This window comes from Microvirga sp. GN3, from assembly GCF_055792825.1.
This window is the reverse complement of record NZ_JBVVAK010000057.1, coordinates 1-50654: the sequence shown is the minus strand read 5'-3', so window position 1 is coordinate 50654 and position 50654 is coordinate 1. Positions and strand designations below refer to the sequence as shown.

Here is a 50654-nt window from a genome sequence, read left to right as displayed (position 1 = left end):
GCGAAGCGGCCGTGCGCACCGTCGTCGATACGGCTCGGCTCACGCCAAGTGTCACCGTCTTCGGCACCATTCTCGCTACCGTCAGCGCCTGAAACCAGCCTCAGCAACGGCGTGGGTAATTACGATCCGTCGGCTTCGCACCCGGTGCAGAGCTTGGAGATCAAGTTGCTCGGACGACTTCAGCGGCACCGGACGCATGGTTGGACGTTGCGCCGCCTCGGCGATAGCCTCGGCATCGCGGTAATCATTCTTGTGTCCTTTGAGGAAGGGTTTGACGTAGTGAGCCGGCAGCAGGCGAACGTCATGGCCAAGGGCAGCAAGCTGACGGCCGACGTGATGGGCTCCGGTACAGGCCTCTATCCCGATGAGACAGGGCGGCACGTTAGCCAGGCAGGATTGCAGCTGTCCGCGCGCGATCTTGCGGCGCAGCACAATCTTGCCGCGGGCATCCATGCCGATGAGGTGGAAGGTGTTCTTGCCCAGGTCGATGCCGATGGTCTTGATGGTCTCAGCTGTGGTCTGCTGTGTCATGACATGGCTCCGTGGCTGTGGGACAATCCCGTACTCCCATGCTCCGCCCGGGAGCACGGCCGGTCCATGCCATTAAAACAGCTGATGGCCGCGGAGTGCGCACGCGCCGACGTGCGTGACGAGCGTCGCGTCTGGACCGGCCAGCGTCAGGTCCGCATGCGCCAAGAGCCGCACCGCTTGGTGTTCTTGGACGAGACGTACCGTCAACACCAAAATGACGCGCCTGCGTGGGCGATCCCGCAGGGGCCAGCGCCTGCGCGTAAGCGCTCCCTTTGGCCACTGGAAGACGCATACCTTTGTGGCCGGGCTGCGTTGTCACGAGCTGAGTGCGCCGTGGGTGATCGATGGTCCGATCACCCGGTTGGCGTTTGACATCTATATCGAGACGCAACTCGCTCCGACGCTGTGCAAAGGCGACGTGGTGATCCTCGATAACCTCGCAGTCCATAAGAGTGAAAGGGCGGCGGAATGCCTGAAGAGACACGACGCCTGGTTCCTGTTCCTGCCTGCTTACAGTCCGGATTTGAATCCGATTGAGCAGGCCTTTGCCAAGATCAAAGCGCATCTGCGCAAAGCCGAAGCTCGCACCTTGGACGCGCTCTGGTGCGCCCTCGGTGAGATCTGCAACCTGTTCGAGCCACAAGAGTGTTGGAACTACCTCAAGGCTGCAGGATATGCGTCCGATTAAGCATCCGATGCTCTAGTCTTGGCTTCCAAGCGCTTCAGGCCAACCCTGAATTAACATCACACGCGGATCACCAACTCGGGGCAGGCCACTTGGCAGCATCAAGTTCAGAGAGATGCCAGATCTAAGCAGTCGGCTGCTGGACATGTGCGGGCGGGGTCAGGAGGATTGTGGGGCACGTATTGATGCTGATCCTGCCTGCAGCGTGTCGCCCCAGGCCAGGAACTCTGCCTCCGCCCGATCAAAGCCGCCCTCATACTCGCGGATTGCGGCCCGCTCCTCGAAGTAGTCGAGCTACTCGGGGCTGAGATCTGTAGGTGCCACGCCATCGGCACGCTCCGGTGCCACCCGCGCCGATGTGTGGCCACCTTCCTCGCCCTCCCGTTTCCAGTGCGTGGCAGGGGTGGCAGGTGTGGCGTATTGCGCGGTAAGGCTTTCAGGGCTGTTCGCCGGGTGTGGCAGGCGGTGTGGCACCGGGTGGTTAGGCGGAGGGAAGCCCTCCGCCACACCCGCCACACCGTTTCGCTGAGTAAAGGTCGGACTGATAAGCGCACGAAGGCGCGCACGGGTTTCACCAATCATGCTCATCTCCCTCGAAGATCGCCGCCGTGATCACGTACACTCGCTTGTTCCCGATCGGCGTCCGCTCGGATCGCTGGAGCTTGCTACCTGGGTCGGGTCTAAGCATCCCGCGCTTGGCGAGCGCTTTCGCTGTCTCACGCGGATCAAGGCCCTTGCAGATTTCCTCCTTCCATTGCTCCGGGAGGACCCACCAGACCCGCTCAGCGCCAGCGCCCTTACGAAAGCCCGCCCGGTTGTTTACCGGCCGCGCATCCACATCGTCGGTCGGGTCGAAGCGGCTCTCGCCATGCGCTTCGAAGAAACGGCGCACTTGGGTGATCGACTCGCGCACCTCGCTCGGCTCCGATCCGCCACGGGTCGCAATCCAATCCGCCAGCGCCCGGGCGGCAGCGGTTTCCGCCTCTCCCTCCGCCCATGGCGCGATCCCGGCCCTCTGCGCGATCTCCCCAGCCGCCGCAATCAGACCGAGGCGGGCAGACGCGCGCTGCACCTGCCCATCCGCATTCGGCGGGAGGTGCTCAGCCTTGAACTGATCAACGATATCCAAGGCTAAGCGAGCGATCTCTTCAGCTTTGGCGGCAATCACCTGAACGAAGGCTGGGCCTGCCGTGCCATAGGCAGTCATAACCGCGTGCTGGAGCGCCTGTGCCAGCTTACCGGCGTCGACGTATTCGCCCGCGCTGTCGAACACGCCGAAGCCGCGACCCGCGTCTGCGGGGATGTCGAGGAGCCGTACGGCCTGTCCTGCATAAGCACGGCGCTGCTTATCCTGAGCAATCTTCTCCGCCATGGGCAGTTCGCCCGTGGAGAGCGTCAGCACCCGCCAGGTCATCGGAGCGCGCATTGAGCCATCGCGTGCAGCCCGTCCTTTTCCGGCCCCGGCCGCAAGCTGATAAACGGCGGTCGCAGCATCTCGGCTTTCAGCGACACCGATCTCGTCGAGACACAGGATCGTGTCGGTGACCATCGCAGCCGTCGCCTCTAGAGCGTTCGCCGTGGCCCGCCACGACCTCACGAAACCGGGATCGGCAGCCCCGCGGCCCCAGACTGAGGCTGCGACCTTGAGAGCTGTGGTCCTGCCGCGGGAACTCGCGCCATAGAGGTTGATACCACCGCCCTCTGCTCCGACCAATTCGAGCAGCGGTCCGGCAAGAGCGGTCGATACGGCGAGGACAAGCCGGCCGTGGCCGCACACAAGGCGGCCGACCGTTTCGCGCCACTCCCCAGGCGTGCCCTGGCTCGCATAGGGCGCCGCTGTGGCTCCGTCGAGGACAACGGTTTCGTTGGCAGGAGATCCGCTTACCTGCTCGGACAGGACGAAAACGCGCATCCCGGCAACCACGTGCCAGCCTGTCCGGCTGACTGTTGTTACCCGCTGAGCGACATCGATCTCGGACAGATACTCGGCGAACAGTTTGTGAGCACTGCGCACCACGTTCAACCCGCGCGAGGCCAGTTCGGCCGCTAGCGCCCCAAGGTCACCATGGAGTGCTGCGTCGCGCACGGCATACTCGTGCGTGCGGCCATCCGGATCTTGCCAGCGGAGCCACTTGGCCCAACCCTGTCCCATCGGGTCCCGGGCCCGACCGATAACCTCGAAGGGTCCTGAGATCATGATCCTTTCAATCGAGGCCTTCTGACCACGGCCGCGCTCGACCTCTGTCGTGAGACCATCCTTAGCCATCGTGAATCGGCCATTCGAGATATAGACGGGCTCTGACTTTGGCGTTTGAGTTGATGCAAGATCGGCTGGTTCGAGCGTTGCATCGGTTGGCTCGCTAACGCGAGCCATTGAAATCCATGTGTTTGTTGAGTTATTCTCAAAATTGGTCAGGCCGCTTGCTTGATTCCTTTGATCCCCGTCACCGTTGCCGCGGTGGCGGGTTTCTTCTTTCTGGTAATCCATCTATGCAGCCTCCCGTTGCTGCGATGTCCGCGAGATCTCCCACGCCTTCAAAGCAGCAAGAGAAAAGTATCTTCGACCGTTAATAAGAATTGGCTGCGGGAAGCCAGAGGTTTGATCTCGCAGAATCCGCCAGAGCCACATGTCTGATCGGCCGCCATAACGTGCCCTTACTTGCGGCGCAGTAACAAGAACGTCGTCTTTCTCCATTAATTTCTCCTCAATTGCGCTAACAATTTAGCGATAAGGAGAAACTGGCACAATTTGGAGGTATTGTCCTTTGCTTTTTTGGGTAGTCGGAAATATCCAAGTGCCTGATTAAGAATAGTATCCAATAGTTCGATTGGAAAATATGCTGATGCATCAATACTTAGGGGGCAATGGCGAGCGGTATCTACTAAATCTTGGCTGCCCCACGCGATTTTTATTTAAAAACGCTGTAGTCCTTTTTCGCTGAGGACAATGTCGCTCTTTAATCGGGAAGGAGCCCGGCAAGCACAGGGCTCTACCGCTCCGAGACGTACGAGAAGTGACCTTCTCCTATTGCTAAAGCGATCTGTGACGACCTGGAATCGAAAGAGCTGGTTCTGTGGAGCTGGTTGTGCTCGGGCGTAGGCGTCTCATGCCAGCTCCTCTGTCCCGAGACTTGTGTGAGCGGCTCGTAGTGCGGTGGAAGGGGGACCCTCGATCTGACAGGTAGCCTCCTTTGAGGTTAGACCCTCGGCCACCATGAAGATTATGTGGCGCTTTCGCGAGCGGCAGGGTGTCCGAATCCATCCGCTTTGGCGGCCGCCGTCCCATCCGTGTGCTGCACGAGGTACTCGTGCGTGCCCTCCTAGGGGCAAAGTCAGACATCGCGCTGTGCGAGACCGGGAGACCGTACGTCGAGTCGTGTCAGGCCGGGCTTGAGTGGTCTCAAGCGAGTCATAGGACGTTAAGAGCGGTTGAACCGCTCAATCCTGGTCCCGTCGTCTAGAGTTGCAGAGCCAATGCGCGCACCGGGTGTTGGCGCGCGTGTGGTGACCGCCCGTCGCAAGCGGAATGATGTGGTCGAGACTGGGGCACATGTGGTTCGGCCAGCGCAGCGTTGAATCGACGGGTGCACCGCAGATGCCGCAGATCCAGCCATCGCGCTCGTAGACCTCGACGGCGCGGAAGTGCTCGCTCGGTGCGAGACGCTTCGCGGCGCGTCGGCGGTGCCAGCGTGCGCGATCTTTCTCAGAATCGTTAGCGTAGACGCGCAGGCGCTCGCCGTAAGCACGTTTCTGGCAGCGTTGCGAGCAGAAGCGCTGCTTGCGGTCATATCCCGGTAGGAACGGAGCGCCGCACGCCTCGCAGCTGAAAACCGTTGGGGCGCGTGCGAAGTGCGCCATCCTACAGGTTTCGGAGCAGAACCGGCGCAACCGGCCTGTGCCGACCTTCGTGGAAGTGAACACGGCATCGCACGCCCTGCAGACCATTGTAATCTCGCGTGCTGGCAAACGGCAGTAATTGCTTATCCGGCACTATATGAAACCAGCCCTAAATGAGCCCTTTCTGGTCCCGACTCGCGCGCGAGGTGGTAAAAAAACTCCGGGCATGCGGGCCCGGGCGGTGGGGCGATGTGCGCCTGCGGAAGATTCGACCCCCCCGGGGGCAGAGGTGCGCAGGTCTTCGTGTGCCCAAGCACCATTGGGCTGGCTGCGTTGCATTAACTTGGAAAGGACAGAACAAACCCCATCATCCCCAGTGCCGGCTCATCCGATGGCACCCAGCGGCGCGGCCGCTTCACAATCAGCAAGGTTCACCCGAGTTCGGACGCGCAGGGCGTCGTTGATGCGCTGCCATGTGCCCTTTTGACGCCATCGTCGGAAATGATCATACCCGCTGTGCCGGGGAGGAAACTCGTGCGGCAGCGGGCGCCAAGGCTCACCGACACGCAAGATTTAGAGGATTGCGTTGAGAACCAGCCGCAGGTCATGCCTGCGGGGACGCCCGCGCCGGTTTGCAGGTGTGAGCAGAGGCCGGGATCGCCCACTCCGCATCGCTCAGGTCGGCGTCGCAGCATAGGGCTGTCATGCCCCTTCAGATGGGCTCAACCCAATTTTCCAGACACCCACTAGTGGTTAAATTCTAACGCTTGGTACTGACGACCAAGTCAGCGCTTTGGTTGGAAGCGGACATTCACTCATCCTCTCTGTACTACCGAATTTGACCCGATGCGGACTTTCAGTGGCTGAGTCAACGAAGTTAGAGCGTGGATTCGCCCACCGTTTGGATGAATGCGCGGAGGCCCGGACATCTTCGACGTCCTGGAGTCCCACACAACCTTCTCCACTTCCTTCTCAGATCAAAGCCGCTTGGTTTTGATCCCCGACGGGCACCATCACCCGTCGAGCCAGCTTAGACTGTCGCTACATGGGTTTGTAATCGGCAGCCTTCAGCAGTTCGGCGTTGCGCGAAACCTCCCGCTTGATGAAGCTGCCGAACTCGTCGGGGCTCTCATAGACCGGCTCGATCCCGAGGGCGGCCAGCCGGCCCGCGGCTGCCAGTTCGCGGGTCGCATCCGCCATCGCCGTATTGAGCCACGCCACCGTCTCGGCGGGCATATTCTTCGGCCCCCAGAGCCCGTACCACGAGCTGAACTCCAGTCCCGGCATACCGCTTTCCGCCGCCGTCGGAATCTCCGGGGTAAGTTGGCTGCGCTTCGCGGTCGTCGTCGCGAGCGCCTTGACCTGCCCATCCCGGGCCATCGGCAGGAGCGCGATGACGGGGTCGATCATGAGCTGGACGTGACCACCCATGACATCGGTCAGCGCGGGTGCCGTGCCCTTGTACGGCACGATCGTGAACTTCGCCCCGGCGAGGTGATTGAAGGCAATCGTTGCGATGTGGCCGGGGGAGCCGATGGCCGAAACCCCGAACTCCCATTGGCTCGGATTCTTCTTGGCATCCTCGACGACCTCGGCGATCGTCTTCTGCGGGTTCTTCGGAGACATGACCACCAGCATCGGCGCCTCGCCAACCCGCGCGATCGCGGTGAAGTCGGTGACTGGATCGAAGGGCACCTTGCTCATGACCTGGCGCGCCATCACGTGGGTCGCCGCCGAGAACAGCAGCGTGTAGCCATCCAGCTGGGACTGGAGGACGCCATTCGCACCGAGGGTCCCGTTGGCTCCGGGCCGGTTCTCGATCACGACGGTGGCACCGCGCTTCTCCTCGATCTGCTTGCCGAGCAGGCGGGCGAAGGCATCGACACCGCCACCGGCCGCGAAGGGCACGATGATCTTGATCGGGTGGGCCGGATACTTGGCCGGCTGGGCGGACACACCATGCACCCACGCGATCGCGGCGAGGCCGGTCACGAGGGCCTTCAGGAATGGGCGTCTTCCCGCCATCGCCCGCGCGCGGGCGAACGGCTCGGCGATGCTGGCGTATGAGATGCTACCTGCGGCATTTCGTGGGGTCATTGGCGTTCCCTCCTGGTTGATGGCGGAGCGTGAATCCGCTCCGCCGTTTTGTCATTAGTCTGCGTCTCGACCTGTTTACTCCGCTGCCACGGCCGTCGGTTGCTTGACGAGGCCGGCTGAGCGCAGCGCATCGGCGATCTCGACGTCGGCCCCCGGCTCCAGGGGCAGCAGAGGCGAGCGAACCGTTGCGTGCTCGAGGATGCCACGGGCGACAAGGCCATGCTTGAGCGCAACCGTGCCTTCCATGTGCGATCCGCGGTGGTAGACGGTGCGGGTTACCGGCAGCAGACGGTCATGGATGGCGCGGGCCCTGGCGTAGTCCTTGGCCTTGCCGGCGGCGATGAACTCGATGAGCGGCTCAGGGGCCAGACCACCGTAACCCACCAGGGCTCCGTCGACGTCGAACATCGTGTGCAAGAGATATTCGTCGTGACAAGTCAGGATCTGGAGATCCGGACGCTCGCGGCGGATGACCGGGATCTCGGTGTCCCAGCGGCGCATGTTGCGCACGCCGTTCTTCATGGCGAAAACGCCCGGCTGGGCCGAAATCTCGAGCTGGGTCTCGAGGTTGTAGGTGGCCTTGGTCACGTCCGGGTACTGGAAGAGGATCAGCGGCAGGCCGCTCTCCTCAAAGATGGCCCGGTAGCGGTCCTGTGGCGCGCCCTTCTGGTAGCCGAAGCGCAGCCAGCCATGCGACGGATACACGAGGCCGGCCGCGGCTCCGGCCGCGACAGCCCGCTTGGCTTCGAGCGCAGCCACCTTGGTGCCTTCCAGAGTGATCCCGGCGATGACCGGAACCCGGCCGTCGGTCGATTTGATGAAGCTTTGGATGACCGCAGTCTGCTCATCCTGGGTGAGGAAGGTGCCTTCGCCGGCATGGCCGAGAACGACCAGGCCTTTGACACCGTCGTGGCTGCCGAGCCAGGAGCCCAGGCGCTGAATGGCTGCATGGTCGACTTCGCCGTCGCGGGTGAAGGGGGTTACGGGAGCGGGAACGAGACCTCTGAGATCGAGGGATGTCATGTCAGTTTCCTCCAAGTTGCATCGTCGGTGTTGGGTTCGGCGCGATTGTCGCGGCAACACTTGCTTGCACGCAGCACCCAGGCTGGATCGGCGCTCTGGAAGCGGCTCTCGGGCGTCTTCCTCAATCGGGCCAGTCAGCACATGGGAGAGACAGTAGGCGGAATCGCAATATATCGGAATGCAGAGATCCGACATTTCAGATATACTTCATGAGGTATATCAGGAGATGATTGCCCATGGACTACGCGGCGTGGAAGCTGTTCATCGACGCCACCGAGCTCGGCAGCCTGAGCAAGGTGGCCTTAGCCTACGGCACGAGCCAACCGCACATCAGCCGCCGCATCGGCGAGCTGGAGCAGGAGTGCGGCGGGCGCCTGTTCCAGCGTACCGGACGGGGCGTGGTGCTGACCGAGCTGGGGCAGCGCATCGCTCCCAAGGTGCGGGCTTGGCTGACCAGCACCGAGCAACTCGCCAATGACGTCCGCAGCTCGGCCGGCACGCCGATCGGCAAGGTGCGGATCGGCAGCTTGCCCTCGACCTCGCACCCTTTGGTGACCACTCTGCATCGACGCCTGGCGGAGCAATACCCGCTGGTTCAGCTCGCGGTCCGGGAGGGTCAGGGCGCCCAGCTCGAAACCTGGCTCGAAGACGGCAGCGTCGATCTCGCGATCCTGTTCCGCACCAGTCCGTTGCCCAGGGATGGCGATACCTACCTCGTCGAGACGTCGACCTACCTCATGAGCGCGGCCGGCGACCCCCTGACCTCTAAACCGACTCTACCGTTCTCGGCTCTGCACAACCTGCCGCTCGTGCTGTTCTGCCGCCCCAGTTCGTGGCGCGACTACCTCGAGCAGCTTGCGGTCGAGCACAGGATCACGCTCAACGTTGCGCTGGAAGCAGATTCCCTGCGATTGCAGGCGCACATCGTCGCCGACGGTGGCATCTACGCGTTGCTGGGGCCATATGCGATTGCGGGAGCCTCGAAGGACTACCATGTCCAGTCGTCGAAGCTGGTTGATCCGGTCATCCCCCGCCACATTGCGCTGGCGATGTCGCGACATGGCGAGATGACACTCGCATGCCGGGCCGTGATGCAGGTCATCCGGGAGATCGCGAAGTCCGGTGTGGCTGTACCAGCCTCGGATGGAGTTGATCCATAGCCCGTTCGAATTTGGATCGAGGAAAGGTCAGCTAATGGGATGGTCCGGCCGTGCTTCTGCCCCGCTTGCCCGTAAGCTGTGGGGCTTGGAGCCACGCAAGGAGCACGTCCCATGTCATGGTCTTCTTCCTCTGCTGCGATCGCCACCCTGGGCATCGACCTGGGCAAGAACAGCTTCCATCTTATCGGCCAAGATGAGCGCGGTGCGATCGTGCTGCGCATCAAGCTCTCCCGCACCCAACTCTCTCAGCGGCTGGCCAACATTCCATCCTGCCTGATCGGCTTAGAGGCCTGTGCCGGGGCTCACCACATCGGCCGCCAACTCCAGGCGCTGGGCCATGACGTGCGCCTCATCCCGGCCCAGTACGTCAAGCCCTTCCTCAAAGGGCACAAGAACGACTATCGCGATGCCGAAGCCATTGCCGAGGCGGTGCAACGGCCCACCATGTCGTTTGTGGCCATCAAGACGCCCGACCAGATGGACCTCCTCGCCTCGCACCGGGTGCGCTCCCGTCTGGTCAGTCAGCGCACGGGCGTGACCAACCAGATCCGCGGCTTCCTCCTCGAGCGGGGCATTACCGTGCGCCAAGGGCTCGCGCCCTTGCGCCAGGCCTTGCCAGGCATCTTGGGTTCGTACTCTGACGCCCTGTCGCTCCGCATCGTTCGCCTCATTGCCGATTTGGCTGAGGACTGGCGTCAGCTCGACGATCGCATTGCCGATGTCTCGGCTGAGATTGAAGCACTCGCCGCTCAGGATGAACACTGCCAGCGCCTGATGAGCGTGCCAGGTGTAGGGCCGATCATCTCGTCTGCCGTGGTGGCGGCCATTGGAACAGGTGCAGGCTTCAAGCAGGGGCGGGATTTCGGCGCCTGGCTCGGGCTGGTGCCCAAGCAGGAGTCGACCGGCGACCGCACGATCCTGGGCAAGATCTCCAAACGCGGCAACAAGTACCTGCGAACGCTCTTCGTGCAGGCAGCCCATATTGTCCTGGTGCGCCGGCCGCATGGGGCGAGACTGGGGCTGTGGCCGTGGATCGAGGCTGCTGGAGGGCGGCTGCATCGCAACATGCTGGTGATTGCCTTGGCCAACAAGCTGGCGCGCATCGCCTGGGCCGTGCTGGCGCGGGGACATGCTTATCAGCCGAGGAGCGCCTCTCATGCGATGTGAGATGAGGAAGCTCCCGGCTCCTTCTGCAACCGATCAGCCCTGAGGGTTTGACGATGAAATCAGTTCAGTAAACAGCGATTTCCCGCCGAGGTCTGCGAGATGAGGCGGAGATGGACGAACGGTCTGCCCGGCGCAACCACAAGACTGGGTGCCATGATGGCCCACAGAGGTCTTTCAGCTAGCGAGTCTTGGATGCGCGCGGATACCCATGCTGGCCCGGAGCATCGGCTCCACCACGAGGCCGAATACATTGATGCAGCTCTCACGTTCATCCGTCTGCCAACATCATCTTGCGACGCACGGCCGGACCATACAAACTGGCACGAAGCTGACGTTGGCCCAACTTCCGCTTTGGGTTCAGCCGGGTTTCGCGGATTGGTTACCAAGTGTTAGATTTTAACCACCCGCTAATGGATGAGATCCGACAGGCATCAAATCTACATTCGGGGACATTATCGTGCACCCTCACGGATTGGCACCACGTTGTCTGCGGTTGACTCTCCGATGATTTGCACAACGTGGCGAGCCCAAACCTCCAGCGCGTTGCGCTTCTCAGGAAGATAGGAATGTCGGTTGTAGACGGCCGCGACACCACTGACCTCGCCGCCGCGGTGGTTTAACACGGCCTCAATTACGTGGATCGGTTGACCGAGGCGGGCCATGCCTGACGCAGCGGTTCGCCGCAGGTCGTGCAGGCGCCACGGCTTGATCTGTACTCTGTCGGGATCCGCACCGCAGGCCTCCGCCTCATCGCGCGCGATCTTGAGCATGGTCGCGTCGAGGCGAGCCTTCGCCTTAGAGTAGCCTGAGACCGATGTTTCACCAGTCGTGGTGAATAGGAAGCCTGCAGCCCCTTTGAGCCGAGGCAGTGCCTGGATGATCCTGCGCGCTGCTTCACTGAGTGGCACGTCATGCGCCTCGCCGTTCTTTGTCCGCTCCCTCGGGATTGTCCATTGGTCGCCGGCCTTGTTAAGTTCGCTCCGCCGGGCGTTGGCTACCTCGTCGCGTCGCTGGGCTGTCAGGATCAAAACCTGCACGAAGGGTCCAAATGGGAAGCCAAGGCAATCTGCCGCCTTCCAGATGAGGCGCAGCTCATCGTCTGACACGACGCGGTCGCGACTTACCTCTTGGGCGGGAGCTTTGATCCGAACGACAGGCGACGTGTCGACGATCGAACGATCAACGGCCCAATTGAAAAGCTTTCTGATGGCAGCCAAGGTGCGATTAGCCTGCACCGGCTTGCCTTCATCAATAATGCGATCAAGTAACTCAATTACGTCGCGGCGCGTGATTTCTTGGATCCGCCGATTTGACCAGTATGGTCGCACGTGCAGCTTGAAAGTCCGCTCAACCTCCTCGGCGGTTCGCTTCTTATTATTCGTGCGGACATGGCGGGTGATGAACTCGTCAAGCACGGCCGATACCAGATCTTGATTGGGCTGCCCCTCACGCGCTTGGCGGAGTGCTAGTGCCTTCTCAGTGCCCGGATCGCGGCCAGACGCGGCAGCTTGCAGCGCCGCCCGACCGCGTTCGCGTGCGACAGCCAAGTCGAGCGCGGGGTAGGTGCCCAACGTCAGCTTTCTTGGTTTGCCGCCAAACCGGTAACGAACAGCCCATGATTTCGCGCCACTGGGTTGCACCACGAGATAGAGGCCGGGCAGGATGGCGTCTGGAATTTCTAGGCGCCGCTGGGGATCGGACCTAATGCGTTCCACGCTCTGTGCAGTCAAAGGCTTTGGCATGCTTGGCTCAGGAAGGGCACGAACCCTCTCTTCGATCCTCGGGTAACGCTGGGGTAACGAACTAGGCCCGTTATGACCCGTTATGTGATGAGCCTAACGTTGGCTCACAAATTGTCAAATATCCACATCTTACAGGCACTTACCAGGAAACTAATGTTAGGCTCTGTGAAGTGTTGGTAGGCCTATTCACCAGATTGTGGATCTGGGGGTCCCCCGTTCGAGCCGGGGCGGCTGTACCACTTTAAAATCAAAGATTTCGGCCGTTTCGAACCCGCGACCCTGTGCTCTCCCCCCTGAGACTTTGAACATCTGCTCGTCGTTGGAAGATTGCACTCCTTCTTTCCGACAGGTCTCGATGTCCGTATTGCGGGATCATGATCAGCCGCCAAGCTGGTGCATCGGTTTTAGGCATTCTGAACGCTTCATGGTTGTCCTTCGATCATGAACTGAACGGGGACATACGTTCTCCTCGGGCTTACGATGCGTGTGTTTCTGGCGCTCACGATGGCCAGTGCTCGCGCCTGGTGAAGATAATCCTGCCTGCTTGGAGATTTTCTCGGCGAAGTGGATTCGGGTCGTCGTCAAAAATGCGGCAAAGCAAAGAAAAGCAATAGTTTCACGCAAGTGGAAGTGGCTCTAGCCAAGCCTTGAATTTCGTGTGGTTACAGAGTGCCATTAAGGTCATTTTCAACAAGGAGCCACGTATTCCGTCCGATGATGCGGATGGATCGTGCCAATGCGCCAGCGGACATCACTGTGCCAAAATTACTTTATATCTGCTTACTCTCTGGAGTGACGCGTCCTCCCGAATAGATCGGCACCGATACTCTTTCTTCGAAGGCACCCGAGAATGTGCCTCTTAGCATGACGGCGCTCGATCTCTGACCGGAGATTCAGGTCATGGCGACATATCCGGGATTCATCCGTGCGTTGCGCAATGAGAGCGTTGAGACCGCTACCTGACGCTATTATCGGAATACGGCCGACGGAGAGCCGGTCACTGTCACCTATAACTTCATGACCAGCCCCATGGGGCCCGCTTGGTACGGCGATCCGAGCTACCGTTTCAAGGTTTATTCAACTTCCGACAAGGCTCTCATCGAGACCGCGCTTCGTGCCTTCAGCGCAATTTCGGGCGTTACCTTCGCCAAAAGTGCTTCACAAAATGCGGATTTGATGTTCGGCCAGTTCGACATCAGCGGCAGCGTCGCTGGGTATGCCGATATGCCATGGATCGACAAAACCGGTTCAGGAACTCAAAGCAGTCAGATCATCATGATCGGTGTGGCTCAGCGGCTGACCACGACAAGCTGGGGCTATCAAGTGGTCCTGCACGAGATCGGGCATGCCTTGGGATTGAAGCACAGTTTTGAAGGACGGAATCGCCTCTCGCTTGCCGATGACAATACGGACAACAGTGTGATGTCCTACACGCAGGGTGTTACCTCTTACGGTCTTGGACCGTATGACATCATGGCCCTTCAGAGCATCTATGGGCCGGCAAATGCACGACTGGGTTCGTCCACCTATAAGTTCGGCGCGAACAAAATCATCTGGGACGGAGGAGGGACCGACACCATTACCGCAGCCCACCTGCGTGAGAAAATCACTCTCTATCTGGATGACGGCACGCAAAGCCACATCGGGCGAAAGCATGCGATCCTGACGAGTAAGCAGGTTTGGCTCGGACATTTCACCATGATCGAGAATGCCGTCGGCGGTGCTGGAAACGATGCGATCTACGGAAACGAGCTGGCCAACAATCTGAAGGGTGGATCGGGCGATGACAGGTTGACCGGCCGCACTGGCGACGACTGGCTCTACGGCGGCGGTGGTGACGATCATCTTTCCGGAGGCGCAGGCGCAGACACTTTCTACGGCGGTTCGGGGAAAGATCGATTCATCTTTAAGACGCTCAGCGAACTTGGATCGTTAAATGCCTTCGATCGCATTCAGCAGTTCGACAGGAACGATGTTCTGGACTTTCGCTCCTTCGATGCCAATCCGGCGGCGTCCGGTCGTCAGAAGATCAAGTTCACCGGCAATTTCAGCGCAGATGTTGAACATCAAGCCATGGGAACAGCATATTATAACCGGATCGCAGACAAACTGATGATCGAAACGACGGGCGACGGCGTCGCCGATTATCAATTGGCGATCAAGGGCGTGGACGCACTGAAATCCGCTTACTTTCTTGTTTGAGTGTTGGCGATCGCAGGAGCTAGCGCATCGTGCGGACCCAGAGGGCCGCGTCAGCGACCCGTAGGGCCACGCCAGTGAAAAGTGGATCCGGTTTTCCGCATCAACGATGCGCCGCTTAAGGGATTGAGCATCGGACCCAAAAGTGGGTCCACTTTTGGGTCCGATGCTCTAAGTCTTCATCCCTGCAGCATCCGATATGGATGAGCCTCCGATCACCGGCTTCGTGTTGTACAGCGTCCTTAAGCCATGATGGGCAATATTGTTGCAGCCAATCGACACTGGTTCTCACACCGAGCCTCTCGAGAAGGCTCTTGATCAGGTTGAGCCATACCTCGACTGAAAATTTTTCGATTCTTTGAGGAATAAAGCATCGATCAGAGTGTCTCAGGGAAGCGGTTCTGCGCCGGAACTTCTGGTCCATCTGCGGGGGAATGGGTCCGATGCCTCGTGTAATTCCTAAGATCGCCGACGATCCATTCGAGGGGCTGCGCCTGCCCGTGAACATTTGGAAAGCCCTTGAGGACGCGCATATCGCCAGCCTCGAACAGCTCAAGACCATGATCCCCACCATCGAGCAGGTGCAGGGCATTGGGCCGGAGGAGGCCCAGGTGATCAGAGACAGGCTTGAGCGTCTGGCCACACGGCGTGTCGTCCGGGTCAGGCTGATCTTTCCCAAGCGGCCTCGCCGTGGAAAGGGAACCGTTCGACGGACTGCAAATCGCTCGTGATGCTGATCTCTCCCTCCATGCGTTCTGCCGTCCAGCATGGACCGGATTGGCCTGTTGTCTCACCAACATCGGGGCTATCACCTGCACCTGAATTGAAATAGGACCGGGGCGAGCGAGGGGACCTCGCGGAGCAAGGCCCGCCCTCCGAGGATCGGGCGGGGCTAGAGGCTAACCATGGAAACAGAACCAGTGACTTCCGAGGCGCGTCGGGCACGGGCCGGCGTTCTTTATGCCTTGGCGGCATTCTTCATGTGGGGCCTGGCCGTTCCGCTGCACTTCAAGCTCGTGTCGGCCGTGCCAGCCCTGCAGATCCTCGCTCAACGCATCGTCTGGGCGAGCGTGTTCGCGCTGGGCCTGATCCTCATCGGCCGGCAATGGCGCAAGCTTGTCGAAGCGCTGACCTCCGGCAGATGGCTCCTGCTGCTGTGCCTTTCGGCGGGCCTGATCGCCATCAACTGGCTCGTCTATATCTGGGCCGTCAATTCCGGGCACCTCGTTCAGACAAGCCTCGGCTACTTCATCAATCCTCTCCTGAACGTCGTGCTGGGCGTCCTCTTTCTCCGGGAGCGGCTGAGCCAAGCGCAGGTCGCGGCCTGCGTGATTGCTGGGCTGGGTGTGCTCGTTCTTGCAATCTCCTCGGGTGAGATGCCCTGGGTCGCGCTGGTCCTGGCCTGCAGCTTCGGCTGCTACGGTCTCGTCAGGAAGATCGTGCCGGTTGCTCCTCTGATAGGCTTTTGCACCGAGTCGCTTCTGCTCACCCCTTTGGCCCTGGGTTATCTGGCCTGGGCCGCCGTGAATGGCCAATCCGTGGCGTTCCAGGGTGATTGGAGTCTCGACGCACTCCTCATTCTGACAGGGCTTAGCACCGCCTTGCCCCTTATCTGGTTTGCGGCAGCCGCTCAAAGGCTGAAGCTCTCTACCATCGGCCTGCTGCAATACCTGGCGCCCTCGGGCCAGCTTGCGCTCGGCGTTCTCGCTTACGACGAGGCTTTCGGGTGGATCGATGCCCTTGCTTTCGGGCTGATCTGGATCGCCCTTGCGATTTACACCATCAGTGCCCTGAGATTGGCTCCGCCGGTGCCCGAGCCAGAGAACCGGTTAGAGAATGGCTCGCGCCTTGCCGAAAAGGGCATTCCGACGGCCCGGTAGACTTTTTGACGGCTTGGCCTGATGCTGTGGGGCAACCGCGGCCGGGCCTGCGCGATGACTTTCAAGTCAGGCTCTGAAGAGGACGCTAGTCTGCGATGGTTGGGCGCCTGTGGGTCAAAGTGCTGTCAGCAGCCTTTTATGGTGTGGCTCTCCTGTTTCTGGCCACCGTCGCTCCTCTAGGAGCCAAGGCACAGCCTACACCGGCTCCGAGCCCTCCTCCACCCCAGGTCCAGCAATTGCTGCAGCTCCTGCAAGATCCTGCCGTCCGCTCATGGATCGACGAGCAGCAGAAGTCTCCCGTCGCAACGACAGCCCCTGCGGCCGCTCCAACGACATCGGAAATCATGATGCAGCGGATCACGGGCCTGCGGGAGCGCCTTGCCGCCCTTGCTGCAGCCGTGCCACGGCTTCCGGACGAGTTTCGGAATGCATCCGGTCGACTCCTTGAAGAACTGCAGGGGCGAAGGCCGCTCGCCGTAGTGCTTCTCATCATCGGATTCCTCGCCCTGGGGGCAGGGGTCGAGTGGCTCTTTCGACGGGTGACGGGTCCGTCTCGACAGCGGATTGCAACCCGGCCCGTGTTCGCTACCTCCGAACGCCTGCATGCGGTTGCCTTGCGTTTCGTTTTCAATCTGGCCGACATCGCGATTTTTGCGATCGGAAGCATCGGAGCCTTCCTGGCGCTGGACTGGCCGCCGCTCCTCAGGCAGGTGGTGGTCGCCTACCTCTTCGCTGCCGTCATGTTGCGGCTGTTCCTGATGGTGAGCCGGTTCCTTCTTGCGCCAAACCATGCCGCATCAGGAGATACCGAGCGGTTCCGCCTGATTCCGACAGGCGCTGCTGCCGCGCAGTTCTGGCACCGGCGCCTCGCCCTGTTCGTCGGCTGGTTCGCCTTCGGGTGGGCCACCGTCGATGTGCTCAAGATCCTGGGCTTCACGCCGGAGGCGCGCGCCGTGGTGGCTTATGCCCTCGGCCTCGGGCTACTCGCCATCGCCCTCAACGTCGTCTGGACACGGCCCACGCCGGCACCAAGCGCAGCCCCGGAAACCGGAGCGCCGAGACGCGTGTCCCATATGGTCGCGGCCAGCCTGCTTTCCGTCTATTTCGTTCTTCTCTGGGGCCTCTGGGTGGCAGGTCTCATGGGCTTCTTCTGGCTTGCCGTCATCGCCCTCCTGCTCCCGGTTGCCATCTCTGTTACGGAGAAGGCCAGTCGCCACGCCCTGCGCCCGCATGAGGAATCGGAAGCCTCGCGTCAAACAGGTTTGACGACGGTTTATCTGGACCGCGGAATCCGGGCGCTGCTCATCGCCGGCGCCGTGTTGCTGCTGGCCGATGCCTGGCACATCGATCTCGTCGAAATGACAAGCCGCGACACGCTTCTGACACGCCTCCTCCGAGGCGCCCTGAGCGCCGTGGTCATCCTGCTCGTTGCCGATCTGATCTGGCAGGTGACGAAAACCTTGATCGACAGGCGCCTCACACGCGCACAGATTGTCACGGCCACGAATAGTGGAATCGCCTCGCGCGAGGCGCGGCTGCGGACGCTCCTGCCGATCTTTCGCAATGTGATTTTTGCCGTTCTGGCGGTCGTCGCGGTGCTGATGGTTCTCTCCGCGCTGGGAGTGGAAATCGGCCCGCTAATCGCAGGCGCGGGTATTGCGGGTGTCGCCATCGGCTTCGGTGCGCAGACGCTGGTCAAGGATGTGATCAGCGGCGTTTTCTATCTCCTCGACGATGCATTCCGAGTCGGCGAATACATCCAGAGCGGCAGCTACAAGGGGACGGTCGAATCCTTCTCCCTGCGCTCGGTCAAACTGCGCCACCATCGCGGACCGGTTTACACAGTGCCCTTCGGCGAGCTTGGGGCGGTGGAGAACATGAGCCGTGACTGGGTGATCGATAAGTTCCAGATCGGCATTACTTATGACTCCGATCTGGAGAAGGCACGCAAGCTCATCAAGAATATCGGTCAGGACATGGCTGCCGACCCGGAATTCGGTCCGAACATCATTGAGCCTTTGAAGATGCAGGGTGTCGAGCAGTTTGGAGAGTTTGCAATTCAGATCCGCTGCAAGATGACGACCCGACCGGGCGAGCAATTCGTCATTCGACGTAAGGCCTTCGCCCGCATCAAGAAGGCATTCGAAGATAACGGGATCAAGTTTGCAGTCCCGACAGTTCAGGTCGCTGGTGGTGGCGAGGCAGCGCCTGCCATTGCGCAGGAGGGGCTTCAACTCGTCAAGCCGGCAGGTGCTGCAGAATAAACCTTACGGCAACTTAACCATCAGGTCGCTTCTCCACTCCGATCCATGCCCAGCTTGTAGAAAAGGCCGGCATTCGTGCCGAAGACCGCATCGTGATGGCGGGTCGGGACGAAGTCCTGGCACATGGTAAGCCAATCCGCGTAGTCACCGGCAAGCCTCAGGACTGGCCAGTCGCTGCCCCAGATGAGGCGCTCCGGGCCGAACAATTCGAGAAGCGCATCGGCATAGGGCCTGATCGCCGCCGCATCGCGCCGCTCTCCTGCCTCGGTCAGAAGGCCCGACAGCTTGCAATGGACATTCGGAAGCGCGGCCAGGCCGGCCATGGCTTCGCGCCAGGGGCGGATCTCCCCGGTTGCGATGCGTGGCTTCGCTCCATGGTCGATCACGATGGGAAGATCGGGGTGACGCTCAGCAAAAGCCGTCAATGCCCTGAGATGCTGCGGCATCACCAGGGCATCGAAGCGCAGATCCGCGTTCTTCATGGCCGCGATGGCAGGATCGAGACGCGGATCGTCGATCCAATCCACGTCTGCGATGTCCTGCAGCATCGGCCGAAGGCTCTTCAGTTTCGGATGGGCTGCGAGGCGCGTGATATGACTTGCGGCGTCGGAAGCCTTGAGATCGACCCAGCCCACGACGCCAAGGATGAGGGAATGCCGATCCGCCAGTTCCAGCATGAAATCGGTGTCATCCATCCTCGGCAGCGATTGCACGAGAATTGTACCGCCGATGCCGTATGCCTGTAAGGTCGACTCCAGATCGTGCGGCATGAAATCGCGATGGATCTCTGCAAGATCTGGCGGCGGCCACTGGCCTTCTCGGTTGCGCATCAGCCAGAAATGCTGGTGAGCATCGATCCGCATCGGACTCACTCACCTTCGCCGGGGAGGGGAGCGGCTTCGTTCACCAATCCGAATTTCCGGAGTGCCGTCCAGAATTCTGCCGGGATGCCGCTCTCAAACCATTCCACGTTGGTCTTAAGCTGCTCGGCATTGCGGGCGCCGGTCACACAGGAGACGACGGCGGGATGGGCCATGGGAAAGTGAAGGGCTGCGGCCGGGAGCGGCACATCGAACCTGTCGCACACGTCTTTCAGCGCCTGGACGCGCTGCACGACGTCCGGTGGAGCATCCTCGTAATTGAACTTGTTGTTGCCGGCGAGGATACCCGAATTGAACGGGCCTGCGATGACGATCCCGGTTCCTGCGCGAACGCATTTCTCCATCAAGGGAAGGCTCGTCTGCTCAAGCAGCGTGTAGCGGCCCGCCAGCATGACGACATCGAGATCTGCTTCCTGCATGGCGTCATGAACGACTTCCGCCTCGTTGACACCGAGCCCGATGGCGGTGACACGCCCGCTGCTGCGCAATTCCAAAAGCGCCCGGAATCCACCCCCGGTGGTGAGCTGGCGCCAGTAATGTTCATGATTGTCGCCATGGGTATAGCGGCCGATATCATGGATGTAGAGAATGTCGATCTTGGTGATGCCGAGGCGCTGCTGGCTGTCCTCGAAGGATTTCAGGATGGCGTCGTAGGTATAGTCATAGGTGGGGCGGAACGGGAGGGGATGGACCCAGCCATTCTCCTCGTCGCTGACGCCATCGTCGGGCACCATCAGGCGCCCCGCCTTCGTGCTGATGACATAGCTGTCCCGCTCGCGGTCGCTCAGCAGGACGCCGAGGCGGCGCTCGGAGCGCGTGTAGCCGTAATAGGGAGCGGTATCGAAATAGCGGATGCCCCGGGCCCAGGCGGTCTCGGTCGTGGCCTGAGCCTCGGCATAGCTGGTCGGCGCATAAAGCCCTCCCATCGGTGCGCTGCCAAGTCCAAGCGCGGTGAGGGACAGGTCCCTACGGGGAAGCGTACGGTGCTCGGAGACTTTCATGACAGGCCCTCGATTGTCGCCCGACAGGGGCATGCCGCCCACCGCGCCTTTCGAGGCTTGGTCGGACTGTCGATGCAATGGCGGAGAAGAGCTGTCACGTCTCGCATGCTTCCTCCCTCTGCAACATGACCCTGTTCTCAGCAGGGCTTCTTTTGAGAATTGTCATTGGCCAATGGAGTATGGCCGGGAGGAATAATTGGTCAAGTTGAAAGGGTAAGGCCTACAGCGTCGATCCAAGATGCCTCGAGGCTTCATGCTCGACGCAACGAAAAAGCGGCTCCGGTCTGGACCGAAGCCGCTTCCAAAAGTTCAATAAGGCTCGCTTAGATGACGATGAAGTCGGCAGCCGTGAGCTTGGCGAGATTCTCGATGACGGCGAACTTCACCGCGGCCGTGGAGCCGGTGCCGTCCGCGTCATAGGAGAGCGCGCCCGTCTTGTTGTCGTAGATGATGCGGTCGCCGGAATCCAATGCCTTCGACCCGACGACGAAGCTGCTTGAGGAAAGCTTGCCGTACTTGAGCTTGGTGAACGCCGTATCGTTGAGGCGGATCGTGTCGTCGGCGACATTGAAGTCGACGATCACGTCCACATTCTTGGTGCCCAGCTTGGTGTCGAAGGTGAAGCTGTCCTTGCCGGCGCCGCCGATCAGGACATCGCTGCCGTTCTTGGCCCAGATCTTGTCGTCGCCGCCCTTGCCGTCGATCAGATCGCTGCCGGACGTGCCCGTCAGGCTGTTGGCACTGCTCGTGCCGTTGATCGTCTTGGTGGTGATGGGACGCGGCGAGGGGGTCGGGGTCGGAGTGGGCGTTGGAGCCGTCTCGGCCACGTCGGCGACCTTGAAGGTCACGGTGCCGGTGTCGGTGTCGCCGTCCATGTCCTTGGCCGTGTAGCTGAAGCTGTCCGAACCGAAGAAGTTGGACTTCGGCGTGTAGACGAAGGAACCGTCAGCGTTGAGCTTCACGCTACCGCCCTGAGCGGTGGCGAAAGTGCCGGCCGCTGCCGTCTTGCCGCCATCGGCCGCAACGTCGTTGGCGAGAACGCCCTGTGCCGCGGAGACCGTAAGGACCGAATCTTCCGTCGCAGCATAGATGTCGTCCGTCGCGGTGACGGAATTGTCGCCCGCGCCAGGGTTCGGCGTCGGGGTCGGCTGCGTCGGTGTGGTGACGGTGCCATTATGGTTGAAGCTCAAGGCATAGAACGAGGTCTGGCCGTAGCCCGATCCATTGCTCTCGTTCGCACCGAGATAAGCGCCGGCCTTGAAATAGAACGTATCCGACTGCCACACGCTGTTGATCTTGCTGACCGATTTGTAGATCTGGCCGTCCGCGAAGACCGTCACTTCGAGGTTATCGCCCTTGGCGTTGATCGTGTAGGAGAAGCGCTCGTCCAGGGACACGTCAGGCTGCTGGCCCGAAGCGTTCACGAAGTAGAACTTCGTCTCGCTGTTATTGGAACCGGCCTGATCGTTGGCGAAATAGAGCTTGCCGTTCTCCCAGTAGAGACGAACCAATTCGTCGTCCTGGCCGTGGATCTGGCCGACGATGATGCGCCCGCCCGCGCCGTCGCGGTTAGGAGCGGCATCGACCTCGAGAGTGGCGCTCATGAAGCCGCCGGTCTTGAGATCCCAAGCGGCATTAGCGGTGCCGTTCATCTCGCGCAGCTCAGAACGGGCGTAGGAGGAGCCGCTGGTGGTAGCGCCCTCGACCGGAGCCACGAAGGTCATCGCCCCGTCGGCAGCGGTGTAGAAATACTTGGAATGCTGGTAGCCCGAGAGATTTTTCACTTCCATGGCATTGCCACTGAAGCCGCCATTCGAATCCACAGGAAGGGTGATCTTCCAGTTGGACAGGTCAAAGTTGCCGCTCGGCGCGACAAAAGAATTCAAAGCCATGTTGTCTGCCCCAAAATTGAGCGAGCCCCTTTCGCGAGGCTTCTGAGTAAAAATTGTGCCGTTCTACGGAGAATTTGCCAGGATAATGGCAGGAAGAAACGCAGGATACATACAGGTAGAGATGAGCGCTAATCTATACGTTCATATTACTGCGGATCTCAAGATTTATATCTCGCTATCCGCTGACGGTGTTGTGAATATTGAATAAGGCAACATCGTGGCGTTGCAAGGAGAATCTTACTCGAAGGTTAAGGATTCTATCGTTCCATAAGATTATAGAGATTTAAGAGGATTATAAACCTTGAATTTACTATCGCGAATAGTTCGCATGCCCGGCTAAAAACAGATGAGTGATACTCACGGCGCATGATGTAGAGGTCGCCTCGAACCTTCCCAAAGAAAGAGCGCCTCGTCGATTGGCGCTCTAGGTAGGTCGCGGTTGCGACCAGAGGGAGGACCGTGCCAGCCAGGCACATGAGAAGGCTGCGCCTGAAAGGTAAACGAGTCGTTACGAAAGACAGTAAGACGGCTAGTCTTTCAGGATATCTTCCGGCCGTGTGATGTCCTGCAGATCAGCATTCTGAACAGGCGCGTAGCCGAAGCGCTCCGCGAGGGCATCGAACGAGTCGCTCATGTCGTGCCCGCTCTGCACACCATGGCAGACGGCGAAATACTCAATGACGGCATTCTCCTCTGCTCCGGAGGGCGATGCCAGGTTCAGGACGGCCACTTTCCACTGTCCGCCATCGCTCTGCCAGATCGCCGAGGGTTTCGTCTTGGAGCAGAAATAGAAACCGGTTGACGCCGCGCCACCCGTCCTGGGGCTGCGCTTGTCATAACTGCCGTTCGGGTGATGGGAGGTCCATTCCTTGGAGATCACCTTGAAGAGGGCACTGTTCGCGTTGGAGCCGACGATGTCCCGGCTCTCGATGCTGAACCAAGCGCAATAATCCATCCGGAAGCGTCCCTGCATCAGTTCGGCCGAGAGCGCAGTTGTTCCGCCCGATGTGATCCCGGCGATGCAGGTGAAGAGAATGGCGGCACGGACGATCGTCATGAAAACCCTTCAGGAGCGGCGTGGCCCATTAGTGCAACACCAAGAGCCAGCCAACCAGCGCCACAGGGGCGATGATGCCGAGAACGAAGGAAACAGCACCGTGGGTCATAGAAACCTCCTGCTGATTTCCTTAACGTAGTCTTAAAGGCCGCAGGAAGCGGTGCGCTGCAGCACGTGCTACGGACACAGGTGCCCCGATTCAGGATTTCTGATCGTCCGATGACCCTGATTCAGGAGGAGAGGCCGTGGCTGGTCCGTCTTCGGCAGGCGTGCCGTTCCGGGCCTTGCGCTTCTTGTCGAGCCATTTGAACAGCATCCACCCCAGGCCCGAGCTGAGGGCCGCGATCACCACAAGGCCGGAACTCGGATAATCACGGAAGTTGATACGCTTCGTACCATTCAGCTCTTCCAACTCGTCGTCCGGCTGTTCGTCTGTCTCGGGCATGAAACGCGTCTCGTAGGGGATGCCTCCCATATAAGTCCCGCAACGAGGGTTTCCATCGCTTTCTGAAAGCGATGGTATGATCTTGAGAAACGACGAGGGCAAAAGAAAGCGCCCGGCTCGAGCGAGCCGGGCGGGAATGTTGGGTTCTGTTTGGGCCAGGGTTCAGGCCGCCTTCATGCCTGAGAGGAAGGCCGAAACCTCCTGGCCGAGATCGCTGGAGTGGCGGGCCAGTTCCCGTGCTGCGCCCAGCACCTGGGACGCTGCCGTGCTCGTCTCGCCAGCGCCATGGTGCACGTCCGCGATGCTGCCGGTCACGGCCTCGGTGCCGCGTGCTGCCTCCTGCACGTTGCGGGCGATCTCGGCGGTTGCCGCGCCCTGTTCTTCCATGGCTGCGGCAATCGAGGTGGAGATCTGCGACATCTCGGTGATGGTGCGGGCGATCTCCTGGATCGCTGCGACCGTCTGCTGCGTGGCCTGCTGCACTGAGCCGATCTGGGCCGAGATCTCCTCCGTCGCCTTAGCCGTTTGGGTGGCGAGATCCTTGACCTCGGAGGCCACGACCGCGAAGCCCTTGCCGGCCTCGCCGGCGCGGGCGGCCTCGATGGTGGCGTTGAGGGCCAGCAGGTTGGTCTGGCCGGCGATGGTGTTGATCAGCTGCACCACGTTGCCGATCTTCTCGGCACTGGCCGCGAGCTCCTGCACGGTTCCGCTGGTGCGCTGGGTGCCGGCGACCGCCTTTTCCGCCACCAGGGAGGACTGGCTGACTTGAGCGGCGATCTCGCGGATCGAGATGGAGAGCTCTTCCGTGGCGGCGGCCACGGTCTGCACATTGGAGGAGGTCTGCTGCACCGCTGAGGCGACGCCGACCGATTGCTGCGTCGTCTGGTTGGCAACCGCCGTCATCGACTGCGCGGTGGCCTCCATCTCGGTTGCCGCCGAGGACAGGCCCTGCGTCAGGGCCGAGACGTTCGTCTCGAACCGCTTGGTCAGCTGATCCAGCACCTCGGCGCGACGCGTCTTTGCATCGGCTTCCAGCGCAGCTGCTTCATCGGCCTGCTTCTTGGCGATCATGGCATCCTTGAAAACCTGAACGGAGCCGGCCATCACGCCGATCTCGTCGCGGCGGGACGTTCCCTCGATCGCCACGGAGAGATCGCCACCGGCGAGCGAACCCATATTCGCAACAAGCTTCTGGATCGGCTTGGAGATGCTGTGCCCGAGACCGAATGCGATCAGGAGGAGGAGTGCTGCAGCACCGGCGACGAGCGTCAGGAACAGATTGCGATAGGACGCGGCAATCGCGGCGAGGTCATCGATATAGACGCCGCTACCGATCACCCAGCCCCATTTGTCGAAGTTGGCGGCATAGGAGAGTTTCGGGAGAGGCTCCGGCTGGTTCGGCTTCGGGAAGAGATAGGCAACGAAGCCGCCGCCGGCTTTGCCGACATCTCCGATCTCCTTGAGAAAGGCGACGCCATTGGTGTCCTTCACCGCAGAGTTGTCCTTTCCTTCCAGGGTCTTGCTGAAGGGATGCATCAGCATCACCGTCTGGTAATCCTGGATGAAGAAGTATTCGGAGCCGCCATAGCGCAGAATGCGCAGCGTTTCGGAGGCGCGCTTCTTCGCTTCGTCCTCGGACATCTCGCCCCGCTTCGCACGGGCTTCGAAATCGGCCACGATGCTGACCGCCGTCTCGACGAGGTGCTTGAGTTCGTTCTTCTTCTGCTCGGTCAAGACGGTCGAGATCGTGAACGAGCCGAAGATCGCGAGCGCGATCAGGGCGACAATTCCTGCTGCGATGCCGGCATAGAACCGGCCGGCAACGCCGGTGAAGGAACGTGTCAGTTTGTTTCGAATGGTAGAACTCGTGTCAGACATTTTTCTTTGTGAACCTGCCCGCATCGCCACGGGGGGCGCGTGCCCCCGCGACACGCTCTACCAGGTCCTGCAAGTCTCAAAGAAGTACTTTGTAAGTCAATAAGTGGAAACACTTATCGTTTCTGTAGTTGTTGTTATCCATTTTTTAATAGACTTAATAACGGGTAGGATTGAGATGTGAATATTGTCATTGATCAAAAGAAAAGACCGTGGATCTTTTCAGACCCACGGTCAGTTGAACTGAGATCATCCGACAAAAATCGGGATCGTCTTACCGGCCCCAGCGTAACACGATCGGATCGAGGCGGCGGGCGACTTCGATCAGGCCCTTGCGTGTTTCGGGATGCAGGGGTTGCAGCGGATGACGGACGGCTTCCGACCGGATCACGCCACCTTCCTTCATGAGTGCTTTGGCGGCCAAGAGGCCACACTGCCGGTTTTCGTAGTTGATCAGCGGCAGCCAGCGCTCGTAGGCAACAAGAGCCTCCTCCCGGTTACCGGCCATGTAGGGATCGATGATCTTGCGGATGCCGTCCGGATAGGCCCCGCCCGTCATCGCGCCCGTGGCGCCGGCATCGAGATCGGCCATGAGGGTGATCGCCTCCTCGCCATCCCAGGGACCTTCGATGGCGTCTCCGCCGAGAGCGATCAGCTCGCGCAGCTTCCCCGCCGTGCCGGGCACCTCGATCTTGAAATAGGAGACGTTGGCGATCTCCTTCGCCATGCGCGCGAGAAAGGACGCCGACAGGAAGGTGCCGGCCATCGGTGCATCCTGGATCATGATCGGAATGGTGATGGCATCCGAGACCCTGCGGAAGAACTCGTAGATCCCGGCCTCCGACACGCGCAGCGTCGCGCCGAAGAAGGGCGGCATGATCATGACCATGGCCGCGCCCGCCGCTTCAGCCCGCCGGCAGCGCTCGGCACAGATCTCGGTCGAGAAGTGGCTCGTGGTGACGATGACCGGAACCCGCCCGGCGACGTGATCGAGCACCGTCGTCATCACGGATTCGCGCTCGCTGTCGGTCAGCAGGAACTGTTCGGAAAAGTTCGCGAGAATGCAGATGCCGTCGGAGCCCGCATCGATCATGAAATCGATGACGCGCTTCTGGCCTTCAAGATCAAGCTTGCCGGTGTCATCGAAAATGGTGGGGGCCACAGGAAATACGCCGCGATAAGGGCGCGTGGACATCTTGTCGGACAAGGACATGGTTTCTCCCTTCAAATGTTGATGGTGTCGTGTTCAATGGTTGTCGCGCGGAACGGGCGATCCTGTCCGTCCGACGAGAAAGTCCAGATCGACACCTTTGTCGGCCTGCAGAACATGGTCGATATAGAGCTTGGCCCAGCCGCGATCGGCATGCGGGGCGGGCGGCACCCAGGCGGCACGCCGGCGCTCCATCTCCTCGGCCTCGACGTGAAGATGCAGGCTGCGCGCCGCTACGTCGAGCGTGATGAGGTCGCCGTTCTGCACCAGAGCAAGCGGACCGCCGGCAGCCGCTTCCGGAGCCACGTGCAGAACCACCGTGCCGTAGGCCGTGCCGGACATGCGCGCATCCGAAATGCGGATCATGTCGCGGACGCCTTTCTTGAGCAGCTTCTGCGGCAGCGGCATGTTGCCGACCTCGGCCATGCCCGGATAGCCCTTCGGGCCACAGTTCTTCAGCACCATGATGCAGGTCTCGTCGATATCGAGATCGTCATCGTCGATGCGGTGGTGCAACTCCTCGATGGTCTCGAACACGACCGCGCGGCCCGTGTGCTGCATCAGCTCAGGGGAAGCGGCGGACGGCTTGATGACGGCGCCGTTGGGGGCGAGATTTCCTTTGAGGATCGCGATGCCGGCTTCCGGCTTGAAAGGCTCCTCGAAGGTGGTGATCACCTCGCGGTTCCAGCACGGCGCGTCCTTCACGTTCTCCCAGATCGGCTTGCCATTGACGGTGAGCGCGTCCTTGTGCAGGAGGCCGCGTTCGCCGAGCGTGCGCAGCACGACCGGCAGGCCACCAGCATAGTAGAAGTCCTCCATGAGGAAGCGGCCGGAGGGCATGAGATCGACGAGGCAGTGGATCTCACGGCCGAGCTTGTCGAAATCGTCAAGGGTCAGGTCGATGCCGACACGTCCCGCAATGGCGAGAAGATGCACGACCGCGTTGGTCGAGCCGCCGATGGCGGCAAGCGTGCGGATGGCGTTCTCGAAAGCTTCGCGCGTCATCACCTTCGACAGCACGAGATCCTCATTCACCATCTCGACGATGCGTCGGCCGGCCATGCGGGCGAGATGGTTGCGCCGCGCATCGGCGGCAGGGATCGCGGCGTTCTCCGGCAGGCCGACGCCGAGCGCCTCGACCATGGAGGCCATGGTGGAGCCGGTGCCCATGGTCATGCAGTGGCCGGCGGAGCGGTTCATGCCGCCTTCCGCCTCATGGAATTCCTGCAGGGTCACTTCCCCGGCGCGCAGCTGCTCGCTCATGGAAATGATGTTGGTGCCCGAGCCAATATACTTGCCGCGATAGACGCCGCGCAGCTGCGGGCCGCCCGAGACGCCGATGGTGGGCAGATCCGCCGAGGCCGCGCCCATCAGCAGGGCAGGGGTGGTCTTGTCGCAGCCCATGAGAAGGACGACGCCATCGAGAGGATGGGCGCGAATCGCTTCCTCCACGTCCATGGCCGCGAGGTTGCGGAACAGCATGGCGGTTGGCCGCATGGTCACCTCGCCGAGAGACGAGACCGGAAATTCGAGTGGGAAGCCGCCAGCATCCAGCACGCCGTATTTCACGTGCTCGGCAATGGTGCGAAAATGCGCGTTGCAGGGCGTCAGCTCGGACCAGGTGTTGCAGATGCCGATTACCGGCCGGCCCTCGAACTGATCCTGCGGGAAGCCGCTGTTCTTCAGGAAGGAGCGGTAATAGAAGCCCATTTTATCCTGACGGCCGAACCAGGCTTGGCTACGCAGCTGGCGTTTCTTGTCTTCGGTCATTCTCTCGGTGCCTTTGAAACTTTGCATCGCCTCGCCGAGCGAGGGTTATTAAGCCCACGACTTTGGTTGAATAGGCGCTCAATTTGATTCATATAATAGTACTAATAGACAGCTGATAAGGCTGCTAAAGTCGAAGAGCAACGACAAATTTAGGGAGAATGCCCATGAAAGCCCGCTACCTTCTGACGACAATCGGCATGGCCACGCTGATGCTGTCCTCAGGCGTCGCCTATGCCCAGACCAAAATGACCATCGGATTCTCGCAGGTCGGATCGGAATCCGGCTGGCGGGCCGCCGAGACGAAGGTCTCGAAGATCGAAGCCGAAAAGCGTGGCGTCGACCTGAAGATCTCCGACGCTCAGCAGAAGCAGGAAAACCAGATCCGCGCCGTTCGCTCCTTCATCGCGCAGGGCGTGGATGCCATCTTCATCGCACCTGTCGTGTCCACGGGCTGGGACGCGGTGCTGAAGGAAGCCAAGGACGCCAAGATTCCGGTCGTGCTGCTCGACCGCTCCATCGATACGAAGGACGAGTCTCTCTACCTCACCGCCGTGACCTCCGACACCGTCTATGAGGGCAAGGTCGCCGCCGAGTGGCTGGCCAAGGAAACGGGTGGCAAGTGCAATGTGGTCGAGCTGCAGGGCACGGTCGGCTCGAGCCCGGCGATCAACCGCAAGAAGGGCTTCGATCAGGTCGTTGCCGCTAATCCCGGCATGAAGATCATCCGTACCCAATCCGGCGACTTCACCCGCACCAAGGGTAAGGAAGTGATGGAAAGCTTCATCAAGGCCGAGGGTGGCGGCAAGAACATCTGCGCTGTCTATGCCCATAACGACGACATGGCGATCGGCGCCATTCAGGCCATCAAGGAAGCAGGCCTCAAGCCCGGCAAGGACATCAAGGTCGTTTCCATCGATGCCGTGCCGGATATCTTCAAGGCCATGGCCGATGGTGAAGCCAATGTCACGGTCGAGCTGACACCGAACATGGCAGGCCCCGCGCTCGACGCGCTCATGGCCTTCAAGAAGGACGGCACAGCGCCGAAGAAGTGGATCCAGACGGAGTCCAAGGTCTACACGCCCGAGACGGCAAAGGCCGAGTACGACAAGCGCAAGGACCTATACTAATATCATCAAGTGATCAGAGCAGCAGGCGGGCGATCGCCTGCTGCTTCGCTTAAGGGTTTGAGCATCGGATCGATCCCAAAAATGCAAATCCACTTTTGGGTCCGATGCTCTAGGGGCCGGTGAGGACGTGATGCCACCATTGACAGAGCAGCCTCAGCTCCTTGAGATCCGAGGTCTCACGAAGGGTTTCCCGGGCGTGCAAGCGCTCGACCACGTGGACTTCACGCTGCATGCGGGCGAGATCCACGGGCTGCTCGGTGAGAACGGCGCCGGCAAGTCGACATTGATCAAGGTGCTGACCGGTGTGTTCAAGCGCGATGCTGGCACCATTCGCCTCGATGGGCAGGAGATCGCCGCACGGGATCCTGCGGATGCGCTCTCGCTTGGCATCGGAACGGTGTATCAGGAAGTCAATCTGCTGCCGAACCTGTCGGTGGCGGAAAATCTCTTCATCGGCCGTCAGCCGCACCGTTTCGGCCTCGTGCGCACCGGGGAGATGCGGCGGCTCTCCGAAGAGCTTCTGGCCGGCTACGGTCTCGACGTCGATGTCGCCAATCCCTTGAGCACTTATTCGGTGGCCGTTCAGCAGATCGTCGCCATCGCGCGTGCGGTCGATCTCTCGGCCAAGGTGCTGATCCTCGACGAACCGACGGCAAGTCTCGACGCGCATGAGGTCGGAACCCTTTTCAAGATCCTGAGGGATCTCAAGAGCCGCGGCATCGGCATCGTATTCGTCACGCATTTCCTCGATCAGGTTTACGCGGTCTGTGACCGGATCACCGTGTTGCGCAATGGGCGCCTCGTGGGCTCCCGTCCCATCGCGGAATTGCCGCGAATCGAGCTCGTCTCCATGATGCTGGGGCGCGAGCTCGCCGCGGAAGCTCTGCATCGCAACCAGCGTAGCGCCGTCACGGGCGAGCCGCTTGTCGCATTCAAGGATTACGGCAAGCGCCGTCTCATGGAGCCGTTCGATCTGGCGGTGCGCCCCGGCGAGGTCGTGGGCCTTGCCGGCCTCCTCGGCTCCGGCCGGACGGAAACCGCCAAACTGGTCTTCGGCATCGAGCGCGCCGACAGCGGTCAGGCCTTCGTCGACGGCAAGCCCGTGCGCATCGCCACGCCGCGCGATGCGGCCCGGTTGCGGTTCGGATTCACGCCCGAAGATCGCAAGACGGAAGGCATCGTGGCGGAGCTGTCGGTCCGCGAGAACATCATCCTGGCTCTCCAGGCGCAGCGCGGGTGGCTGCGCCTGATCCCGAGGCGCAGGCAGGAGGAGATCGCTGACCGCTTCATCAAGCTTCTCGACATCCGCACGCCGGATGCGGAGAAGCCCATCGGTCTTCTCTCCGGCGGCAATCAGCAGAAGGCGCTGCTTGCCCGCTGGCTTGCCACCGAGCCGCGCTTTCTCATTCTGGACGAGCCGACACGCGGTATCGATGTCGGTGCCCATGCGGAGATCATCCGCCTGATCGAACGGCTGTGCGAGGACGGACTTGCCCTTCTCGTCATCTCGTCTGAGCTGGAGGAGATTTCGTCCTACAGTGACCGGGTCGTGGTCCTGCGCGACCGGCGGCATGTGCGCGAATTGTCCGGATCCGAGGTGAGCGCCGATACCATCATGACAACCATCGCAGGCCATTGAATGAGCGGCATGATTCAGGCCAGTTCTCCACGCACCCTTCCCAAGGGGCTTCCGCAGGTTGCGGCGCTCCTTCTCGTCTTTCTCGTCAACTGGCTCGTCTTTCGCGACTTCTTCGCCCTGCGCCTACAGGATGGCCGCCTCTTCGGCAGTCTCATCGATGTGCTGAACCGCGGTGCGCCGGTGGCTATCCTGGCCTTGGGGATGACCCTTGTCATCGCGACCCGCGGCATCGATCTCTCTGTCGGTGCCGTCATGGCGATTGCCGGCGCGATGGCCGCGACATTGACGGCACAGGGCTATCCGCTTCCCGTCGCCCTGGCCGCTGCCGCAGGCATCGGCCTCGCCTGTGGCTTATGGAATGGCTTCCTCGTCGCCGTGCTCGAAATTCAGCCCTTCGTGGCAACCCTGATCCTGATGGTGGCCGGGCGCGGTTTCGCGCAGCTGATCACGGAGGGGCAGATCATCACCTTTGTGAGCGAGGGTTTTGCCGCCATCGGCGGCGGCTCCTTTCTGATGCTGCCGATGCCGGTCGTGATCGCCATCGTGATGCTGATCATCACGCACTTCATCGTGCGGTACACGGCCCTAGGTCTCTTCATCGAGTCCATTGGCGCCAATGTCCGTTCGAGCGCCTATGCCGGGATCGGCACCAAGGTCGTGACCATCGCGGTCTACATGTGGTGCGGCCTGTGCGCGGCGATTGCCGGGCTGATCGTGACGGCGGATATCCGCGGCGCCGATGCCAACAATGCCGGACTCTGGCTCGAACTCGATGCGATCCTGGCCGTGGTGATCGGCGGCACGTCCCTGTTCGGCGGTCGCTTCAGCCTCGGCCTCTCCGTCGTTGGAGCCCTGATCATCCAGGCCATGAACACGGGTATCCTGCTGAGCGGCTATCCGCCGGAATACAACCTCATCGTGAAAGCCATCGTGGTGCTCGCCGTGCTTCTCGCCCAGTCGCCGGTTCTCTCGGCCGTCCGTTCCGTGTGGAAGGCAAGAACATGATCAGGCGCCATCTTCCGGTTCTCATCACGCTTGCCGTCTTCGTCGTCGGCTACCTGATTTGCCTCGCACAGTTTCCGAGCTTCGCTTCGACCCGCGTGATTGGCAATCTTTTGACCGACAATGCCTTCCTGGGCATCGTGGCGGTCGGCATGACCTTCGTGATCCTGTCCGGTGGCATCGATCTCTCGGTCGGCTCTGTCATCGCGTTCACCGGCGTGTTCCTCGCCGTCACCATCGAGAAATACGGCCTCAATCCCTATCTCGCCTTCGTTCTCATCCTGGGGATCGCCGCGCTGTTCGGGGCCGGCATGGGCTTCCTGATCCATACGTTCCAGATCCCGGCCTTCATCGTGACCCTGGCGGGCATGTTCCTGGCGCGTGGCCTGTGCTTCGTGCTCACCACGGATTCGATCCCGATCAACGCTCCCGCCTATGGCCAGATCACCGATATCGCCTTTCGGCTGCCGGGCGGCGGGCGGTTGACCGTCATCGCCATGATCATGCTGCTCACCTTTGCGATCGGCATCGTCCTGGCGCATTTCACCCGGTTCGGCGCCAACGTCTACGCGTTGGGAGGCAACCGGACCTCGGCGGAGCTGATGGGCGTGCCGGTAGGGAAGACCACCATCCGCATCTACATGCTGTCGAGTTTCCTTGCCGCCTTGGCCGGAATCGTTTTTTCCTTTTATACCTCCGCGGGCTATTCACTGGCTGCGACCGGGGTCGAGCTCGACACCATCGCGGCGGTTGTCATCGGTGGTACACTGCTGACGGGAGGTTATGGGACGATCATCGGCACGCTTGTCGGCGTGCTCATTCAGGGATTGATCCAGACATACATCACGTTCGAGGGAACCTTGAGTTCCTGGTGGACCAAGATCGCCATCGGCGCCCTGCTGTTCGCATTCATCGTGCTGCAGCGGGGGCTTTCGGCGGCATCCCTTCGAACAAGGTAGAGTAGGAAAGCAGGTTGACGATGTTGAACGGTGTCCAGCGGCCTTCGAGAGCGCGATCAGCCCATGATCTCGTCGCCCATGGGATCGGCCATGACATCATGCAGGGTCGCTTTCCCGTCGGCAGCACTCTGCCGGGTGATGCAGAGCTGATGGAGCTTTTTGGGGTTTCCCGGACTGCCTTGAGGGAAGCCATGAAAACCCTGGCGGCGAAGGGGTTGATCGAATCCAAGACGAAGGTCGGCACCAAGGTTCTCGACCGCAACAACTGGAACATGTTCGATGCCGACATTCTCGAGTGGCATCTCGAGATCGGGGTCGATGCCCGCTTCCTCGGATGGCTGTTCGAGATCCGGCAGATGCTGGAGCCTCTGGCCTGTTCCACCGCCGCGGTGCGTCGCACGCCGGAGCAGCTCAAGGAGATGCACAGGTCGCTCCAGGCCATGTATCAGTGCGAGACCAGCCGCCAGGGCTTCACCAAGGCGGACCTCGCCTTCCATCAGGCCATCCTGGAAGCCTCCGGCAATCCCTTCCTGCAATCGATCGGCTCCGTCATCGGCGCGGCGCTCGCCACGTCCTTCACGATCAGTTCCCCGGTTTCCAGCGACGACCGCTTCAGGGAGGTCATGCGGCAGCATCAAGCGGTGTTCGATGCCATCGAGCAGCGCAATCCCACCGCCGCAAGCGATGCCATGTCCGAGCTGATCCTGCAGGCGGCGGAGCGGGTCCAGATCAAGCATGTGGAAAGTTCGCTGGCGACGGTCCAGATTCATGCCTTTTCGGGCGTCGAGTAGTTCGGGTGTTGCCAGGTTTCCCGAAGGATTTGGGATAGCAGGGCTCGCTGGGAGTTCTGTCGTGCAAAAATAGTATTATAGTATGATTTATTGGCTGGCATGAGAGGTCTAACACTCAGCCTGTGAGAGGGGAGTAGGGCTGTCCCACAGGGCAATCCTGCTCATCATAGGGGTCAAAAGCGGCAGCTGGCCTGCATCGAAAGCCCAAGCCGACCTGAGCCCTAAAAGCGAAGAACGCTGAATATGCGCCGGGCACAATGATGTCGTTCCGGGCATGGACGAGAGGGAGAACGACCTTGAAGACATACACGACCACATTGGCGGCCGTGGCTCTTGGAGCCTTCGGCATGCTCGGCGCCGCGCAGGCGCAGGACAAGGGCACGGTCGGCGTGGCCATGCCGACGAAGTCGTCAGCGCGCTGGATCGACGACGGCAACAACATGGTCAAGGTGCTCAAAGAGAAGGGCTACAACGTCGACCTGCAATATGCGGAAGACGACATACCGAACCAGCTCTCGCAGGTTGAGAACATGATCACGAAGGGCTCCAAGGTTCTCGTCATCGCGGCCATCGATGGTACGACGCTTTCCGATGCCCTTCAGCAGGCTGCCGACAAGGGTATCAAGGTCATCGCCTATGATCGCCTGATCCGCAATTCCAAGAACGTCGACTATTACGCGACCTTCGACAACTTCCAGGTCGGCGTGCTCCAGGGCGGCTATATCGAGAAGGCGCTCGGCCTGAAGGAGGGCAAGGGCCCGTTCAACATCGAGCTGTTCGGCGGCTCGCCCGACGATAACAACGCCTTCTTCTTCTACAACGGCGCCATGTCCGTGCTCGACCCCTACATCAAGAGCGGCAAGCTCAAGGTTGCCAGCGGCCAGACCGGCATGGACAAGGTCTCGACCCTGCGCTGGGATGGCGCTGTCGCCCAGGCCCGCATGGATAACCTGCTCTCCGCCTTCTACACCGACAAGCGTGTCGACGCGGTTCTCTCGCCTTATGACGGCCTGAGCATCGGCATTATCTCCTCGCTCAAAGGCGTGGGCTACGGCACGCCGAAGCAGCCGATGCCGGTTATCACCGGCCAGGATGCGGAAGTGCCCTCGATCAAGTCGATCCTCGCCAAGGAGCAGACCTCAACGGTGTTCAAGGATACCCGCGAGCTTGCCAAGGTGACGGTCAACATGGTCGACGCCGTGCTCTCCGGCAAGCAACCGGAAGTCAACGACACCAAGACCTACGAGAACGGTGTGAAGACCGTTCCGTCCTACCTGCTGAAGCCGGTCAGCGTCGATGCCTCGAACTGGAAGGAAGTTCTGGTCGGCAGCGGCTATTACAAGGAAGACCAGTTCAAGTAATCGACTTGCTCAAAAATAGACCCTGCGCATCTGCGCAGGGTCCTTCCTCATTTCTGGAAGGCTCTTGCCTGAGGTCATGCGATGAATGCGATCCTTGAGATGCGGGGGATCACCAAAACGTTTCCTGGCGTGAAGGCCCTGGACAACGTCAATATCACGGTCAGGGCCGGCGAGATCCACGCCCTGGTGGGCGAGAACGGTGCCGGCAAGTCCACGCTGATGAAGGTTCTGAGCGGCGTCTATCCGCACGGCTCCTATTCCGGCGAGATCCATTACGAAGGCGAGGAACGGCGCTTCAAGGGCATCGCCGACAGCGAGAAGCTCGGCATCATCATCATCCATCAGGAGCTCGCCCTGGTGCCGCTCCTGTCGATCGCGGAAAACATCTTCTTGGGCAACGAGCAGGCCAAGTATGGCGTCATCGATTGGTCCATCGCATTTGCACGAACGAAGGAACTGCTGAAGCTTGTCGGCCTGAAGGAATCGCCCGAGGAGCTGATCACCAATCTGGGTGTCGGCAAGCAGCAGCTCGTGGAGATCGCCAAGGCGCTCTCGAAGAAGGTGAAGCTTCTCATCCTCGACGAGCCGACCGCGAGCCTGAACGAGAAGGACAGCGACGCGCTCCTGAACCTGCTGCTCCAGTTCAAGGAGCAGGGGATTTCCTCGATCCTGATCTCACACAAGCTCAATGAGATTTCGAAGGTGGCGGACTCCATCACCGTCCTGCGCGACGGAGGCACGGTCGAAACGCTCGACTGCCGCGCAGAGGAGGTGAGCGAGGACCGTATCATTCGCGGCATGGTCGGCCGCACTATGGAAGATCGGTACCCGAAGCGCGAGCCGAAGATCGGTGAGACCATCTTCCAGGTCGAGAACTGGTCGGCCTATCACCCGCTCCACAGCCATGTGCAGGTGGTCAAGAACGTCAACCTGAATATCCGGCGCGGCGAGATCGTCGGCATCGCCGGGCTGATGGGGGCAGGCCGGACCGAGTTCGCCATGAGCCTGTTCGGCCGCAGCTACGGCCAGAACATCTCGGGCCGGGTGACCCTGCACGGCAAGGAGATCGATGTCAGCACGGTGGAAAAGGCCGTCTCCAACGGGATCGCCTATGCCACCGAGGACCGGAAAACCTACGGTCTGGTCCTGGCCGAGGACATTCGCAAGAACGTCACGCTCGCCAATCTCGAGGGCGTGTCCAAGAACCTCGTCATCGACGATATCCAGGAGCTTGCGGTCGCCAACGACTACCGCGCCAAGATGCGTATCCGCAGCCCCAGCGTATTCCAGGAGACGGTCAATCTCTCCGGCGGAAACCAGCAGAAGGTGGTGTTGAGCAAGTGGCTCTTCTCCGATCCGGAGATCCTCATTCTGGACGAGCCGACCCGGGGCATCGACGTCGGGGCGAAATACGAAATCTATACGATCATCAACAGGCTGGCCGATGCCGGCAAGGGTGTCCTCATGATATCCTCGGAGATGCCGGAACTGCTCGGCATGTGCGACCGGATCTATGTCATGAACGAAGGATCCCTGATTGCCGAGCTCGATGTTGCCGAGGCATCCCAGGAAAAGATCATGCACGCTATCGTTAAGTCGGGGAGACGCTGAGATGGACACGAGAACCGCCGACGAGCTTAACGTCCCCCAGCAGAAGACATCGTGGTTGGAATTCGCCAAAACCCATTTCCGCGATTACGGCATGCTGCTGTCGCTTCTGGTCATCATGCTGTTCTTCCAGGTGGTGACCGACGGCACGCTCCTGCGGCCGCTCAACCTCACCAACCTGGTGCTCCAGAACAGCTACATCGTCATCATGGCGTTGGGCATGCTTCTGGTGATCGTTGCCGGACATATCGATCTTTCGGTCGGCTCCATCGTCGGCTTCGTCGGCGGACTTGCAGCCATGATGATGGTGCGGTGGGGAATCGATCCCGTGACGACCACCATCGCTTGCCTCATCGTCGGCGGCATGATCGGCGCGGCGCAAGGCTACTGGGTCGCTTATTTCAAGGTGCCGTCCTTCATCGTCACGCTTGCCGGCATGCTCGTCTTCAAGGGCCTGACCCTGGCGCTGCTCGGCGGCATGTCGGTCGGTCCCTTCCCGGTGGTGTTCCAGCGCCTGAGCTCCGGCTTCATTCCGGACGTCTTCGGCGGCGAGGGCTTCAACTACACCGCTTTATTCCTCGGTGCCGCCAGCGTGGCTGCGATCATCTATTTCAGCTTCCGCAGTCGCGCCAATCAGCTGAAGCATGCGGTCGAGACGGCACCCTTCGGCCTGTTCCTGTTCAAGAACGGTCTGCTCGCTGTTCTCGTGATCGCGTTCTGCTACCTGATGGCGACCTATCGCGGTCTGCCGAACGTCCTTGTCATCATGGCAGTGCTGATCGCGCTCTATGCCTTCGTGACCAATCGCACCACGATCGGCCGGCGTATCTATGCGCTGGGAGGCAATGAGAAGGCGGCCAAGCTCTCGGGTATCAAGACCGAGCGCCTGACCTTTCTCACCTTCGTCAATATGGGCGTGCTGGCGGGCCTCGCCGGCCTGATCTTCGCGGCCCGCCTCAACACCGCGACCCCGAAGGCCGGTCTCGGCTTCGAGCTCGACGTGATCGCAGCTGTCTTCATCGGCGGCGCCTCGGCTACCGGCGGCGTCGGCAAAGTGACGGGCGCGGTCATCGGCGCCTTCGTCATGGGTGTCATGAACAACGGTATGTCGATCCTCGGCATCGGCATCGACTACCAGCAGGTCATTAAGGGCCTCGTGCTGCTCGCGGCCGTCTCCCTTGACGTCTACAACAGGAAGAAGTGAGGGACAGCGTCAGGCCATCAAGTTCTCAGCACAACGGCGATCCTCGCGCTCGCCGTTTTCATTTTGAGTTTATTGGAACAGCGCGGCTTCAGCGAGCCGCCGTCATGCCGGCTGCTTCAGGCACCGGACTCTTGGTCAAGGTCATCTTATTGGCACTGCGGTCGCAGGACACCGTGACGAAGCCGTCCGACGCGTTGATCCGAACCGTGACCACGTCGCTCGTGCTGACAAGCTTGACCGGTTCCTCGTCCACTTCCTGCGCAGCCTCGTTGATGATGGAGAGGCATTCGCCGAATGGCATGGAGGCAATGCGGGTATCGGCGGACTGAGCCAGAGCAGCCGAGCCGGCAGCAAGGGCACCGAGGGCGCCGAACATGATTGCAAGCAAAGAGGAGCGCATTGACCGATTCTCCCAACGCTCGGAGATCACCACGCCCGAGGCCTTCCCGATGTGTCCTATCGCACACGGGGAAGGAACGTGCCTCACCATGGACCGTTCCTCGCTGTCAATGTCGCAGGGGAGGGTGCTCGCCGTCATCGACAGATATCGCACGACCACCGTTAGAGATGTCTGAAGAACCTTAGCCGCTCGACTCCTTCTGATGCCCGGACATCTGGCGCCCTCGTTGCTCGGCTCTTTCCAAGGCTTCAGCGAGAAGGTGGCGGCTCTGCATCAGGGCATGCTCATCCGGCATCGCCACGCTCAACGTGGCGAGGATCCGTTCAGCCTCCATCTCATGGCGTATTTCAGGCATGACAATCTCCAGCAAGCTATGCTGATGCAACTGCCTATCGTCCCTCAGGTTCCTGTCCGTCGCATCGCATCGGTACGGTGAGGCGACATATTTATGACGTAATAATATCTAGCTTGAACAACATTGCTTGACGGTTTCAGGGACTATGTTCCTGGCCGGCAAAATCGATTAATGCTAAGTCTCTCATATTGCGCGTTCAGACATGATTCATCCCAAGATTGTCAGGGATGGTCCCATGACGACCAGCGGACCAGACCCTTTGAAGGATGCTCTCGTTCTCCAGGCTCGGGTGAGGGGCTTGCAGGCCCTGCTCGAATTGCAGCGCTGGCAAATCGAGGTGCTCAATAACAGGCTTTATTCGTCCGAGCCGGGCGGCGTTGCTGCGCGACGTCTGCTGGACCTCAAGCGAAGCGAGACAAAGAGGGATGAGCTCAAGGTGCCGAAGGGCATGAACGATCCCTGACGGGACAGTTGATCCCCAGCCATACAAAAAGGCCCGATGCTGCCACCGGGCCTTCAGCTTTTTCGGGCTGCTGCGTGATCAGTTGAACTTGTAGTTCACGCCAGCGCGTAGCACGCCGAATTCTGCATCGCGATCCACGTTCACGCGTCCGCCACGGTCGTAGTTGTCCTTCGTGTCGAGATCGACATAGAGGCCTTCGACCTTGGCGGTGAAGTTGTTGGTGATGGCGTATTCCACGCCGCCGCCGAGGGTCCAGCCCCAGTTGATCTCGTCGCCGCTGTGATAGCCGAGCAGCGGGTCGTAGCCACGGTTGCCGCCGATATCGCCATAGGCGAAGCCGCCGGTGCCATAGACGAGCGCGCGGTCGAAGGCGACGCCGGCGCGGGCGCGGATCGTGCCGAAGAAGCCATCCGAGTCACCCGGGTAGTAGGTGGTGCCGTAGGAAGCGCCCTTGTTGCCGACCGCAGCATACTGAAGGTCCGTCTCGAGGCCGCCCACAAACATGCCGAACTGGTAATTGTAGCCAGCCTGGGCACCGCCGACGAAGCCGCCGCCGCGGCGACCTTTGACCGTGCCGAAAGCAGGATCGTAGAAGCGGCTGTCGCCGACATTCCAGCCGTAGCCGGCATTGAGACCGGCGTAGAAGCCGGTCCAGGTGAAGACCGGAAGTGCATTATAGGCCGGAGCAGGAGAATAGCGGCCCGGCAGATCAGCCGCGTGGGCCGTCGAGGCCGCAATGGCGAGAGCCGCTGTGGCAGCGAGCAGTCCAAGAGCAGAGGTACGCATTACTGTTTTCCGTGCTTAACAACTAAAGATCAGATAGGCATTTATTGCCTGTCGCTGGTCTAATAAGGGATCGCGAGAGATTGTTGCAATATCGGCGACCGTAACCAGTCGAAACATGATTGACGGTTTATGAATGTTTGCTGCCCATCAACCATGCTGCCGATGCTCGTCTTGAGATAGCCGGCGATTATGTGCAGATCACAGCGTGAAGTTCGGCCGTGAGGCCTCAAAGCAAGAGACAAAACTTGGCCTCGCCCTTTTTCGGGGCGAGGCCTTTTTGTCGTCTCGTGCCGTGTTCAGATGTCGCTCAGGTTCGAAGCCGAGGCTAGAGCGCGTCGGGCAATCACATCGACATCCGCACTCATGGCCAACGTGTTCGGATCGAGTTCCGCAATAGGAAACCAACGCGCTTCGAGAGCATCATCGCCAGCGATAGGCTCGCCTGAAATCCACCGACATTGCACGGCGATTAGGATGTAATGCTGCTGAATGTCACCACCTGCATCCCGCACCAGAATATCGAGCGTGGTGATGATGCCTTGTGCTTCCGCATGGACAGCGGTCTCCTCAAGAAGTTCTCGGGCCGCTGCCTCCTTGACCGTCTCGCCGAACTCGATCTTGCCGCCAGGAAAACCCCACAGCCCGGCATCGGGCGGATTGGCACGCCGCACGAGCAGTGTCTGGCCGTCACGGATGACGACGGCGATGACGGCGGGAATCGGTGAAGGCGACATGAAAAAGGCCCGGCCTGGAAGGGCCGAGCCTTAACGCATGATGACGCTGACGAACAGCGGAGTTAGCGGCGAAGCGCCGATTGCAGCGGCTCGAGACTCTTGGTGAACCAGAGCGCCGTGGTCTCGGCGATGTCCTTCCACTGGGCGGACGCCGTCTCGTAGGCCTGGCGCGTCGCTTGGCTCTGCGCCTTGAAGGTCTCCGGCAGGGGGGAAGGGCTGATCGCCGAGCGCCAAAGGTCGAGAGCGACATCGCGCTGCGTGTTCACGGCGTCGATGATTTTGTCGTTCACCTCAAGGGCGCCCTTGGCCGATGCGGCCACAGCCTCGCTCACGGCCTGACGGAAGACGTCGCCCTGCTTCTTGGCGGAAGAGAAGACGGCTCCTGCCTCAAGGGGAGTCGTGGCAATCGTGGGAAGGGATGTGGGCTTCGCCTCCACAACGGCCTCGACGATCTCGGCTGCCGAGACTGCTGCCATCTCGACCAGATCGTCGGCCTTCTGCACGCTCTTCACTGTACTCTTGGCTCTGGGCTTCTTCACTTCCGCCATCGTGACGTCCTCGCAGGTTTTAGGGAGAAGGAGATTACTTCTTGGATCCCGGCTGCTTCATGGCCGACTGGGCCAGGGAGCCGAATTCCTTCATCTGAGTCTGCATAGCCTCGAACTGAGTCCGGACGAACTCGGCCTGGATCTGCATGGCTTCCTGCATGTCCTTGGCGCGCACCATCTTCTGGGCAAGGTCGAAGGCAGCCGAGAGGTTCTGCTCGGTATAGGTGAAGGTCTTGCGGGCGGCGTCCTTGGCACTGGCCTGGACGGTATTCGCCGAGCCTTCGAACGTATCCGCCGTCTTCTGGGCGGCGTTCATGAAGCCATCGATGGCCTTGCGGGCCTGCTCGACGCTCTTTTCGGCGAAATCGCGCATCTCCGGGGGAATCTCGTAACCTTGGGTCGGGTTCGTCGCCATGGGGTGCTCCTTGTCGTTAAGGCATTTGTGCAGTGCAATATCACATTGTGCGCCGCAAAATCAACTCCCTATGCCTCGCCTATTAAGGTTACCTCAAAGTAAAAGGATTCAAGTGTCCCGCCTTGCATGCTTAGCCGCAGATATTAGTCTAGAACCTCTCCAAGAGGTGACTCTGAGGCAGTTCACAGCAAGGGCCGTTGATGACGGGTGGTCCCGATCCAATTGAAGCGCTGATCGCGCGGCTTGCCGCCGAACCGGACTTGAGCCTTCTGGCCGGTTCCGGGACGGGCGTTCTCGTCTGGGATCAGGCAGGGGAGAGGCTGCTCTGGACATCGCCGGCCGCCGAGGGATTGCAGAACGCCTTCACCGATGAAGCCGGCCGGGTAACCTCGGGCTTCAGGGCGCGTGATCGTATCAAGGCGTTGGCCAGAGGGCTGGCGCCCCGACATGGCATCCGGCAGGAGCGCCTGAGGCTTGATCCGACCCGCCCCTGGCTGCCGGTCGCAACCATCTGTCGCCTGGCATCTCTGGAGAACGGCGAGACGGTTCTGGTTACGGCTTTCCTCGGGGCCGTACCCAAGGCATCCTCTCTCTCGCGCAGGTCACCGCGGGCCGAGCCGACGAGCCTTGAGACTGTCACGCAGACCGAAGCCGCTCCTCAGCCGGAAAGGCGTCCTGGCCCGATCCGGTTCATCTGGCACACGGATGCGGAAACACGTTTCACCGATGTATCGCCCGATCTCGCCCAGACTGTCGGAGCCATGGCCGGCGATATCGTCGGGCAGACCTGGGAGGAGGTGTCCGGTTCGGTCGTCGAGGATCCGGATGGAGCCGTCGCGGCTCTGTTTGCCCGTTGCGAGACCTGGAGCGGTCGCACGGTCCTCTGGAGCATTGACAATTCGCGCCAGCAGGTCCCCGTCGATTGGGCCGGCATGCCGGTCTTCGGTCCGGGGCGGCAACTCATCGGCTTCCGGGGCTTCGGCCTCCTGCGCATGGATGCCGTTCAGGAACGGGAGATCCCGGACGCCGCAGCCGATCTGATTGCGCAAAGTCTGGTCAACGACGAGACGCTCCCGTTCCGTCCGCCCGAGGAAATACCGTCGGAGGAGCCGGCGGCTGAGCCCGCGCCGTCGGAGGAGGAAACTTGGTTCTCGAACCTTCGCGACCAGGTGGCCCAAGCGCTTGCCAGCACCAATCCGCCCGAGCCGGAGCCCATCGAACGGGACCGCCCGGCCGAGAAGCCGACTCAGACATCGGGACTCTCCAATGCGGAGCGCAATGCCTTTCGGGAGATCGCTCGCGCTCTCGGAGCGCGCCTGGAGGAGGACGCGCCTCGTCCTGAGGAAGCGGCCTCCGAGGAACTGGAACCTGTTGCTGAAGCGGCACCGTCTCTTCCGCCGCCGGCCGGCCCGGCCAATGGCGATCGCATCCTCGACCGGCTGCCGATCGGGATCCTGGTTCATCGCGGCGAGATCATTCTGTTCGCCAACCGTTTCCTTCTCGACCTGACCGGCTACGACGATATCGAGCAGATCCGGACCGACGGCGGTCTCGTGCATCTGTTCCGCGGCTCTCCGGCGCTCGGAGAGGCAGGGGGTGAGGATTCCGCTCTTGCGCTCACTAACCGCCAGAACGAGAACATCGCCGTCACCGTGCGCTCCTCATCCACCGATTGGGATGGCGAACCGGCGGATCTCATGGTCATCGGCAAGGCTTCCAGGGTGGATGCTCCGCCGCCCTCTCCGGACAGTCGCATCCATGAGCTAGAGGCGATCCTCGACACGGCGACCGATGGTGTCATCGTGCTCAACGAGACGGGGCGCATCCTCTCCCTCAACCGCTCGGCCGAAGCGCTGTTCGGCTACGACGAACGGGCGGTGGCGGGTGATGCCATTACCGTCCTTCTCGCACCCGAGAGCCATATGGTCGCCCTCGATTATCTCGAAAGCCTGCGCTCGCCGGGCGTGAGAAGCCTGCTCAACGACGGGCGCGAGGTGCTCGGCCGGGAACGCCAGGGCGGCTCGATCCCGCTCTTCATGACCATGGGCCGCCTGGGCGACGGGCCGACGAACCGCCGGTTCTGCGCGGTTCTTCGCGACATCACCGTCTTCAAGAAGGCGGAGGGTGAGCTGATCGGCGCCAAGCACGCGGCCGAGGAGGCGAGCGCCCAGAAGTCCGACCTCCTGGCCAAGATCAGCCACGAGATCCGCACGCCGCTTAATGCCATCCTCGGCTTTGCCGAGGTCATGCTGGAGGAGCGGTTCGGAGCCATCGGCAACGACCGCTACAAGGAATATCTCAAGGACGTTCACGCCTCCGGCTCCCATGTGATCAGCCTCGTGAACGATCTCCTGGATCTGGCGAAGATCGAGGCCGGCCGGTTGGAACTGTCGTTTACGGGCGTCAGCCTCAACGAGTTGGTTTCGTCCTGCGTGACCCTGCTCCAGCCGCAGGCTGCGCGCGATCGCATCGTCATGCGCATGAGCTTCGCGCCCAAGCTGCCCCCGGTGGTGGCGGACGAGCGCTCCATGCGCCAGATCGTGCTCAACCTCGTCTCCAATGCCATCAAGTTCACAGATGCGGGCGGGCAGGTGATCGTTTCGACAGCCATGACCGACCGGGGCGAGGTGGCGTTCCGGGTGCGCGATACCGGCATCGGCATGACGCCGGAGGAGGTGGAGGCCGCTCTCGAACCATTCCGCCAGCTCGCCACCTCGCGCAAGCGCGGCGGCACGGGGCTCGGGTTACCGCTGACCAAGGCGCTCGTCGAGGCGAACCGCGGCGCGCTGCAGATCGCCAGTCAACCGAGCGAAGGAACGCTGGTCGAGGTAATCTTCCCGCCGACACGGGTTCTGGCGGAATAGTGACCCGCTTCATCCTGCGCCGAGCGTTCCTGTCGGACATGCCGATTGTCGCGCGTCTGAACCGCCATGTGCGTAAGGCCTGCCTGCCTTATCTGCCCGATCTGCACACGCCGGATGAGGACCTGGCCTTCTTTCAGGAACACGTCTTTCCGACGTCGGAGGTTTGGATTGCGGAGGTCGAGGGGCAACTGGTCGGCTTTGCCGGCGCAAGGCTCGACTGGCTCGACCACCTTTATGTCGATCCGGCCTGGCACGGGCGAGGTGTGGGGCACGCTCTCTTGTCAGCTGTCAGAAAAGATCGATCCGAGCTCAATCTCTGGACGTTCCAGAACAATGCGCAAGCGCGCCGCTTCTATGAGCGGCACAGCTTCCGGCTGATCGCCACGACCGATGGTTCCGGCAATGAAGAGCGCATGCCTGACGTCCATTATCTCTGGGTGCGCGATCAATCGACATGACGGCGCCTATTGCGGTTATGAGACGTTGCAATAGGTTCTGCCTTGTAAGGCTCCACGAGACGAAGGATCGCCATGTCTACCTATCGCCTCGACAAGCTGCTCGCTCCCCGTTCCATCGCGGTGGTTGGCGCTAGCCCGCGTCCCGGTTCCCTCGGCCTGACCTTCCTGCGCAATCTCATCGCAGGCGGCTTCGAGGGAGACCTTTTTGCCGTCAATCCGCATCACGTCGAGGTCGAGGGAAGGTCCTGTTTCCCGTCCCTCTCTCAGCTTCCCGAAACGCCCGACCTCATCGTCGTCGCGGTGCCGCCCGAGCGGGTGCTTGGCGTGATTGAGGAGGCCGGGAGCGTAGGCGTGTGCGCGGCTATCGTGGCAACGGCAGGCATGGGCTATGGCGCGGGCTCTCTGGCCGATCAGGTCAGGCTTGCCGCGCGCGCCCATGGCCTGCGCATCGTCGGCCCCAACTGCATCGGCGTGCTGGCGCCGCGCGCCAAGATGAATGCGAGCTTTGCGGCCCACAGCGCCAAGCCCGGCGATCTGGCGCTCGTGTCCCAGTCCGGGGCGGTGGCGGCGGGTCTCGTGGAATGGGCGGCACAGCGGCAGGTGGGATTTTCCGCCATCGTGTCCTTGGGCGACAAGATCGACGTGGATTTCAGCGATTGCCTGGATTTCTTCTCCGCCGACAGCGGCACCCGCGCGATCCTGCTTTACATCGAGTCCATCGACAACGCGCAAAAATTCATGTCGGCGGCCCGCGCCGCCGCCCGCGTGAAGCCGGTGGTGGTCATCAAGGCGGGACGGCATGCACAAGGCGCAAGAGCAGCAGCGACCCATACCGGCGCGCTCGCCGGGTCGGATGCGGTCTATGACGCCGCCTTCCGTCGGGCCGGTCTGCTGCGCGTGCTCGATCTCGACCAGCTTTTCGCTGCGGCCGAGACGCTCGGCCGGCAAAAGCCTTTCCCTGGCAATCGACTGGCAGTTCTGACCAATGGAGGTGGTGTCGGCGTTCTTGCCGTCGACCGGCTGATCGATCTCGGCGGGACGCTCGCTCCCCTGTCGGACAAGACACGGGAAACCCTCAACGCCATCCTGCCGCCGACTTGGTCCCATGGGAATCCGATCGACATCATCGGTGATGCGGAGCCGGCCCGCTATGCCGGGGCTCTCGAGGCGCTGCTGGCCGACCCGGAGAACGATGCCATCCTCATCCTCAACGTGCCGACGGCGATTGCCGGAGCCTCGGACGTGGCCTCTGCCGTCGTGGACGTGATCAAACGCGACCGCGCCAGGGGCTATCGCCAGAAGCCGGTCTTCGCCGCATGGATCGGCGAGGATCCGGACTCGGCCCGCGTCTTCGAGGAGGCGCGGATCCCGCATTTTGCCACCGAGGCCGATGCGGTGCGCGGCTTCATGCAACTCGTGCGCTACCGTGAGGCGCAGGACCAGCTGATGGAGACGCCGGATAACCTGCCTCACGACTTCGTGCCCGATACAGAGGCGGCCCGGTCTGTCGTCGCGCATGTTCTGGCTCAGAATCGCCGCTGGCTCGATCCGCTTGAGGTCAATGCGTTGCTGCGGGCCTATGACATCCCGACTGCTCCAGTGACTCTCGCGATCACGCCGGAGGAAGCGGCGGAGGCCGCTCGTCCGATCATTGCCGAGGGTGGTACAGTCGCTGTCAAAGTGCTCTCGCCCGATATCGTGCACAAATCCGACATCGGCGGTGTGAAGCTCGATCTGACGACAGAGGAGGCGGTGCGCAAGGCCGCGGCCGAGATCTTCGAGCGTGCCGCCCGTCTGAAGCCACAGGCGCACGTGACCGGCGTGACCGTTCAGCCCATGGTGCGGCGGGCCAAGGCCCGCGAGCTCATCGTCGGCCTGGCGGACGATCCGTCCTTCGGTCCCGTCGTGCTGTTCGGGCGCGGCGGCACGGCAGTGGAGGTCATCAACGACAAGGCGCTCGCTTTGCCGCCGCTTGATCTCAAGCTCGCCAATGATCTCATTGCCCGCACACGAGTATCGCGCCGGCTCAAAGCCTATCGCGACGTTCCGGCCGCCGACGAAGGCGCGATTGCGCTGACGCTCGTGAAGCTGGCGCAGATGGCGGCCGACATCCCTGAGATCCGCGAACTCGACATCAATCCGCTTCTGGCCGACCAGACCGGCGTGATCGCGGTCGATGCCCGGGTGGCGGTCGCGCCCGAAATCCGAAAAGGGAGCGGCCATCCGCGCTTTGCCGTGCGACCGTACCCGAAGGAATGGGAGCGGACGATCACGCTGCGCAACGGGCGGATGGCCTTCGTGCGGCCCGTGCGGCCCGAGGACGAGGAGGAGTTCCGGCGCTTCTTCGAGAAGATCACGCCGGAGGACTTACGCCTTCGCTTCTTCGCTCCGGTCCGCGACTTCAGCCACACCTTCCTCGCCCGCCTGACGCAGCTCGACTACGCCCGCGCCATCGCCTTTGTCGCCTTCGATGAGGAGACCGGCGAGATGATGGGCGCCGTTCGTCTGCATGCCGATGCGAACCACGAGACGGGCGAATATGGAATCCTGCTCCGCTCCGACCTCAAGGGGCTTGGGCTCGGTTGGGAGCTGATGCGGCTGATGATCGAATGGGCGAAGGCGGAAGGTCTGCGTGAGATCGAGGGCCAGGTGCTGCGCGAGAATTCCACCATGCTCGACATGTGCCGCAGCCTCGGCTTCTCGATCCGGATCGATCCGGACGATCCGGAACTGCGCCTCGTCACCCTGCCGATCGCCTCCATCGATGAGCCGGAAAAGCTCGCTCAACCGGCGTGAAACGAAAAAGCCCGCCATAGGGCGGGCCTCACTTTCTTCAGAAGCCTCATCCTGAGGGCCGCCAAAGGCGGCGTCTCGAAGGGTGGGGCGTCTTCAGTGCACTCTGGAACCTCCTTCGAGACGGTCGCTCCGCGCCCTCCTCAGGATGAGGTTGGTTCCAAAAGCAAAAATCCTAATCGTGGTCGTCTTCGAGCCCGCCGATATGCTTCTGGGCGTAGAGCTCAATGCCGACCTGCTCGACGAGGGTGAGCTGGGTTTCGAGGAAGTCGATATGGCCTTCCTCGTCCTTCATCAGATCCTCGAACAGGTTCTTCGAGACGCGGTCGCCGACGCTCTCGCAATAGGCTGCCGCCTCGCCGTAGAGATTGCGGGCATCGTATTCCGCCGCGAGGTCGGATTCGAGGATTTCCTGGACGGTCTGGCCGATGCGCAGGGGATCGAGCACCTGCAGGTTGGCAAAGCCCTCGAGGAAGATGATGCGCGCGATGAAGCGATCGGCGTGGTGCATCTCCTCGATGGATTCCTTGCGCCAGGTTTTCGCAAGCTCCTTGTATCCCCAATCGTCCAGGACCCGATAATGCAGCCAGTATTGGTTGACCGCTGTCAGCTCGCTGCGCAGGCCGCGATTGAGATACTCGATGACCTTGGGATCGCCCTTCATCCTACCCTCTCGTCCATTCGACGCCGGATGCGCCGGCTCCTTCTTTAGAGGATTTATGAACTAGGGCAAAAGGCACTTTTTTTAAAGGGTGGGTTCAGCCGCCACTTTTTCGAGGACGGTCGGACAGCAACCTCGGTTACAGGCGGCAATGGGTTCCACGCCCGCATCGACGAGCGCTTGGTCCATGATGGCACGGATCGTCCGCGCACAGCGCCCGCAATTGGGGCTGCAGCCGAGACAGCGATAGACCTGCGCCGGAGTGCGGGGACATTCCGGTCCCGGCTTGAGGCACGCTTTGACATCACCGTCGGAGAGGATGTTGCAGGAACAGACGATCATTTGTTGTTCTAGTTTAGAATTACTAAAAACTATATTAGATATCAAAGACTTACCGGAAAAGAGAGCCGGGCGCCAGTACTATTCCGTGTGCCCAGATGTCACGGTTAAGCTGTAACACTTAAGCGCATCATGCGGACCTGTAAGGACCACGTCAGTGAAAAATGGCCCCGGTTTTTCGCGCCGAACGATGCACACACCAAAGAAGAGAGCATCGCATGGATCCCAAAAGTGCAAATCCACTTTTGGGTCCGCAGCTCTAGCCGAGGCGCTTGAACAATTCGGGGTAATCGAGAACGAATCCGTCCTCATCCACGGGAAGGTCGGCGGTGAAGCCGCTCTCCAGGCTCTCGAATCGATAAAGCGAGCCTGCCTCGAGGGCCGTATAGCGCTGGTTGGCGGGCGCGACAGTCAACTCAGGCACAGTGATGTAGCAGAGGTGGATGTCCATGCTCTCGCCGGTTTCCAGGCCGAGACGCCGGACCGGCAGAGTGTTGGTGAGCGGTGTCGCTTGGATGTCGATGTCGATGCAGCCCTGAAGGGCTGGTTGGTCCTTGCCGTTCTCCCGCCAGTGCCCCCGACCATCGCTCTCCAGATGCAGTGCGTGGCCGGAGGTGGTTCTCAAGAGAGCCTCCTTCGTGTGCCACAGGGCATCCAGCTTGAGGCGATAGGAGAGGCCGAACTCGATTTCACCCTCCCGGGCAATCACGACGCCTGAGAGATCGAGCCCACCATCGGCCGGGCGCACATCCACATGTTCGAGCCCCGTCTCGCAGCCATCCCAGGCCGACCAGCGGATGGTACGGAAGATCAGTGTCGGGATGGACATAATGTGGCTCCAAGCTTCGCAGCTTCATGCCGGACGATTATGGCTCAGGCGGCAAGCTTGTCGACTCAGGTTCATTCTCTGCAGGAAATATGGAAGTATCGGCTATATTCACATCCTGCTTCCGCGTCAGAACAGGGCGCCACTAGAATAGCGTCTCAAAGCCCCCAGAATTCAGAAATTTAAGAGCATTATCAGTTATGCTCGGAACAGGCGTATAGTCGCCTCTTGTATATGGAATCTCAACATCATCGAGTATGCTTAGGAAAACTGTGAAAAACAGCAGTTCTCTCGCGTGATAAATGCATTGGTTAAGTATTCGAATGTTCTTAGGACGAGGATTTCCATGTGTTAAATGATTGCGAAGCTTTGTGACTGTTTCAGCGAAAGTCTGCTTCTGGCCAAGGAACGCTCTTATATTCGGAGTTGGAGATTGTGCATAAAAATCCACGAATGAGTTGCGGGCGGGTGGCTTATTGATAGTAATTACCCACGCCGTTGCTGAGGCTGGTTTCAGGCGCTGACGGTAGCGAGAATGGTGCCGAAGACGGTGACACTTGGCGTGAGCCGAGCCGTATCGACGACGGTGCGCACGGCCGCTTCGC

General features: G+C 61.0%; 42 protein-coding genes and 2 pseudogenes. 19 read left to right on the top strand and 25 right to left on the bottom strand.

The window, feature by feature from the left end; all coding sequences use genetic code 11:
• Positions 1 to 123: 123 nt before the first annotated feature.
• A pseudogene (locus ACS5Q1_RS24510) lies at positions 124 to 531 on the bottom strand (IS110 family transposase); the annotation flags it as partial.
• A 75-nt stretch (positions 532 to 606) separates the two neighbouring features.
• On the opposite strand from ACS5Q1_RS24510, the pseudogene ACS5Q1_RS24505 reads away from it, so the two are divergent.
• Positions 607 to 1219: pseudogene (locus tag ACS5Q1_RS24505) on the top strand (IS630 family transposase); the annotation flags it as partial.
• Between the two features lie 291 nt (positions 1220 to 1510).
• Here the strand turns inward: ACS5Q1_RS24505 and ACS5Q1_RS24500 are convergent.
• From ACS5Q1_RS24500 to ACS5Q1_RS24475, 6 genes are all read right to left on the bottom strand, one after another.
• Positions 1511 to 1798 (bottom strand): hypothetical protein, encoded by a 288-nt coding sequence (locus ACS5Q1_RS24500; RefSeq protein ID WP_473100617.1) that lies wholly within the window; start codon positions 1796 to 1798, stop codon positions 1511 to 1513.
• A complete protein-coding gene (locus ACS5Q1_RS24495) occupies positions 1788 to 3482 on the bottom strand; it encodes a DUF927 domain-containing protein (protein ID WP_473100616.1) in 1695 nt (564 codons plus the stop codon). Before ACS5Q1_RS24495 ends, ACS5Q1_RS24500 begins: the two co-directional genes overlap by 11 nt.
• 1172 nt (positions 3483 to 4654) lie before the next feature.
• Positions 4655 to 5074, bottom strand: a complete 420-nt coding sequence (locus ACS5Q1_RS24490) for an HNH endonuclease (RefSeq protein WP_473100615.1) — start codon at positions 5072 to 5074, stop codon at positions 4655 to 4657.
• A gap of 363 nt (positions 5075 to 5437) precedes the next feature.
• Entirely contained in the window at positions 5438 to 5623 is a 186-nt protein-coding gene (locus ACS5Q1_RS24485; RefSeq protein WP_473100614.1) for a transposase, read from the bottom strand.
• A gap of 471 nt (positions 5624 to 6094) precedes the next feature.
• Complete coding sequence (locus tag ACS5Q1_RS24480; RefSeq protein WP_473100613.1) at positions 6095 to 7150, bottom strand: Bug family tripartite tricarboxylate transporter substrate binding protein; 1056 nt, start codon at positions 7148 to 7150, stop codon at positions 6095 to 6097.
• Between the two features lie 75 nt (positions 7151 to 7225).
• Positions 7226 to 8173, bottom strand: coding sequence for a dihydrodipicolinate synthase family protein (locus ACS5Q1_RS24475; RefSeq protein ID WP_473100612.1), 948 nt, complete (start codon positions 8171 to 8173; stop codon positions 7226 to 7228).
• A 236-nt stretch (positions 8174 to 8409) separates the two neighbouring features.
• On the opposite strand from ACS5Q1_RS24475, the gene ACS5Q1_RS24470 reads away from it, so the two are divergent.
• Positions 8410 to 9333, top strand: a complete 924-nt coding sequence (locus ACS5Q1_RS24470) for a LysR family transcriptional regulator (protein ID WP_473100610.1) — start codon at positions 8410 to 8412, stop codon at positions 9331 to 9333.
• A gap of 111 nt (positions 9334 to 9444) precedes the next feature.
• Positions 9445 to 10500, top strand: coding sequence for an IS110 family RNA-guided transposase (locus ACS5Q1_RS24465; protein ID WP_473100609.1), 1056 nt, complete (start codon positions 9445 to 9447; stop codon positions 10498 to 10500).
• Between the two features lie 452 nt (positions 10501 to 10952).
• Here the strand turns inward: ACS5Q1_RS24465 and ACS5Q1_RS24460 are convergent, their stop codons facing one another.
• A complete protein-coding gene (locus tag ACS5Q1_RS24460) occupies positions 10953 to 12242 on the bottom strand; it encodes a tyrosine-type recombinase/integrase (protein ID WP_473100608.1) in 1290 nt (429 codons plus the stop codon).
• A 1029-nt stretch (positions 12243 to 13271) separates the two neighbouring features.
• Here ACS5Q1_RS24460 and ACS5Q1_RS24455 point away from each other — a divergent pair.
• The 4 genes from ACS5Q1_RS24455 (at position 13272) to ACS5Q1_RS24440 (ending at position 18585) form a co-directional block, all read left to right on the top strand.
• The gene (locus ACS5Q1_RS24455; RefSeq protein WP_473100607.1) at positions 13272 to 14444 is read left to right on the top strand and encodes a M10 family metallopeptidase C-terminal domain-containing protein; all 1173 of its coding nucleotides are present in this window, start codon (positions 13272 to 13274) and stop codon (positions 14442 to 14444) included.
• 440 nt (positions 14445 to 14884) lie between these two features.
• Complete coding sequence (locus tag ACS5Q1_RS24450) at positions 14885 to 15172, top strand: hypothetical protein (protein ID WP_473100606.1); 288 nt, start codon at positions 14885 to 14887, stop codon at positions 15170 to 15172.
• Positions 15173 to 15346: 174 nt separating this feature from the next.
• The gene (gene rarD / locus ACS5Q1_RS24445) at positions 15347 to 16321 is read left to right on the top strand and encodes an EamA family transporter RarD (RefSeq protein ID WP_473100605.1); all 975 of its coding nucleotides are present in this window, start codon (positions 15347 to 15349) and stop codon (positions 16319 to 16321) included.
• A gap of 95 nt (positions 16322 to 16416) precedes the next feature.
• Positions 16417 to 18585 carry a mechanosensitive ion channel family protein gene (locus ACS5Q1_RS24440; protein ID WP_473100604.1) on the top strand — a complete coding sequence of 723 codons (2169 nt, stop codon included), beginning with the start codon at positions 16417 to 16419 and terminating at the stop codon, positions 18583 to 18585.
• Positions 18586 to 18605: 20 nt separating this feature from the next.
• Here ACS5Q1_RS24440 and ACS5Q1_RS24435 read toward each other — a convergent pair whose 3' ends face one another.
• The 8 genes from ACS5Q1_RS24435 to ACS5Q1_RS24400 form a co-directional block, all read right to left on the bottom strand.
• Complete coding sequence (locus ACS5Q1_RS24435; protein WP_473100603.1) at positions 18606 to 19448, bottom strand: amidohydrolase family protein; 843 nt, start codon at positions 19446 to 19448, stop codon at positions 18606 to 18608.
• Between the two features lie 5 nt (positions 19449 to 19453).
• On the bottom strand, positions 19454 to 20467 hold the full coding sequence (locus ACS5Q1_RS24430; RefSeq protein WP_473100602.1) for an aldo/keto reductase: 1014 nt from the start codon (positions 20465 to 20467) through the stop codon (positions 19454 to 19456).
• A gap of 323 nt (positions 20468 to 20790) precedes the next feature.
• A complete protein-coding gene (locus ACS5Q1_RS24425; RefSeq protein ID WP_473100601.1) occupies positions 20791 to 22359 on the bottom strand; it encodes a polysaccharide lyase family 7 protein in 1569 nt (522 codons plus the stop codon).
• Between the two features lie 529 nt (positions 22360 to 22888).
• Positions 22889 to 23416, bottom strand: a complete 528-nt coding sequence (locus ACS5Q1_RS24420) for a hypothetical protein (RefSeq protein WP_473100600.1) — start codon at positions 23414 to 23416, stop codon at positions 22889 to 22891.
• Between the two features lie 199 nt (positions 23417 to 23615).
• Positions 23616 to 23861 carry a hypothetical protein gene (locus ACS5Q1_RS24415; protein WP_473100599.1) on the bottom strand — a complete coding sequence of 82 codons (246 nt, stop codon included), beginning with the start codon at positions 23859 to 23861 and terminating at the stop codon, positions 23616 to 23618.
• Positions 23862 to 24023: 162 nt separating this feature from the next.
• Positions 24024 to 25739: a methyl-accepting chemotaxis protein gene (locus tag ACS5Q1_RS24410; RefSeq protein WP_473100598.1), complete on the bottom strand. Its 1716-nt coding sequence runs from the start codon at positions 25737 to 25739 to the stop codon at positions 24024 to 24026.
• Between the two features lie 271 nt (positions 25740 to 26010).
• Entirely contained in the window at positions 26011 to 26949 is a 939-nt protein-coding gene (locus ACS5Q1_RS24405) for a dihydrodipicolinate synthase family protein (RefSeq protein WP_473100597.1), read from the bottom strand.
• A 33-nt stretch (positions 26950 to 26982) separates the two neighbouring features.
• The gene (locus ACS5Q1_RS24400) at positions 26983 to 28716 is read right to left on the bottom strand and encodes an IlvD/Edd family dehydratase (protein ID WP_473100596.1); all 1734 of its coding nucleotides are present in this window, start codon (positions 28714 to 28716) and stop codon (positions 26983 to 26985) included.
• Positions 28717 to 28880: 164 nt separating this feature from the next.
• Between ACS5Q1_RS24400 and ytfQ the strand changes: the two genes are divergently transcribed.
• From ytfQ to mmsB, 8 genes are all read left to right on the top strand, one after another.
• Complete coding sequence (gene ytfQ / locus ACS5Q1_RS24395) at positions 28881 to 29843, top strand: galactofuranose ABC transporter, galactofuranose-binding protein YtfQ (protein WP_473100595.1); 963 nt, start codon at positions 28881 to 28883, stop codon at positions 29841 to 29843.
• 130 nt (positions 29844 to 29973) lie between these two features.
• Positions 29974 to 31482: a galactofuranose ABC transporter, ATP-binding protein YtfR gene (gene ytfR / locus ACS5Q1_RS24390; protein ID WP_473100594.1), complete on the top strand. Its 1509-nt coding sequence runs from the start codon at positions 29974 to 29976 to the stop codon at positions 31480 to 31482.
• Entirely contained in the window at positions 31483 to 32487 is a 1005-nt protein-coding gene (gene ytfT, locus ACS5Q1_RS24385; protein WP_473100593.1) for a galactofuranose ABC transporter, ATP-binding protein YtfT, read from the top strand.
• On the top strand, positions 32484 to 33443 hold the full coding sequence (yjfF, locus tag ACS5Q1_RS24380) for a galactofuranose ABC transporter, permease protein YjfF (protein WP_371826810.1): 960 nt from the start codon (positions 32484 to 32486) through the stop codon (positions 33441 to 33443). Before ytfT ends, yjfF begins: the two co-directional genes overlap by 4 nt.
• Before the next feature lie 20 nt (positions 33444 to 33463).
• Positions 33464 to 34234, top strand: a complete 771-nt coding sequence (locus ACS5Q1_RS24375; protein ID WP_473100619.1) for a FadR/GntR family transcriptional regulator — start codon at positions 33464 to 33466, stop codon at positions 34232 to 34234.
• A gap of 347 nt (positions 34235 to 34581) precedes the next feature.
• Positions 34582 to 35595: a multiple monosaccharide ABC transporter substrate-binding protein gene (gene chvE, locus ACS5Q1_RS24370; protein ID WP_371826895.1), complete on the top strand. Its 1014-nt coding sequence runs from the start codon at positions 34582 to 34584 to the stop codon at positions 35593 to 35595.
• 81 nt (positions 35596 to 35676) lie between these two features.
• On the top strand, positions 35677 to 37206 hold the full coding sequence (mmsA, locus tag ACS5Q1_RS24365; protein WP_473100592.1) for a multiple monosaccharide ABC transporter ATP-binding protein: 1530 nt from the start codon (positions 35677 to 35679) through the stop codon (positions 37204 to 37206).
• 91 nt (positions 37207 to 37297) lie between these two features.
• Positions 37298 to 38407 carry a multiple monosaccharide ABC transporter permease gene (mmsB, locus tag ACS5Q1_RS24360; protein ID WP_473100618.1) on the top strand — a complete coding sequence of 370 codons (1110 nt, stop codon included), beginning with the start codon at positions 37298 to 37300 and terminating at the stop codon, positions 38405 to 38407.
• A gap of 88 nt (positions 38408 to 38495) precedes the next feature.
• On the opposite strand, the gene ACS5Q1_RS24355 is transcribed toward mmsB, so the two are convergent.
• Together ACS5Q1_RS24355 and ACS5Q1_RS24350 are read right to left on the bottom strand one after the other, a co-directional pair.
• Positions 38496 to 38807 carry a hypothetical protein gene (locus tag ACS5Q1_RS24355; RefSeq protein WP_473100591.1) on the bottom strand — a complete coding sequence of 104 codons (312 nt, stop codon included), beginning with the start codon at positions 38805 to 38807 and terminating at the stop codon, positions 38496 to 38498.
• A 181-nt stretch (positions 38808 to 38988) separates the two neighbouring features.
• Entirely contained in the window at positions 38989 to 39162 is a 174-nt protein-coding gene (locus tag ACS5Q1_RS24350) for a hypothetical protein (protein ID WP_203440922.1), read from the bottom strand.
• A gap of 235 nt (positions 39163 to 39397) precedes the next feature.
• Between ACS5Q1_RS24350 and ACS5Q1_RS24345 the strand changes: the two genes are divergently transcribed.
• Positions 39398 to 39625, top strand: a complete 228-nt coding sequence (locus tag ACS5Q1_RS24345; RefSeq protein WP_473100590.1) for a hypothetical protein — start codon at positions 39398 to 39400, stop codon at positions 39623 to 39625.
• 78 nt (positions 39626 to 39703) lie between these two features.
• Here the strand turns inward: ACS5Q1_RS24345 and ACS5Q1_RS24340 are convergent, their stop codons facing one another.
• From ACS5Q1_RS24340 to ACS5Q1_RS24325, 4 genes are all read right to left on the bottom strand, one after another.
• Entirely contained in the window at positions 39704 to 40411 is a 708-nt protein-coding gene (locus tag ACS5Q1_RS24340; RefSeq protein ID WP_203440920.1) for an outer membrane protein, read from the bottom strand.
• A gap of 296 nt (positions 40412 to 40707) precedes the next feature.
• Positions 40708 to 41145 (bottom strand): NUDIX hydrolase, encoded by a 438-nt coding sequence (locus ACS5Q1_RS24335; protein WP_473100589.1) that lies wholly within the window; start codon positions 41143 to 41145, stop codon positions 40708 to 40710.
• Between the two features lie 62 nt (positions 41146 to 41207).
• The gene (locus ACS5Q1_RS24330; protein WP_473100588.1) at positions 41208 to 41693 is read right to left on the bottom strand and encodes a phasin family protein; all 486 of its coding nucleotides are present in this window, start codon (positions 41691 to 41693) and stop codon (positions 41208 to 41210) included.
• Between the two features lie 34 nt (positions 41694 to 41727).
• Positions 41728 to 42108 carry a phasin gene (locus tag ACS5Q1_RS24325; protein ID WP_473100587.1) on the bottom strand — a complete coding sequence of 127 codons (381 nt, stop codon included), beginning with the start codon at positions 42106 to 42108 and terminating at the stop codon, positions 41728 to 41730.
• Between the two features lie 200 nt (positions 42109 to 42308).
• On the opposite strand from ACS5Q1_RS24325, the gene ACS5Q1_RS24320 reads away from it, so the two are divergent.
• The 3 genes from ACS5Q1_RS24320 (at position 42309) to ACS5Q1_RS24310 (ending at position 48226) form a co-directional block, all read left to right on the top strand.
• Positions 42309 to 44972, top strand: a complete 2664-nt coding sequence (locus ACS5Q1_RS24320) for a PAS domain-containing sensor histidine kinase (RefSeq protein WP_473100586.1) — start codon at positions 42309 to 42311, stop codon at positions 44970 to 44972.
• A complete protein-coding gene (locus tag ACS5Q1_RS24315; RefSeq protein WP_473100585.1) occupies positions 44972 to 45430 on the top strand; it encodes a GNAT family N-acetyltransferase in 459 nt (152 codons plus the stop codon). The genes ACS5Q1_RS24320 and ACS5Q1_RS24315 overlap by 1 nt, the downstream gene beginning before the upstream one ends.
• A 72-nt stretch (positions 45431 to 45502) precedes the next feature.
• Positions 45503 to 48226 carry a bifunctional acetate--CoA ligase family protein/GNAT family N-acetyltransferase gene (locus ACS5Q1_RS24310; RefSeq protein WP_473100584.1) on the top strand — a complete coding sequence of 908 codons (2724 nt, stop codon included), beginning with the start codon at positions 45503 to 45505 and terminating at the stop codon, positions 48224 to 48226.
• 172 nt (positions 48227 to 48398) lie between these two features.
• On the opposite strand, the gene bfr is transcribed toward ACS5Q1_RS24310, so the two are convergent.
• The 3 genes from bfr to ACS5Q1_RS24295 all read right to left on the bottom strand — a co-directional run bounded on the left by bfr (position 48399) and on the right by ACS5Q1_RS24295 (position 50052).
• Positions 48399 to 48887, bottom strand: coding sequence for a bacterioferritin (gene bfr / locus ACS5Q1_RS24305; RefSeq protein WP_203440914.1), 489 nt, complete (start codon positions 48885 to 48887; stop codon positions 48399 to 48401).
• Between the two features lie 81 nt (positions 48888 to 48968).
• Positions 48969 to 49226, bottom strand: a complete 258-nt coding sequence (locus ACS5Q1_RS24300) for a (2Fe-2S)-binding protein (protein ID WP_203440913.1) — start codon at positions 49224 to 49226, stop codon at positions 48969 to 48971.
• A gap of 256 nt (positions 49227 to 49482) precedes the next feature.
• Positions 49483 to 50052 (bottom strand): putative glycolipid-binding domain-containing protein, encoded by a 570-nt coding sequence (locus ACS5Q1_RS24295; protein ID WP_473100583.1) that lies wholly within the window; start codon positions 50050 to 50052, stop codon positions 49483 to 49485.
• Between the last annotated feature and the right edge of the window lie 602 nt (positions 50053 to 50654).

Coding starts and splice junctions, on each gene's coding strand:
- ACS5Q1_RS24500 (WP_473100617.1), bottom strand. CDS start 1,798: ATGATTGGTGAAACCCGTGCGCGCCTTCGTGCGCTTATCAGTCCGACC.
- ACS5Q1_RS24495 (WP_473100616.1), bottom strand. CDS start 3,482: ATGGCTAAGGATGGTCTCACGACAGAGGTCGAGCGCGGCCGTGGTCAG.
- ACS5Q1_RS24490 (WP_473100615.1), bottom strand. CDS start 5,074: ATGGCGCACTTCGCACGCGCCCCAACGGTTTTCAGCTGCGAGGCGTGC.
- ACS5Q1_RS24480 (WP_473100613.1), bottom strand. CDS start 7,150: ATGACCCCACGAAATGCCGCAGGTAGCATCTCATACGCCAGCATCGCC.
- ACS5Q1_RS24475 (WP_473100612.1), bottom strand. CDS start 8,173: ATGACATCCCTCGATCTCAGAGGTCTCGTTCCCGCTCCCGTAACCCCC.
- ACS5Q1_RS24470 (WP_473100610.1), top strand. CDS start 8,410: ATGGACTACGCGGCGTGGAAGCTGTTCATCGACGCCACCGAGCTCGGC.
- ACS5Q1_RS24465 (WP_473100609.1), top strand. CDS start 9,445: ATGTCATGGTCTTCTTCCTCTGCTGCGATCGCCACCCTGGGCATCGAC.
- ACS5Q1_RS24460 (WP_473100608.1), bottom strand. CDS start 12,242: ATGCCAAAGCCTTTGACTGCACAGAGCGTGGAACGCATTAGGTCCGAT.
- ACS5Q1_RS24455 (WP_473100607.1), top strand. CDS start 13,272: ATGGGGCCCGCTTGGTACGGCGATCCGAGCTACCGTTTCAAGGTTTAT.
- ACS5Q1_RS24450 (WP_473100606.1), top strand. CDS start 14,885: ATGCCTCGTGTAATTCCTAAGATCGCCGACGATCCATTCGAGGGGCTG.
- rarD (WP_473100605.1), top strand. CDS start 15,347: ATGGAAACAGAACCAGTGACTTCCGAGGCGCGTCGGGCACGGGCCGGC.
- ACS5Q1_RS24440 (WP_473100604.1), top strand. CDS start 16,417: ATGGTTGGGCGCCTGTGGGTCAAAGTGCTGTCAGCAGCCTTTTATGGT.
- ACS5Q1_RS24435 (WP_473100603.1), bottom strand. CDS start 19,448: ATGCGGATCGATGCTCACCAGCATTTCTGGCTGATGCGCAACCGAGAA.
- ACS5Q1_RS24430 (WP_473100602.1), bottom strand. CDS start 20,467: ATGAAAGTCTCCGAGCACCGTACGCTTCCCCGTAGGGACCTGTCCCTC.
- ACS5Q1_RS24425 (WP_473100601.1), bottom strand. CDS start 22,359: ATGGCTTTGAATTCTTTTGTCGCGCCGAGCGGCAACTTTGACCTGTCC.
- ACS5Q1_RS24420 (WP_473100600.1), bottom strand. CDS start 23,416: ATGACGATCGTCCGTGCCGCCATTCTCTTCACCTGCATCGCCGGGATC.
- ACS5Q1_RS24415 (WP_473100599.1), bottom strand. CDS start 23,861: ATGCCCGAGACAGACGAACAGCCGGACGACGAGTTGGAAGAGCTGAAT.
- ACS5Q1_RS24410 (WP_473100598.1), bottom strand. CDS start 25,739: ATGTCTGACACGAGTTCTACCATTCGAAACAAACTGACACGTTCCTTC.
- ACS5Q1_RS24405 (WP_473100597.1), bottom strand. CDS start 26,949: ATGTCCTTGTCCGACAAGATGTCCACGCGCCCTTATCGCGGCGTATTT.
- ACS5Q1_RS24400 (WP_473100596.1), bottom strand. CDS start 28,716: ATGACCGAAGACAAGAAACGCCAGCTGCGTAGCCAAGCCTGGTTCGGC.
- ytfQ (WP_473100595.1), top strand. CDS start 28,881: ATGAAAGCCCGCTACCTTCTGACGACAATCGGCATGGCCACGCTGATG.
- ytfR (WP_473100594.1), top strand. CDS start 29,974: ATGCCACCATTGACAGAGCAGCCTCAGCTCCTTGAGATCCGAGGTCTC.
- ytfT (WP_473100593.1), top strand. CDS start 31,483: ATGAGCGGCATGATTCAGGCCAGTTCTCCACGCACCCTTCCCAAGGGG.
- yjfF (WP_371826810.1), top strand. CDS start 32,484: ATGATCAGGCGCCATCTTCCGGTTCTCATCACGCTTGCCGTCTTCGTC.
- ACS5Q1_RS24375 (WP_473100619.1), top strand. CDS start 33,464: ATGTTGAACGGTGTCCAGCGGCCTTCGAGAGCGCGATCAGCCCATGAT.
- chvE (WP_371826895.1), top strand. CDS start 34,582: ATGCTCGGCGCCGCGCAGGCGCAGGACAAGGGCACGGTCGGCGTGGCC.
- mmsA (WP_473100592.1), top strand. CDS start 35,677: ATGAATGCGATCCTTGAGATGCGGGGGATCACCAAAACGTTTCCTGGC.
- mmsB (WP_473100618.1), top strand. CDS start 37,298: ATGCTGCTGTCGCTTCTGGTCATCATGCTGTTCTTCCAGGTGGTGACC.
- ACS5Q1_RS24355 (WP_473100591.1), bottom strand. CDS start 38,807: ATGCGCTCCTCTTTGCTTGCAATCATGTTCGGCGCCCTCGGTGCCCTT.
- ACS5Q1_RS24350 (WP_203440922.1), bottom strand. CDS start 39,162: ATGCCTGAAATACGCCATGAGATGGAGGCTGAACGGATCCTCGCCACG.
- ACS5Q1_RS24345 (WP_473100590.1), top strand. CDS start 39,398: ATGACGACCAGCGGACCAGACCCTTTGAAGGATGCTCTCGTTCTCCAG.
- ACS5Q1_RS24340 (WP_203440920.1), bottom strand. CDS start 40,411: ATGCGTACCTCTGCTCTTGGACTGCTCGCTGCCACAGCGGCTCTCGCC.
- ACS5Q1_RS24335 (WP_473100589.1), bottom strand. CDS start 41,145: ATGTCGCCTTCACCGATTCCCGCCGTCATCGCCGTCGTCATCCGTGAC.
- ACS5Q1_RS24330 (WP_473100588.1), bottom strand. CDS start 41,693: ATGGCGGAAGTGAAGAAGCCCAGAGCCAAGAGTACAGTGAAGAGCGTG.
- ACS5Q1_RS24325 (WP_473100587.1), bottom strand. CDS start 42,108: ATGGCGACGAACCCGACCCAAGGTTACGAGATTCCCCCGGAGATGCGC.
- ACS5Q1_RS24320 (WP_473100586.1), top strand. CDS start 42,309: ATGACGGGTGGTCCCGATCCAATTGAAGCGCTGATCGCGCGGCTTGCC.
- ACS5Q1_RS24310 (WP_473100584.1), top strand. CDS start 45,503: ATGTCTACCTATCGCCTCGACAAGCTGCTCGCTCCCCGTTCCATCGCG.
- bfr (WP_203440914.1), bottom strand. CDS start 48,887: ATGAAGGGCGATCCCAAGGTCATCGAGTATCTCAATCGCGGCCTGCGC.
- ACS5Q1_RS24300 (WP_203440913.1), bottom strand. CDS start 49,226: ATGATCGTCTGTTCCTGCAACATCCTCTCCGACGGTGATGTCAAAGCG.
- ACS5Q1_RS24295 (WP_473100583.1), bottom strand. CDS start 50,052: ATGTCCATCCCGACACTGATCTTCCGTACCATCCGCTGGTCGGCCTGG.